This is a genomic window from Acholeplasma hippikon (assembly GCF_900660755.1).
GTDB classification, from domain to species: Bacteria; Bacillota_I; Bacilli_A; order Acholeplasmatales; family Acholeplasmataceae; genus Acholeplasma; species Acholeplasma hippikon.
The window spans coordinates 1,153,429-1,211,099 of record NZ_LR215050.1 but is presented as its reverse complement, the minus strand read 5'-3'; the positions used below and the strand labels follow the sequence as shown (position 1 = coordinate 1,211,099).

At 31.3% G+C, this 57,671-nt stretch carries 58 protein-coding genes and 6 tRNA genes (2 of these 64 only partly in view); 13 read left to right on the top strand and 51 right to left on the bottom strand.

Features of this window, described 5'->3' with window-relative positions; all coding sequences use genetic code 11:
* The 6 genes from EXC59_RS05985 to EXC59_RS05960 form a co-directional block, all read right to left on the bottom strand.
* A protein-coding gene (locus EXC59_RS05985; protein ID WP_162849179.1) for a cohesin domain-containing protein crosses the window boundary here: on the bottom strand, positions 1-1,471 show its start. 3,722 nt of this gene lie to the left of the window's left edge; only the first 1,471 of its 5,193 coding nucleotides appear in the window; it begins with the start codon at positions 1,469-1,471; its stop codon lies beyond the left edge, outside the window.
* Positions 1,472-1,622: 151 nt separating this feature from the next.
* Entirely contained in the window at positions 1,623-2,366 is a 744-nt protein-coding gene (locus EXC59_RS05980; RefSeq protein WP_035370035.1) for a nuclease-related domain-containing protein, read from the bottom strand.
* 397 nt (positions 2,367-2,763) lie between these two features.
* Positions 2,764-3,783: a helix-turn-helix domain-containing protein gene (locus EXC59_RS05975; RefSeq protein WP_035370037.1), complete on the bottom strand. Its 1,020-nt coding sequence runs from the start codon at positions 3,781-3,783 to the stop codon at positions 2,764-2,766.
* Between the two features lie 144 nt (positions 3,784-3,927).
* Positions 3,928-4,012 (bottom strand) — tRNA-Leu (locus EXC59_RS05970).
* 36 nt (positions 4,013-4,048) lie between these two features.
* Positions 4,049-4,123 (bottom strand) — tRNA-Gln (locus EXC59_RS05965).
* Positions 4,124-4,135: 12 nt separating this feature from the next.
* Positions 4,136-4,211 (bottom strand) — tRNA-His (locus EXC59_RS05960).
* Positions 4,212-4,336: 125 nt separating this feature from the next.
* Between EXC59_RS05960 and EXC59_RS05955 the strand changes: the two genes are divergently transcribed.
* Entirely contained in the window at positions 4,337-5,383 is a 1,047-nt protein-coding gene (locus EXC59_RS05955; RefSeq protein ID WP_035370038.1) for a hypothetical protein, read from the top strand.
* A 56-nt stretch (positions 5,384-5,439) separates the two neighbouring features.
* On the opposite strand, the gene EXC59_RS05950 is transcribed toward EXC59_RS05955, so the two are convergent.
* Together EXC59_RS05950 and EXC59_RS05945 are read right to left on the bottom strand one after the other, a co-directional pair.
* Positions 5,440-6,282: an IS3 family transposase gene (locus EXC59_RS05950; RefSeq protein ID WP_232034489.1), complete on the bottom strand. Its 843-nt coding sequence runs from the start codon at positions 6,280-6,282 to the stop codon at positions 5,440-5,442.
* Positions 6,279-6,989 (bottom strand): helix-turn-helix domain-containing protein, encoded by a 711-nt coding sequence (locus EXC59_RS05945; RefSeq protein WP_129614264.1) that lies wholly within the window; start codon positions 6,987-6,989, stop codon positions 6,279-6,281. The genes EXC59_RS05950 and EXC59_RS05945 overlap by 4 nt, the downstream gene beginning before the upstream one ends.
* 159 nt (positions 6,990-7,148) lie before the next feature.
* Between EXC59_RS05945 and EXC59_RS05940 the strand changes: the two genes are divergently transcribed.
* From EXC59_RS05940 to EXC59_RS05930, 3 genes are all read left to right on the top strand, one after another.
* Positions 7,149-7,223, top strand: a tRNA-Trp gene (locus tag EXC59_RS05940).
* A 155-nt stretch (positions 7,224-7,378) separates the two neighbouring features.
* Positions 7,379-7,618 (top strand): helix-turn-helix transcriptional regulator, encoded by a 240-nt coding sequence (locus EXC59_RS05935; protein ID WP_035370113.1) that lies wholly within the window; start codon positions 7,379-7,381, stop codon positions 7,616-7,618.
* Positions 7,605-8,276, top strand: a complete 672-nt coding sequence (locus EXC59_RS05930; protein ID WP_035370112.1) for a DnaD domain protein — start codon at positions 7,605-7,607, stop codon at positions 8,274-8,276. Before EXC59_RS05935 ends, EXC59_RS05930 begins: the two co-directional genes overlap by 14 nt.
* Before the next feature lie 2 nt (positions 8,277-8,278).
* Here the strand turns inward: EXC59_RS05930 and EXC59_RS05925 are convergent, their stop codons facing one another.
* The 8 genes from EXC59_RS05925 to EXC59_RS05890 form a co-directional block, all read right to left on the bottom strand.
* Positions 8,279-9,136 carry a tyrosine-type recombinase/integrase gene (locus tag EXC59_RS05925; protein WP_035370111.1) on the bottom strand — a complete coding sequence of 286 codons (858 nt, stop codon included), beginning with the start codon at positions 9,134-9,136 and terminating at the stop codon, positions 8,279-8,281.
* A 174-nt stretch (positions 9,137-9,310) separates the two neighbouring features.
* On the bottom strand, positions 9,311-9,667 hold the full coding sequence (locus EXC59_RS05920) for a hypothetical protein (protein WP_035370110.1): 357 nt from the start codon (positions 9,665-9,667) through the stop codon (positions 9,311-9,313).
* Positions 9,667-10,608 (bottom strand): hypothetical protein, encoded by a 942-nt coding sequence (locus EXC59_RS05915; protein ID WP_035370109.1) that lies wholly within the window; start codon positions 10,606-10,608, stop codon positions 9,667-9,669. The genes EXC59_RS05920 and EXC59_RS05915 overlap by 1 nt, the downstream gene beginning before the upstream one ends.
* Positions 10,609-10,612: 4 nt before the next feature.
* Entirely contained in the window at positions 10,613-10,840 is a 228-nt protein-coding gene (locus EXC59_RS05910; protein ID WP_035370108.1) for a hypothetical protein, read from the bottom strand.
* Positions 10,828-12,519: a hypothetical protein gene (locus EXC59_RS05905; RefSeq protein ID WP_035370107.1), complete on the bottom strand. Its 1,692-nt coding sequence runs from the start codon at positions 12,517-12,519 to the stop codon at positions 10,828-10,830. The genes EXC59_RS05910 and EXC59_RS05905 overlap by 13 nt, the downstream gene beginning before the upstream one ends.
* Positions 12,520-12,572: 53 nt before the next feature.
* Complete coding sequence (locus EXC59_RS05900) at positions 12,573-14,225, bottom strand: DUF5011/hyalin repeat domain-containing protein (RefSeq protein WP_035370106.1); 1,653 nt, start codon at positions 14,223-14,225, stop codon at positions 12,573-12,575.
* Positions 14,226-14,246: 21 nt separating this feature from the next.
* Entirely contained in the window at positions 14,247-14,984 is a 738-nt protein-coding gene (locus EXC59_RS05895) for a S1 family peptidase (RefSeq protein ID WP_035370105.1), read from the bottom strand.
* A 68-nt stretch (positions 14,985-15,052) separates the two neighbouring features.
* Positions 15,053-15,319, bottom strand: a complete 267-nt coding sequence (locus EXC59_RS05890; protein WP_162849178.1) for a hypothetical protein — start codon at positions 15,317-15,319, stop codon at positions 15,053-15,055.
* A 117-nt stretch (positions 15,320-15,436) separates the two neighbouring features.
* On the opposite strand from EXC59_RS05890, the gene EXC59_RS07140 reads away from it, so the two are divergent.
* Positions 15,437-15,574, top strand: coding sequence for a hypothetical protein (locus tag EXC59_RS07140; RefSeq protein ID WP_156952797.1), 138 nt, complete (start codon positions 15,437-15,439; stop codon positions 15,572-15,574).
* Between the two features lie 555 nt (positions 15,575-16,129).
* Here EXC59_RS07140 and EXC59_RS05885 read toward each other — a convergent pair.
* From EXC59_RS05885 to EXC59_RS05875, 3 genes are all read right to left on the bottom strand, one after another.
* A complete protein-coding gene (locus EXC59_RS05885; RefSeq protein WP_035370103.1) occupies positions 16,130-16,921 on the bottom strand; it encodes a hypothetical protein in 792 nt (263 codons plus the stop codon).
* 209 nt (positions 16,922-17,130) lie between these two features.
* Positions 17,131-17,406, bottom strand: coding sequence for a hypothetical protein (locus tag EXC59_RS05880; protein WP_035370102.1), 276 nt, complete (start codon positions 17,404-17,406; stop codon positions 17,131-17,133).
* 228 nt (positions 17,407-17,634) lie between these two features.
* A complete protein-coding gene (locus tag EXC59_RS05875) occupies positions 17,635-17,865 on the bottom strand; it encodes a hypothetical protein (protein ID WP_162164097.1) in 231 nt (76 codons plus the stop codon).
* Positions 17,866-18,065: 200 nt separating this feature from the next.
* Here EXC59_RS05875 and ybaK point away from each other — a divergent pair, with 200 nt between their 5' ends.
* The 6 genes from ybaK (at position 18,066) to EXC59_RS05845 (ending at position 24,154) form a co-directional block, all read left to right on the top strand.
* A complete protein-coding gene (gene ybaK / locus EXC59_RS05870) occupies positions 18,066-18,530 on the top strand; it encodes a Cys-tRNA(Pro) deacylase (RefSeq protein ID WP_035370099.1) in 465 nt (154 codons plus the stop codon).
* Between the two features lie 80 nt (positions 18,531-18,610).
* Positions 18,611-20,620: a M48 family metalloprotease gene (locus EXC59_RS05865; RefSeq protein ID WP_035370098.1), complete on the top strand. Its 2,010-nt coding sequence runs from the start codon at positions 18,611-18,613 to the stop codon at positions 20,618-20,620.
* 53 nt (positions 20,621-20,673) lie between these two features.
* Positions 20,674-20,922, top strand: coding sequence for a hypothetical protein (locus tag EXC59_RS05860; RefSeq protein ID WP_035370097.1), 249 nt, complete (start codon positions 20,674-20,676; stop codon positions 20,920-20,922).
* A gap of 1 nt (position 20,923) precedes the next feature.
* Positions 20,924-21,268 (top strand): DUF952 domain-containing protein, encoded by a 345-nt coding sequence (locus EXC59_RS05855; protein ID WP_035370096.1) that lies wholly within the window; start codon positions 20,924-20,926, stop codon positions 21,266-21,268.
* A 51-nt stretch (positions 21,269-21,319) separates the two neighbouring features.
* Positions 21,320-21,832, top strand: a complete 513-nt coding sequence (locus EXC59_RS05850) for a GNAT family N-acetyltransferase (RefSeq protein WP_162164096.1) — start codon at positions 21,320-21,322, stop codon at positions 21,830-21,832.
* 135 nt (positions 21,833-21,967) lie between these two features.
* Positions 21,968-24,154: a glycoside hydrolase family 18 protein gene (locus tag EXC59_RS05845; RefSeq protein WP_035370095.1), complete on the top strand. Its 2,187-nt coding sequence runs from the start codon at positions 21,968-21,970 to the stop codon at positions 24,152-24,154.
* Between the two features lie 31 nt (positions 24,155-24,185).
* Here EXC59_RS05845 and EXC59_RS05840 read toward each other — a convergent pair whose 3' ends face one another.
* From EXC59_RS05840 to EXC59_RS05815, 6 genes are read right to left on the bottom strand one after another with little or no spacing between them, the layout of a single operon-like run.
* A complete protein-coding gene (locus tag EXC59_RS05840; RefSeq protein WP_035370094.1) occupies positions 24,186-24,446 on the bottom strand; it encodes a glutaredoxin family protein in 261 nt (86 codons plus the stop codon).
* Positions 24,443-25,540, bottom strand: a complete 1,098-nt coding sequence (gene nrdF, locus EXC59_RS05835; protein WP_162164095.1) for a class 1b ribonucleoside-diphosphate reductase subunit beta — start codon at positions 25,538-25,540, stop codon at positions 24,443-24,445. The genes EXC59_RS05840 and nrdF overlap by 4 nt, the downstream gene beginning before the upstream one ends.
* Positions 25,541-25,552: 12 nt before the next feature.
* Positions 25,553-27,655 (bottom strand): class 1b ribonucleoside-diphosphate reductase subunit alpha, encoded by a 2,103-nt coding sequence (nrdE, locus tag EXC59_RS05830; protein ID WP_162849177.1) that lies wholly within the window; start codon positions 27,653-27,655, stop codon positions 25,553-25,555.
* A 2-nt stretch (positions 27,656-27,657) separates the two neighbouring features.
* On the bottom strand, positions 27,658-28,026 hold the full coding sequence (gene nrdI, locus EXC59_RS05825; protein WP_162164094.1) for a class Ib ribonucleoside-diphosphate reductase assembly flavoprotein NrdI: 369 nt from the start codon (positions 28,024-28,026) through the stop codon (positions 27,658-27,660).
* A gap of 12 nt (positions 28,027-28,038) precedes the next feature.
* Positions 28,039-28,515: an anaerobic ribonucleoside-triphosphate reductase activating protein gene (gene nrdG / locus EXC59_RS05820; RefSeq protein ID WP_035370120.1), complete on the bottom strand. Its 477-nt coding sequence runs from the start codon at positions 28,513-28,515 to the stop codon at positions 28,039-28,041.
* A gap of 16 nt (positions 28,516-28,531) precedes the next feature.
* Entirely contained in the window at positions 28,532-30,820 is a 2,289-nt protein-coding gene (locus EXC59_RS05815; protein ID WP_162164093.1) for an anaerobic ribonucleoside triphosphate reductase, read from the bottom strand.
* A 709-nt stretch (positions 30,821-31,529) separates the two neighbouring features.
* On the opposite strand from EXC59_RS05815, the gene EXC59_RS05810 reads away from it, so the two are divergent.
* Positions 31,530-33,191, top strand: coding sequence for a Na/Pi cotransporter family protein (locus tag EXC59_RS05810; RefSeq protein WP_035370089.1), 1,662 nt, complete (start codon positions 31,530-31,532; stop codon positions 33,189-33,191).
* A 39-nt stretch (positions 33,192-33,230) separates the two neighbouring features.
* On the opposite strand, the gene EXC59_RS05805 is transcribed toward EXC59_RS05810, so the two are convergent.
* From EXC59_RS05805 to EXC59_RS05795, 3 genes are read right to left on the bottom strand one after another with little or no spacing between them, the layout of a single operon-like run.
* Complete coding sequence (locus tag EXC59_RS05805) at positions 33,231-34,118, bottom strand: ABC transporter permease (protein WP_035370087.1); 888 nt, start codon at positions 34,116-34,118, stop codon at positions 33,231-33,233.
* Positions 34,111-35,013 carry an ABC transporter ATP-binding protein gene (locus tag EXC59_RS05800; protein ID WP_162164092.1) on the bottom strand — a complete coding sequence of 301 codons (903 nt, stop codon included), beginning with the start codon at positions 35,011-35,013 and terminating at the stop codon, positions 34,111-34,113. The genes EXC59_RS05805 and EXC59_RS05800 overlap by 8 nt, the downstream gene beginning before the upstream one ends.
* Before the next feature lie 52 nt (positions 35,014-35,065).
* Positions 35,066-35,974, bottom strand: a complete 909-nt coding sequence (locus tag EXC59_RS05795; protein WP_035370085.1) for a diacylglycerol/lipid kinase family protein — start codon at positions 35,972-35,974, stop codon at positions 35,066-35,068.
* Between the two features lie 72 nt (positions 35,975-36,046).
* Here EXC59_RS05795 and EXC59_RS05790 point away from each other — a divergent pair, with 72 nt between their 5' ends.
* Positions 36,047-36,964, top strand: coding sequence for a lipoate--protein ligase family protein (locus tag EXC59_RS05790; protein ID WP_035370083.1), 918 nt, complete (start codon positions 36,047-36,049; stop codon positions 36,962-36,964).
* A gap of 11 nt (positions 36,965-36,975) precedes the next feature.
* Here EXC59_RS05790 and EXC59_RS05785 read toward each other — a convergent pair whose 3' ends face one another.
* From EXC59_RS05785 to hprK, 23 genes are all read right to left on the bottom strand, one after another.
* Entirely contained in the window at positions 36,976-37,794 is an 819-nt protein-coding gene (locus EXC59_RS05785) for a DUF4349 domain-containing protein (protein WP_035370082.1), read from the bottom strand.
* Between the two features lie 84 nt (positions 37,795-37,878).
* Entirely contained in the window at positions 37,879-38,508 is a 630-nt protein-coding gene (locus tag EXC59_RS05780) for a hypothetical protein (protein WP_035370081.1), read from the bottom strand.
* Between the two features lie 100 nt (positions 38,509-38,608).
* Positions 38,609-39,985 (bottom strand): dihydrolipoyl dehydrogenase, encoded by a 1,377-nt coding sequence (lpdA, locus tag EXC59_RS05775; protein ID WP_035370080.1) that lies wholly within the window; start codon positions 39,983-39,985, stop codon positions 38,609-38,611.
* Between the two features lie 19 nt (positions 39,986-40,004).
* The gene (locus tag EXC59_RS05770) at positions 40,005-41,609 is read right to left on the bottom strand and encodes a 2-oxo acid dehydrogenase subunit E2 (RefSeq protein ID WP_084145298.1); all 1,605 of its coding nucleotides are present in this window, start codon (positions 41,607-41,609) and stop codon (positions 40,005-40,007) included.
* A gap of 23 nt (positions 41,610-41,632) precedes the next feature.
* The gene (locus EXC59_RS05765; protein WP_035370079.1) at positions 41,633-42,616 is read right to left on the bottom strand and encodes an alpha-ketoacid dehydrogenase subunit beta; all 984 of its coding nucleotides are present in this window, start codon (positions 42,614-42,616) and stop codon (positions 41,633-41,635) included.
* 1 nt (position 42,617) lies between these two features.
* Positions 42,618-43,703: a pyruvate dehydrogenase (acetyl-transferring) E1 component subunit alpha gene (gene pdhA / locus EXC59_RS05760; RefSeq protein ID WP_035370078.1), complete on the bottom strand. Its 1,086-nt coding sequence runs from the start codon at positions 43,701-43,703 to the stop codon at positions 42,618-42,620.
* A gap of 139 nt (positions 43,704-43,842) precedes the next feature.
* Entirely contained in the window at positions 43,843-44,463 is a 621-nt protein-coding gene (locus tag EXC59_RS05755) for a Fic/DOC family protein (protein WP_035370076.1), read from the bottom strand.
* On the bottom strand, positions 44,460-44,780 hold the full coding sequence (locus tag EXC59_RS05750; protein ID WP_162164091.1) for a type II toxin-antitoxin system RelB/DinJ family antitoxin: 321 nt from the start codon (positions 44,778-44,780) through the stop codon (positions 44,460-44,462). The genes EXC59_RS05755 and EXC59_RS05750 overlap by 4 nt, the downstream gene beginning before the upstream one ends.
* Before the next feature lie 68 nt (positions 44,781-44,848).
* Positions 44,849-45,085 (bottom strand): hypothetical protein, encoded by a 237-nt coding sequence (locus tag EXC59_RS05745; RefSeq protein WP_035370075.1) that lies wholly within the window; start codon positions 45,083-45,085, stop codon positions 44,849-44,851.
* A gap of 58 nt (positions 45,086-45,143) precedes the next feature.
* A complete protein-coding gene (speB, locus tag EXC59_RS05740) occupies positions 45,144-46,019 on the bottom strand; it encodes an agmatinase (RefSeq protein ID WP_035370074.1) in 876 nt (291 codons plus the stop codon).
* Positions 46,016-47,491 (bottom strand): aminotransferase class I/II-fold pyridoxal phosphate-dependent enzyme, encoded by a 1,476-nt coding sequence (locus EXC59_RS05735; RefSeq protein WP_162164090.1) that lies wholly within the window; start codon positions 47,489-47,491, stop codon positions 46,016-46,018. Before EXC59_RS05735 ends, speB begins: the two co-directional genes overlap by 4 nt.
* A gap of 125 nt (positions 47,492-47,616) precedes the next feature.
* On the bottom strand, positions 47,617-48,156 hold the full coding sequence (locus EXC59_RS05730; RefSeq protein ID WP_035370072.1) for a zinc ribbon domain-containing protein: 540 nt from the start codon (positions 48,154-48,156) through the stop codon (positions 47,617-47,619).
* A gap of 185 nt (positions 48,157-48,341) precedes the next feature.
* Entirely contained in the window at positions 48,342-48,965 is a 624-nt protein-coding gene (locus EXC59_RS05725) for a YjgN family protein (protein ID WP_035370071.1), read from the bottom strand.
* Between the two features lie 517 nt (positions 48,966-49,482).
* Positions 49,483-49,614, bottom strand: coding sequence for a hypothetical protein (locus EXC59_RS07240; RefSeq protein ID WP_269471624.1), 132 nt, complete (start codon positions 49,612-49,614; stop codon positions 49,483-49,485).
* A 278-nt stretch (positions 49,615-49,892) separates the two neighbouring features.
* Positions 49,893-49,968 (bottom strand) — tRNA-Glu (locus tag EXC59_RS05720).
* A 6-nt stretch (positions 49,969-49,974) separates the two neighbouring features.
* Positions 49,975-50,066, bottom strand: a tRNA-Ser gene (locus EXC59_RS05715).
* A gap of 63 nt (positions 50,067-50,129) precedes the next feature.
* Positions 50,130-52,304, bottom strand: a complete 2,175-nt coding sequence (locus tag EXC59_RS05710) for a Tex family protein (protein WP_035370069.1) — start codon at positions 52,302-52,304, stop codon at positions 50,130-50,132.
* Between the two features lie 57 nt (positions 52,305-52,361).
* Complete coding sequence (locus EXC59_RS05705; RefSeq protein WP_129614262.1) at positions 52,362-53,111, bottom strand: hypothetical protein; 750 nt, start codon at positions 53,109-53,111, stop codon at positions 52,362-52,364.
* A gap of 37 nt (positions 53,112-53,148) precedes the next feature.
* The gene (gene acpS / locus EXC59_RS05700; RefSeq protein WP_084145296.1) at positions 53,149-53,502 is read right to left on the bottom strand and encodes a holo-ACP synthase; all 354 of its coding nucleotides are present in this window, start codon (positions 53,500-53,502) and stop codon (positions 53,149-53,151) included.
* Complete coding sequence (gene whiA / locus EXC59_RS05695; protein ID WP_162164089.1) at positions 53,499-54,425, bottom strand: DNA-binding protein WhiA; 927 nt, start codon at positions 54,423-54,425, stop codon at positions 53,499-53,501. The genes acpS and whiA overlap by 4 nt, the downstream gene beginning before the upstream one ends.
* Positions 54,426-54,442: 17 nt before the next feature.
* Positions 54,443-55,342, bottom strand: coding sequence for an NAD(P)/FAD-dependent oxidoreductase (locus tag EXC59_RS05690; RefSeq protein WP_035370066.1), 900 nt, complete (start codon positions 55,340-55,342; stop codon positions 54,443-54,445).
* A 12-nt stretch (positions 55,343-55,354) separates the two neighbouring features.
* The gene (gene lgt / locus EXC59_RS05685; RefSeq protein ID WP_035370065.1) at positions 55,355-56,989 is read right to left on the bottom strand and encodes a prolipoprotein diacylglyceryl transferase; all 1,635 of its coding nucleotides are present in this window, start codon (positions 56,987-56,989) and stop codon (positions 55,355-55,357) included.
* Positions 56,979-57,671, bottom strand: the 3' portion of a protein-coding gene (gene hprK / locus EXC59_RS05680; protein WP_051659083.1) for an HPr(Ser) kinase/phosphatase. The gene runs 255 nt beyond the window's last position; the window shows 693 of its 948 coding nt (coding positions 256-948); its start codon lies beyond the right edge, outside the window; the stop codon is at positions 56,979-56,981. Before hprK ends, lgt begins: the two co-directional genes overlap by 11 nt.

Genomic DNA, 57,671 nt, shown 5'->3' with positions numbered 1-57,671 from the left:
CTATTGCTTGATAAACTGGATAAATATCCATGTCATTTAAAACATAATAACGTGATTTGGAATAACCAGTGAAATAATAATGTGCTCTTTCAATCGCCTCAGGTTCTATTCCATCATTTCCTCTTCTTATTCTTTGTTCTGAGACAATGTTTCCTAGATAATCAAAATATCGAACAAGATAATATTTATCTAAACTAATTGTAGAATTTTCATAATTAAATGATATATGATTAAATGTTTTATCTACGGTGCCACTAGTGGAAATGGAAATTGTACTGTTGATATCATTATCATTACGAATAATTTCAAATTCTATTTCTAATAGATCAATTGCTTCTATTAGACCTTCCATATTAATAAATGAAAATTTAACAGTTCCCTTATCTATTTCAACGTGTGTTTCTAAAATAGACTTTGTTTTTTCAATATCTTCGGATACTTGAATACCTTTTACTTTAAAAATGTCTTTATCATAACTAATAACAAAGTCACCAGCAGCAAGCATCGTATTTTCCGATATCGATACTTTAACTTTAATTTCATCATCTGTTGTACCTGATACAGAGTTCATCATAATTTTATTCTTTATTTGTTGGGGTTCCCCAGATAAATTAAGATTCCAACTTTGAGAGCTTGCGTTCAATTTTTGCAAGTCTGCATTATATAAATTTTTAGGTTCGATTCTAATTGAATCTGAAACAGGTCTCGTTGATATATTTTTAAATCGAACTATAAGAATTTGCGAGTAGTAATTTATGCCATCTGCATCAACAAAACTAATCGAACTAAATCCTTTATTATGATTGATTGTTTTAATCACATCATTACCGAAGTTCTCTGTTAGTTCTATTTCTAGTAGCTCTAGGTTTTCTTCATTATAGAAAATATTAAAAGTACCTGTTGCTAAATTGTATGCATTAGAGGTATATAGTGTAATGTAAAACTCTTCTTCATAAGGAATTGGATTTCTAGATATTCCACCATAAAAATAAATGCTACCTGGCTGCGAAACATATTCAATAATTGATATTCGTGATGTTTTCCCTTCAACGAACGCCTTACTTAAATCAGAGTGATATGCATCCCCTACATAAACACTAAAAGGGTAACTACCTAGAGCTGCCCCATCTTTAATACGTATATTTATCATTAATAAGTCTTGATACCCGCTAATCCCCTCACTAGCGAGAAATGCAAATTTAATCTGACCCTCAACATTTATGTTAGTGGTATAATTCGAGAGATTCGACCACGTAGACTGAATCTCCATAATTGATGAATCATAATAGATTTCTAATTCCAACGCTGATATATCTTTTAACTCTGATGATATATAAATTGTTGAATAAGTTGACTGATAAAATTGATAATCCGATACATTTATCTTTGAATTATCTTCTAAAGCTGAAATATTGGGAGCCAAAAGGATACAAATAAAAGCGAAAAATAACACTTTTATATATTTATTCATATACTTTACCCCATCTGTTTTTACACGTTTATTATATCAAGCAGTTAATAAAAGAATTTTATTAACAACTTGTATGATGATTCTTTTTGTCAGTATGTCCGTTTTTGTTAGTCTATTTTAAGGAAATATCAAAAAAAGGCCAATTGGCCCTTTATTTTTGAATTTTTAAATCATTTACTTGTTCAATATGTTTTTGTTTTACTTCATCTGGCATACAAGAGCGTTCGATAAGTTTTTTTAAATAACTTTCCTTCTCTTCTAAAGATAAAACATTAGTTTTAACTTTTCTTGTTTTTCTGATAAGTCTATTCAAATTCTTTAATTGAATGACTTGTTCTTTGTCTGTTATATTAATCTTACTTAATTTAGCGTAGTTAGAAAAAACAACAACTGGAATAACTTTAGAATCATCAATTTCTAAATAATTTTGAAGTGCTTTTGTATGCGCATAATTTTGTCTAAGTGGATTATAGAATTTATGTTTAGCATTTTTGTGGAATACTTGCGTCCAATTTTCATCATTTTTAGATCCAAAGATATATCCATTATAATTTTTCATTTCAAATACATAGATACCTTCTTTACTAATAGCAAGTACATCTATTTCAGTTGTATCTGTTGTTGTATGGGATAGATAAATATTTGTTAAAACATTTGGTTTGCCGAATTGTCTAACAGCTTTTTTATATAATTTAAATTCTCCGTAATTACCTTTATCAAAGTATGTTTTGAAGAATCCTTTTTGAGATTTTTGTTTATAACCTGACGTATAAATTGTTATTGCATCGTAAATAATTGAAATAGTTTTTATTGTTAATGTAACTATAAATACAATAATGACACTTATCGTTTCATAAAGCAATTCTCCGTTATTTTTCTTTTTCTTCTTTGCCATGTTAATTTCTTCCGTTCCTATACTAAATTTTTATTATACTTAATCATTATACAAATAATTATCAAGATAATGATACTTACTAATAAAATTGGCCAATAATGAATAAATTGATTAAATACCTTAATTGATATATAAATTAATCCACATCTTAATAGCCAATGTAATAAACTCCCTATGTCATTCCCCCAAACGACCCCGGAATCATACAGCTTACCAACAAACATAAAGACTACTTTATAGAAAATTAATGATAAGAGAATGGGTACTATTGCATCTATCAAAAAATTTCCTGTTTGTGGTTCAACTTGAAATAACAGTTCAAATATCTCTTTGTATGCCAAACAAAAAAACACCTCCTTTTGCCTACATCATACATTGCTTAGGAGGTGTTTAAAAGTTATTTTTTTGATTTGTTTTTAATAGAAACAATTTGTTTTTGCTGGACATCAAACTTAATCACTTGTTTAGTCATGTCATTGTGATCAACTTCTATTGTTTTATACATTTTGCTGAATTTAGCATAACTTAATAAGTCCACATATCGCATAATCATGGTTAAGTATAAGAAAACAACAAACAAGAATAACGAAAAATCGATATTTAATTCACTTACTGTCAAACTAAACATTGTTAAGAAATATAATCCAACTTCAATTAGAATTGATAATAATGATTTTTTGACTGGTGTTTTGAATGCTTTATAGCTTACAGTTACTTCTTTATTAAAGTCTCCTAATGATAGTGTAGTTATAATAATTGAAATTATTGAAGATAAACTAATCACACCAAGCATCACATCACTCATTACATCTGTTAAACCTATAATCCCAATTGAAATAAAATTTAAGAATACTGACATAAATAAGAACATTACTCTTGTTTTTTTAAAGAAATTTATCTGTTTTATATATTCCTTTTCGTTTAACTCATGTTTATATTTAACTTTATTTATAATAGGGATTTGAAGTGTAAGAGAACTTTTCTTCTTTTCTTTATACGCATCAGTAAAAAAGGTGAATAGTCCAATTGGAATAAGGACAATTAATCCAGCTAAATACTTTAGCGTTAACTCCTTATCTATATAATATATAAATAGAGGAATTGTTAATAAAATAATAAATATTAAACTAAAATAACTTATATGTGTTCTTGGATTATAAACAATAACTTCTTTTTTAGATTGTTCTTTTGTTAATGAATTTTGATTATTTGATTGATACATCAAGATTGTATTAGGATCAACCTTATAAATTTCACACAACCCTAAGATGACATCACTACTTATTTCTTTTCCGTTTTCCATATTCACAATAGCAGTTCGTGATTCAAATCCTAAACGAGATGCTAATGCTTCCTGTGTTAAGTTATGTTCATTTCTTAATTTTCTTAAATGATTACCACGTTCGTTGTTATCCATATTTTCATTCCCTTTTATGATACTTCATTTAATGATACCATTAATAATAATTAAATAAATAGCGATTATCTCTACTCTCAAATATATTAAAATTAATCAAGTCAAAAAGCAAAAAAAGAAGTTCTTAAACTTCTACCTAATAAGTGGTGCGGGTGACAGGACTTGAACCTGCATGCCGTAAAGCGCTAGATCCTAAGTCTAGTGCGTCTGCCAATTTCGCCACACCCGCAGAATTGGTGGCATGTGTCGCTCTTTAGTAATAATATGGCAGGCCCAGCAGGATTTGAACCTACGAGTGATGGAGTCAAAGTCCATTGCCTTACCGCTTGGCTATGGGCCTGTATTATTTAGATGGGGCGGCCGAAGGGAATCGAACCCTCGAGTGTCTGCGCCACAAGCAGATGCGTTAACCACTTCGCCACGACCGCCGTGTCGACGCATGTATTATTATACCAATAAAATTTTATTTGTAAAGTCTGTTTTGAAAAAAAATTATTTTTTTTATTTTACACATAAATTTGGTATTATTATATAGAAAGGCGGTATTATTTACATGGCAAAATGGTTTGGTAGAATCCTATATATATTCTTTGCATTACTAATCGTTGTTTTAATTGAGTTCTTCTTTGGAGGAATTGTTGAAATCCAAAAAAGTTTATATGCTTCTGATTATTTAATGGGAGCAGTCAATGAAGACGACTCATATAATATTTTTGATGGTATGGCTTATTATAATGCTCCATACAATTATTATTACTCAACAGATAAGATTAAAACGCTTGATGGAGCGGAATCTTACGATACTACTGGTGAAGATATCGATCCGAAGTATCAAATTAAATTAGGTGTTTATCCATTCGTTTCAGCTGAAAAAGCTCCAGGATATGATATCTATAGAGATGGTTTCTATATCGTATTAGAACACAGTCATGAAGATGTAATGTACTATAGTTTTGAAATTACTGCTCATCACACAGGTGATCCAGAGAAAGAAAATGTTACATTAAATGATGTTACAAAACACACAATTTGGAAGAATGTGAATGGCTTCTTAGCTAACAATCAAGTTCCTTATACACTACGTATTACTAACTATAATTTATATAGAGAAAACCAAGATGGTTTTGGTGGAATCTATGAATATGATATTGAATATATTAATGTTTATGCTCACATAACTGGTGAGGAAGAAAAAGTATTTATCTATCGTATTACAAGTGGTGAAGATGTTTATGGTGGTGAACCATTAGTGTCACACGAAACATTAAACTTAACTGCTGAAACTTACAACTTATCTAAGACTTTTGCAAATCCAGAAGTTCCTACTGCTGAAGAAAAACAAGCTTTAAACTTAGTTGATAAATTCCAACCAGTTGATTTAAAAGAATATCGTTCAGTTTACTTTGTTGTATATGGTATTTACTTCGTTATTCTTCTATTAATTCCTTACTTCATGTTCTTCCATAGAACTGTTAAGAAGTTAATTAGAAATGGACGTCCAGAAAAAGCTACAAATGGTCTTCCAGAAAACTACACTCCACGTGAACAAATATTCTCTGATATCGATGAAGAAGAATTAAAGAAAAAAGATAAGAAATAAGTTGAAAGCCAAGTTGAACAGCCTCTTGTCAAGTAGACACGGTAAATAATATAAAATTAAATGGCCATATACCTATATTCTAAAGGTGTATGGCTTTTTAATTTACGTTGTATTCTTTCTTGATTATAGAACTTAATGTAATCTTTAATTGCTTTTGTGAGTTTTTCTGATGAATCAAACGTTTCTAAATAATACATTTCAGATTTGATGATGCCCCATAAGTTCTCGATTGGTCCATTATCAATACACTTACCTACTCTAGACATACTTTGCACCATATTGTGTTTATCTAATAGATTCTTAAATGATCTGCTCGTGTATTGAAATCCCCTGTCACTATGAAACATTGGTTGAGCACCAGGATTCTTTTTCACTGCCTTATTAAAGGTTGTAAAAACGAGATGATTATCATTTCTATGATGTATATGATAAGAAACTACACTCTTATCATATACGTCTAATATCGCACATAAGTAAAGCTTTTGACCACTGTATCCATATTTAAATTCTGTAACATCACTTAACCATTTCTCATTTGGATTGGATGCACTAAATTCTCTATTTAATATGTTTTGTCCAACTTGTTCAGGTTTAGTCTTCAAGAAACCTGGACGTTTACGACGGATAATAGATTTTAAATTGTAGGCTCGCATTAAACGATAAATGTAGTTTTCTGAATGATTTTTTCCAGTATATTTATTGATGTTATCTCTAATACGTCTATAACCGTATTTTTTATTGAAATGTTTATAGTAGGTTTGTATAACTTCTAGCATTTCTTCATTCTTTGTTTCATAGGATGGTTTAATTCTGTTTGACCATTTATAATATGCAGATCGCGGTATACCTAACAGTTCACAGAGCCATTTAATATCGTAAACATCTTTAAAATAAGCTATTGTTTCATATGTTTCTTGGTTTCTAATCTTGTTAAGTGGGATTTGGCCTCCAACTCTTGTTTTTTTTTGAAGACTTTCTTGGCTGCCTCACTTAAATATAATTCTTTTTTTAGGCGTTCATTCTCACGTCTTAATTTTTCAAGTTCTGATAATTCATCAGGTTGTTTTTTTCGACCACGCTTGTCACTAAGTCCATCAACACCAAAAACTTGGTACTTTTTGTACCAAGTGTATACTTGTTGGTAGCTTACTTCAAACTTCAAGGAGGTACCTTGATAATCAAACTCATTTTGAATTAAGTATTCTACAATTTTAACTCTTTCATCTAATGTTGTTTTACGTCCCATAATATCGATACCACCTGATTCACTATGTGTAGTTTTGATATTATTATACCCTAATACCCATCTTGCTATTAATGACGGATTACGAATTCCATATTTTAGGGCTAAATCATAATAACTTCCAGCACCATTCCTATATGATTCAACAACTTCATTTTTTAATGTTTCAGTATAACTTTGATTCATACCTTGCATACGTAATGCTTCAGCACCAAACTTACTATATTTGAAAATCAGTACCTCTATTGCGCTTTTGCTTACGCCAAACTGACTTGCTAACTGTCTAAGTGACCCTTCGCCTTTCTCATATATCGTGCAAATAAGTAATTTTTCTTCATAACTTAATCGTTTGTTTTTTCTCAAAATAAAATACCTCCAAGTATTAACAGTAATAATATATATTTCTTTATATTATTTCCTGTGTCTACTTTAGAGGTATCATATCAAGTATTTACTTGGCTTTTTTTATTTTTTTTTGATATTGAAATCATTTTTTTATTATGCTATACTATTAAAGCGCGAGGGGGCATGGTGTCAACGGTAGCACACCGGTCTCCAAAACCGTTTGTATGGGTTCGAATCCTGTTGCCCCCGCCATTATATTATTAACGAGAGCTGCAATATAATGCAGCTATATTTTGAGACTTAATGACCGTTTTAAATTGTCATTTCATCTTTATGATAAATCAAAACTGTCGTGATGTCAATGTATTTGATAAATTAAATTTGTCAAAAGAAAACGGAGGTTATCTATGGAATTACCTAAACTGAAGGAATTTAGAGAGGCCGCTAAGTTAAGTCAACGAGATATTGCTAAATTACTAGATATGACACAAGCAAACTATTGGGCTTTGGAGAAAGGCAAATCAATAGCTAATGCAAAGCAAATCCTACAATTATGTGATTTGTTCAAATGCACTCCAAATGATTTATTTGGAATTCGCGGAATATATGAAGTCGCAACTAAAGGATGGGATGATGATGAAGCGTAATCTTTCCTTAAGAATCCGCCAAACTCAACTACTTAAATTTAAACCCAAACCAACTAATGTTTTTCCTATTCAAAGTTATGATGATTATGTATATCATCAATTTTTGAATACTAAAGATATAGAATACTTTTCTAACGAAAAAAACTTCATTCACATATTAGAAAACTTTTCACTAAATTTAACTATCTATAATAAAAAAAATGCAATAGATTTTTTCATGGAATATTATTATGGATCAATATTGCCTATTGAACCAGGAATTATGAACTGTGTCCTTTTCTATACTCTTATGAGTAAAAATGGTCATTTCACAAATAAAACTTATTTAAGTAAAGTAATAGAAAATTGGTATAGTATTGGAATTGATACAACAGTCAAAGCCTATTTCCACATGATGTATGAAATCAGTTATAAAAAGAATAAATCATTACACCTTAACTCACTTAGATATTTTAGATCTAAATATAATTATTCATCTATGGATGTTGCAAATTTTTTAAATGTTCCTGAGTCAGTTTATCTTCAAATGGAAAGGAATACGCTTCCGTTGAACTCCACACAAATAATCAACCTATGTAACTTGTTTAAATGCTCAGCCGATGATTTGCTTTTCTATTCAAAGATATTTGAAAAAATTACAGTTAATTGGGATGTTTAATTTTAATCAATTAAAAACTTATCTTTGTAATCTGACATAATTTTACTTTGTCTGATATGTATATACCTGTCTAACGACTTCCCATCACTATGTCCAGTCATTCTTTGCAAGGTCTTTCTATCAACACCAGAGTCAATCATTATTGTTGCAAAACTGTGCCTAAACATATGTGCATGAAATTTTTCAAAATTAAATTTTCTTTTGTATTTCCTCATCAAATTTTCTAAATCTGATTTAGTCATTTGTTTATTTGTATTTGGATTTACAAATAAATATTTATCAGTATTCATTTTACACAGCTCTTGAATAATTGGAGCTGTTTTTTCTTTAAACGGAACAATTCTATCTTCAAATGTTTTTGTTTTTGTAAATTTAATTAAATTATATTCGAAATCAATATTCTTCTTTTCAATATTAATAAGCTCTGTTCTTCTACAGCCCGTTTCCATTAAAATTAAAAACACTGCAGCTTCATATATATTTCTCTCGGTCATAGGTAAAGAATAGAAATATTTTCTCATTCTCCTTATATCAGCAAGCTCAATATAATCATATGTAACTAATCTCTGTTTTAGTTTAGGTATTCTTTGCAAATATTCAAATTCTATTCCAAACGCCCTATAACATCTCTGAAGATTTCCTATTCTCATGTTTATAGTTCTATTGCTACAAACTTCTTTCATTTCAAAAATATATTTTGTAAGTTTTGATTCTGTTAGATCTTCAACATTAATAACTTCATTTTTTTCGCACCAAGATACTAGATGTTGATAGTGTGACTTATAGTGTTCATATGTTCCTTTAGATAGTTCTAAAGCAATTTTATTCAAATGTTTTTCAGTTAATTCTTTGATTGTCATTCTTCTTTTCCTTTCATATTAGAAAGGTTGCGCAACCAGTTATAATTGATATATCAGCCATATTAAACAGCATTTTATGTCACTTTTCAAGTGAAGTTATAAAATATCAATTACACAGAAAAAAACAACAATAAAGATAACGGCATATATATAAGAATATATATATGCCATTTTTTATTTTGTCTTATCCTTTTCTTTCTTCAATGCTGCTAGAGTATCTTTAAGCTTAATTTTATCTGCTTCAAGTTTTGCATTTTCTTCCTTGATTTCTTCAAGTTTGTTTTTATTCGCAAAATACTCTTTTCTCATGGCTTCAAACTGGTTTTGCAAATCCTTATAACTTTCCCATTCAACCCCTTTTTGAATTTGGATTTGTTCAAGTTCTTTTCGTTTATCATCAAGTTCTCGATCTAAAGCTTGTTTCTTTCTGATAGGAATAAATAACCCCCACCAAAATAATGCATAACATGAAACGAGAATTACAACAATTATTAAGATTTGAATAAATGAATATATTAAGTCAGTGTTCATTATGGTTTTGCCTCCAGTTTTAGAATAGGTTTATTTTCAAAGTCTTTTTTCATGTTAAGTGGGTTGAAGTATCTCATTTCTTCCTGGAGTGTATTCTCATAGAACCAAACACGTTTATTGGTAAGTTCATATTCGCCACTGCCTTTAGGTGTAACTTTAAATGATTTAATTCGCCAACCCTTAATAACAAATCTATATTTACCAGTTTCTAACCAATACTTATAATCAAATCCCTTTTTAACTTTTGGTTCATGATACCAATTTAATAATTGCATCAATTGAATATCTCCTTTTGGAAGTTGTGAAATGAAGTAGAACAAGTCAATTCCTTGATGGCGCTGTGTTCCTAATGCACCAATTAATGGTAAAAATTCATTGTTATATTTTGATTCTTTGTTATTTCTTTGGTTATATTGTGTAAGCATTTCTTCATAAACAATGAAGTTAAATTTCTTGGTATCAATTGCATATTTTTGTTCGCCATCAATGAATAGATCAGAAGGCTTAAATCTTTGATGTAAATAGTAACTTGCTCCAGATAAGTTAATTCTAGGCAACTCCATTTGTGCAGTCGTTAAGCTTACCTTACCAGTTAAATAGGCATAGTCCATCATCGCATGATAAGTCATCGTAGATTTACCACTTCCAGGCTTACCATAAATATAGTGCGCACCAACTTCGAAGATTGGTAGTTTTTCTTTATCTGGTTTCATTCGCCATAAATCATAGAGAATTAAAGCCCAGTGAATTGGATATGTTGTATAACGTGCAAACTTTGAAAAATCACTAAATACTTGAATGTAAAACTGAATTAAACTATTATGAAAACTCATTAGCTTAACAGTTATATTTGATAAAAATTCAACAAGACTTTTAATTTTCTTTTGATATGTATCTATGAAGTTAAATAACCAATCTATATATTTGTCCACTTTATCCATATGATTACTCCAATAATGGCGCAGCAAATTTGAAGTAAAAGTAGAATAAAACAGCTGCAACAATTAATACTAAAATCACATAAGCAGGGTGCTTCATAATTGTTCTAAATGAATCAGCTAATCGTGCGCTCCATTTAATAAATCCAGCAGTTGCTAGAATAGAAAATAATAGAATAATTGCAGGACTTAACGAACCTAAATACTTTTTAGCAATTTCAACTACTTCAACCATGGATAGATCACCAACGATTTTATAATGCTAGTCCAATTAACTACGACAAAATAAACCAAAATTGATAGAATCAATGAACCAACCACGTATTTAAAGTTGAATCCATTTCTAGTGATTAACTGCCCCTTAGTAAAGCCAATTGCTAGTGATAAAACAAAGATGATTAACGGAATTAATAAAGGTGAAAATTCTTTATTATCTTCGTTTGCGATGCCATCAACTTTAGGTTCAACAGTGATTAAAAGATTCATATCTTTTCCAACTGTAGTGTAAAGCTTGTCATCTGTTTTATAAACAATCTCAATAATCTTTAAATTCTTTGGATCATCTGGATTATCTGGATTGTTATAAAATTCGGTTTGAATCTTACCAAACCAACCTAGTTCGAACTCTTTACCTTCTTGCAGCGCAAATGCCCAGACTTTATATCTTGGGTTGTCTTTTAACTGTGTAAATGAAGCATTTACTTTTTGATATTCGGCTTCAATTTCTTGTTTAGATACGTTGTAATAACTTGGTAAATTAGTAAAATCTAATGCTTGAATTCTAGGCATCTCATAATAAGTCGTAGCTCTTAATCCTAAGAAAATTAAATTGTATCCAGGAATCATCCATTCCCATGTGCTTGTTAAGTTTCTATAGTGTAAAGTATCTTCACTTGTGTGGCTCCAGATAAATGTCTTCCAATCTGTATATCTTGTAACCAGTCCAAACCATTCATCTGATCGTTGTCTAGAAGTGTAGCTTAAGGTTGTTGAAATAATATTATCCATGATGAATTCATCAACATAATAATAAGCTATTAAAGCACCTTGATTGTTTTGTTTAACATAAGCATAAGCGTTATACTTTTCCATTTTAGTTATGGTATTTGTATTTAAGTCCCAAATAACATGTGGAACGAATGCTGGCTTTTTATCACTTCCTGCAGATAACATATCTCTTAGATATAATCTGTCTTTAGTTAGATTAATAAAGATTTGTGGTTTATTGCTGCGTTTCATGAAGTAAATTTCTTCAGCATCAAAAATAGTCATATCAGTTTGTGAACTAAAATTATATTTTAAAGTGTAAGGCGTGCCATCATACCAGATAGTAACAATGACTTCATTTCCATTAACAGTGAAATATACATTACCCAGCACATTTTCTGCAGTCATTGGTAAATCTTGGACTGAATCAAATTCAGTTGGATTATCTACAATTGCAAGGTAGTAACGAATTTCAAAACTAAAATTCTCACCCACAATGTAAGTTCCTAAAAATTTGCCGTCATTGTTAATGCTATCAACAGTGGTTTGGTTTACTTCATAATATCCACCCCATGCAGCAAAATACATCACACGCATTCTAAATCTAGAATAACCATTTTGTTGTGGATCATACTTATCTACTCTAACCCATTCATTATTAGTTCCATGATTTTGGAGTGTATTAGAGTTTCTATATTCAATCACTGCATTTGTTGGTAGATTAAAATCAACGATATAATAATCATCTGAACTACCATTTGAATGGAAAATACTACCAGTAAAATAGTAGTAATTTCCTTGTTCACTCCATTCTTCACTAAACTCGTTATAAGCATAAGTTGTTGTTCCAGGAACGACTGGAACGGTATTAGCTAGTAAGATTGGAATACATAACAGAAGTGATAGAAATGAGAATATTTTTTTCATAGTTGAACCTCGCAAAATTGCAAGGGGGTAAAAATTAATTTACCCCTGTTGCATTATTTTTTTCTTCTATAAGTTTTTTTGTTGTTTGTAGCAATTAAAATGAATCCTAAACCAGCAACTGCAACAATTGTTACAATACCAGTCGGACTTGAAATGAACTCAACAATGTTATCAAGAATTGTCTTATCTGGATTCACTACAATTGGATTAGAATCTTCTTGATCTAATACTGTAATAGCAATTGTATGAACGCCTTCATTTCCAGCAGTATTTGAATATCCAATACTTACTGTATAAACACCTGGAGTTGTTTCGTTTCCTGAATACTCATCAACTAAGAAATTAATTTGAGTTGTAGCTGAAACATTTAATTGTCCAGTTGCTACTAATAAGTTAATGATTTGTTGTCTTGTTAATGTTGCTGGTTGGACAAGCTTAAATGACACGCCATCTTGGATATACCAAACTGGTGGAATGTTATCTTGCACAGAAACAGTTACTACGTGAGTTGCTCTATTACCTTTAGAGTCTGATACCTGGAATGTAATTGTGTAGTTACCTACTCGGTTACCATTTCCAGTGTAGTTATCTTCAAATACTGTGATTTGTGATGTCTTGTTACCTTCTTTAGCATCTGTAGCTGTTAATTGTGCTTTGATTTCATTTACAGATAAAATTGATGTGCTTGGTTTTGTAAGTACTGTTGGACCACTAAATACAGGCGCAATATCATCAATAACTTCAACCTGTTTTGTGAATGTTGTTTCATTACCAGAAGGGTCAGTAGCTGAGAACACAACGTTATATGTTCCTAAATTAGTTTTATTTGATGTGTATCCATCAGTTTTAACAACAATATGACTATTGTTCATTGTTGCATAGTTATCTGATACAGTTAATGTTGATCTAAAATTTTCTACATTCCATGTTTGAGTATAAGAAATTTGAACTTTTGATGAGTTACCTGTAATCACTGGTTTTGTGACATCGACAACTGAAATTTTAACTTCAAGTGTTGATTCATTGTTTGCGCTGTCCTTAACCCCAAACACAACTGTATAAGTTCCTAAAATTGACTTATTTGTTGTGTAATTGTCTGATACAACATAAATATTGTTAGTGATGTTACCATCTGTTTCATCAATAGCTGTTAAGTAACCTTGGAAGAAGGATAACGGTTTAGGATCATCAACTGAAGTAACAAATGTTTCTTGCCCACTAATAACTGGGCGTAAGTTTGATGAAATCATAATTGCATATACAGCGTATGGATTTGAAATTTCTGTTGCAAAATCATCAATATATGTTGAAAGTCCACCCGAATATTTAACGCCATCTAAGTAAATATCAATTTTAGTTCCGTCATAATTGATGTGAACTCTATTTACTGAACCAGTTCCGGTGATTGTAATTGGTTGATTTGCTGCGCCTTTAATCTCGAGACCATAGTCAATATTTGGATTAGTAAAAGAATCAGCATAATCATCAATTAGACCTATTAATCCACCAGGATATGCTACACCATCTAAATAAACAGTGTAGCCATAATTTCCGTTACCATCATAATCAATAATAAAGTTAGTATATGATTCCCCATTTATTGTTATTTCTGAAGCACTATTAGCAGCAAATGTTTTTTGCGTGGTTAATGCCACCCCAATTAGTGAACAAAATACCATTAATAAACTTAGTAATTTTTTATTCATATAAATCCCTACTTTCTAATTTTATAAATTAAATAAACTTAAATACTCTAAAACTTTGCTTGTTGGAATTGCATAACTTTGAACTAAATCCCCATTTAGATCTAGCGCAGCTGCAACATTAATCCCAACAAGTTTCCCAGAAGCATCAAACAAGCCACCACCACTATTTCCATGTGTGATTGATACGTTATGACTAATCACCTGGAACGGAAAATTCTCGATATTTACCATGTTTTGATAGTAACCATTAGTTATTGACCTAGTGCCGTTTGGATAGCCCACAGCAGTCAATAAAACAGTTGAATTTAATGGATTTGTTCTTACATCTGGAATCACAAATTCACTAGCTAGTTTTTCAAACTTTATTAAACCTAAATCATAAATTTCTGAAATTAATTGTTGTGCCTGGTTTAATGAAATCTTTGATGCTTGGTATTGATTGCCCAGATAATCATATAGATCTAGTGCAACAGTTTCATAATTATCTTTATCTAAAACGTGATAGTTGGTTATTGCATAATAGTAAGTTTCATCTTCATGAATAACAACAGCGCTTGCTGTCTTATTTAACATTTGATTGTTTCCTTGTAATGTATGCACAAGCTTTAGAACTGACCTTGAACTGTCGGCACTATTTTCAATTGGACTATGATTTATTGGTTCATCTGGTATCACAGCTTGTGTAGGCGTGAAGTCATATAAACATACAAAGAGTAATAAACCAAATGCACCTAAGAGAAGTATTAATTTCTTTAACATAAGATGAACTCCTTTCTTAGATAACACTTAAAGGCCATTGATTAAAACCAACGGCCTACAGTATTAAATTATTTAGACTTAACTACGAAATAACCACCCACACCAAGAACAGCGATAATTAATGCGTATAATCCAACATACTGTTCAAAGTGACTGCGTAGATCAACAAACCATTCGATGAATTTCATCAATGACTCAGGAGTCTCTGCAGAAGTTGGAATCTGTGGCACAAGCATCATCATGAATAGGAAAATCCCTACAATGATTAAAACAGCTAATAAAATTTTATTAGTTGCTAAACTCTTACGTTTTGCCATGATTAAAGTTCCTTTCATAAGTATTTGATACTAGGTATCATGCTTTAAAGGTAACTTTAAAAAAACTAACTTTCAAATTAGCTGACCAACTTTTATTTAAAAAATAGTACAACATTACATGAAAGGGGGAAAAATATGGAAAAAGATATAAAAGATTTAATTAAATTTGGCATTAATTATAACTACAAAGATTGTTACTTGAAAATAACTTACTCTGATCAGGTTCATAAACATAATGAAATAACAATTCCTTACAATGAATTAAAACTATAGAAAGAGATGATGGATCTCTTTTTTGCACTAAAATTGCAATTAAACCAAGTCCAAGCATAATTTTAAGAATACATGGGGTGACACCTAGGGTGTGGGAACGGTAGAGGGGTAAAACCCCTAAGTGTCCCACGCTTTTTCTTTTCGGCCAGTAAGTGCGTGAACGAAGTGAACATAAGGCGGCCAAAAGTCATTCAGTGGTTAGTTGTAAGTTATGATGTATATTTAAAGAATGACTTTTTCACTGAGCGCACTTCCTTTCTTGTTTTAAAACGAATTCAAGGGCTTGCCCTTAGAATTCATTTAATTATTAAACTATTTTATTTAACTCATATATATATATGTCCCATTTTTAGAAATATATGACATATAAATCTCTTTTTTATACTGATTGTTCCATTTTTGGACTAATATTGATGAAAAATAAAACACCCAGATTTTCGAGTGTTAATCAATCGCTATTTTTCTCTTATTTGTAGTTGAATTTGCTATTTTTAAAGACTTTTTTAGTCGTTTGAAGTCTTATATATAACGCTAAACAACCCTTAAAATAAGGGTTTATTTTATGCTATTAAAGATTCTATCAATGGCATCACTTTCTGCTCTAGTTGGTTCTTTATATAAGAATTTAATGAAGTTAGCACGTTTATCAATAACTTCTTGATTGTGCTGTCTTTGTTTAGAAACATAGTGATCTAAAAGCACTAATGTATAGATACAAGCTTCAACTTTATTAGCTTCAATTAATCCAGTTTCTGTGAATTGTTTTAATAAGTAATACATAGTTGATTTTGATAAGCCAAAAGAACTGCTTAAATCTTTAGCAGTTGTTTCAACAGTTCTATTAGCTCTTTGCTGAGATAAACGAGTTAATTTACCTAATACGATACGTGCATTAGCCGAAAATGTCTTTTGTTTATTTTGTTTAGTTGTTACATATTTATTTTGAAGCATATCTGTTGTAATAAATGCTTCAGATGAACTTTCAGTTGTTGCATCTAGGTTATAGTTAAGGTTGTAATATGAAACGCCATACTTAGTTGCCACAGTAGTAACTAGACCTAATTTCTCTAGCTCATTAATTGATCTATAAAATTGAGTTCTTGAGATACCTAAAGTCTTATAAACTTCTTCCTTAGATTTCTTCATTTTAACTGGATGATTGTGTTTGTGGAATGATTTTCTAATTGGTCTAGGAACTAAAAAGAATAAGCCTGAATAGAGTAAAATACTAGATTCTGATGCATCTAGTGATAATAAGTATTTATCGAACTTTAAAGCTACGCCTTTACGTGCGCTCATCACTTTATTAAGTTCTAATTTAGTTAACTTATCCAGTGTATGACTCATTCTTATTCCCTTTCATTATTCTTTAGATTTTTAAAATAAATCCCTTTTAAAATTTACTTTAAGAATCTACCTGGTAGAGAGAGTTACCAGGTAAACTCATTTTTCTCTTTCTATGTAGCGTTTTTTTATTTTAATGCACCCATAATGTGGTTTGCGTAACTTATTATCATTAACAATTTCACCTATTGTTTTTTATATATTTCAACATTTTATCCATCATATCTGGTAACTTTCATTTTTTTATTAGTAATCTTATTAATGACTGTTTGACCAATATAAATTGGATCTTTATTATCTAGCCATTTAATGGCTTCTTCCCTACTGTCGAAAAATTCAGTCCATGCATCGCCAGTTGTATTATCGCAAGCTACGTAGCCTTTTCCATCACGTGCATAAAACTTTCCAATAGGCTCATACTTTCCAGTATCATCATTGAGTGAGATTATATCACTGATAAAAGTTGCAGTGACAAATTGCTTTTTCATTTCCCTTATTCCTCCATGTGAATCTATTTTAAATTCTGGATATGGTTGACTAAGACTCACATGGAGGCGAATCGATTATTCAACCACATCCAGAATCCACTTAGCGATAGGAGTTACTAAGTAGATCCATAAGGGGAAAGAAGAATAACAAGAATGCATAACACAAAGAGTCTATTAACTTCTTGGTATGCTACCACACATACTTTTAAATTTAATAGACTCTTTCTATCATTGTGGTAGATATGAATTTTTTTTGATTTGATAAAGTCTTTTTTCGTATTCTATGCGATACACGATTTTATTAACTTTCCATTTTTTATAATTAAGAATTTCAATAAAGAATTTAATAGCATTTTCTTTAGAGTTAAGTTGTTTTTGAACAAACTTAAATTTTCTATAATCACCAAGTTTATTAACTTCAAGTTCTGCATTTAACTTTTCAATAATACATTCAAACATTAATAACACTCCTTGAAATAAATAAAAATACACATCAGATGATGTGCATTATATTCATTGGACTCCAAAACCGTTTGTATGGGTTCGAATCCTGTTGCCCCCGCCATTTAGATAATTATTAACTGATACATGATGTGTCAGTTTTTTTTATTTTTTACATAAATCTTTTAAATTCTTATATTCGGGTCTATAATATTGTCATGGAAAAAACTAATGTTATGCGTCTATTAGATGCGGCTAAAATTGAATATATCCCACATGAATATAGTAAAGATGTCACTGATGGAGAAAAGATTGCTAAGATGCTAGGTGAAGACTTAGATAGCGTCTTTAAAACTCTTGTAACACGAGGACACGATAAAAACTATTATGTTTTTTGTGTGCCGGTATCTGAACAATTAGATTTAAAAAAAGCTGCTAAAGCGGTTGGTGTTAAATCAATTGAAATGATTCCACAGAAAGAGCTACTTCCATTAACTGGTTACATTCATGGTGGCTGTTCACCAATTGGCATGAAAAAGAAATTTAAAACAATTATCAATGATACGGCTATCCTATTTGATCATATTTATGTATCAGCTGGTAAAGTTGGTTATCAAATTGAGTTGAACTCCTATCACTTAAAGGATTATATAGAAGCCCAATTCATCGATATTATTGAGTAAAAAGGTATCTTCGGATATCTTTTTTATTATTTATACATCTACTGTTATAATAATATTAACGATACACATTGGTGGAACATATGCAAAATAACATGAAAACGACACTTTTGAAAGTACTAAGTTTTTATCTTCTAGTCTTTTTTTACATTGCTTTAGTCTTAACTGGAAACTATGTTGGTAAATTTAATTCTGATTTAAGTTTTAGACTTTCTTTAGAAATTAATTTTGTTTTATATGTTTTACTCATTCTTAATTATTTTATATCACGCAAAATTACAAAAAAGTACGATATTAAAAAATCAGAAGAATATTTAGATTTCATGTTAAAAAAGAAATCGGAAGTAACCGATCTTAAAGAAGTTAGAAGAAAAACATTAAAACTTTATCGCGTGACATATTTTTATACAATATGTATGCTTGTTTTATTCATTTTAGCTGCCTTTGTATCGGGAATGTCTTTAGCAAATTTCCCCGATTCTAGTCTTCAATCTAAAATTTCAATTATCTTATTGATACTTACTTTATTGATTACATTGATTTTATCAATTAACCTGATTTATTTCTTACAACCTAAAGAAAAACCTCTACCACCTTATGAACGATATTCAGATGTTGAAGCTTTAATTGCTGAGGTTTTAAAAGAAGAAAATATCGATATGAAGTTTCAAGCTGAAATCACATTTAGTGGAAACTGTTCAATTGCTGAACACAATAAAAAATTATATATAGCAACCGGTTTTGTCTTACTTAAAAATTTAACAAGAAGTGAAATTAAATCAATTCTCTATCATGAGATTGCACACTTCAAAAATAAAGACACGAATTATACAACAAAAATCTATAAGTACCAAGCGAAGTTAGATCGTTTACTACCAAAAAATGTATTTAGATTTTTATCGCCTTTATATGGTAAGCTTCAAGCTGAAGCAGTACTTGAAAATGAACTTAGTATGATTTATGCAGAAAACTTGGCTGATGATTTTGTATTATCAAAACATAAACAAAAAGATTACATTCAAGCATCGATAAAAGGATTTGGCTTAGATTTACTCTCTAATTACTTCTTCCCTGATGTTTTCGATGAAGCGATTAAAGAAAATGGCTTCACAAAAGAATTAATGGATCAATTAAATACTTATCTAATAAAACACTATAATGAAAGAATTTCTATATATGATTATATTTCTTTAAATCATTTAGATCCTCGTTTTACAACACATCCAACAATTAAGAATCGACGTGATAAATTTAATGTTTCAAATATTAGTTTAGATTTAACTGATCAACACGATTTTGATCAAGACGTTTTAAAATTCTTAAATATTTTCTTTAATAATGGGTTCTTAAAAACTTCAAATGGGTTCAAAGAATCTTATGAAAAGTATTTAAAGGATAAAGAATCTTATAAGAAAAACGTTGATGTTAGTTCTACTGAAATCATGCGTCATCTTCAAACAGCATATAGTATGTGGGACTTTGAAGAATATTTAAGAGTCGCACATCTTGTATTAGAAAAGTATCCAGAAAAAGAAGCAGAAAACTATTTTGTTGGACTTATCTATTTAACACATTATTTTGACCCTCAAGGTGAAGCATACTTATTAAAAGTTGTTGAAAAAGAAAACTCTGAATACATGTTAAATGCAATTCATGTTTTAGGGGATTACTATATGAAGATGGGCAATGTAGAAGGACGCGATTTTATTCGTAGTATCCAAACCAAAAAACTAGATAATTCAATGGAACTTCAAAAAGTGTTTAGTTTTAAATTAAATGATAAGTTAGAACAATACACCAATCAAGAAATTATCAATCAGGTGATTAATCTTGTTAAAGACTCACCAGAAGTAATTGCACTCGCTGTAGGAACAAAAACTTATAATACTGCACATTCTACACACTTTGTTTTATATTATCCTTTTAATATTAAGGATGTTGAAAAATTGAATTTAGTGGCTGATAAAGTGTTCCATTATTTAGATACTTTAGATGATCAGTTCTCACTCCATACGTTCCCTGATGTTGCCTTAAAAGCTAAGGGTAAAATTAATCAACCCGGTTTCTTAATCTATAAACGAAGCAAGTCATAAATACTTGCTTCTTTTTTTAACTTTGAAGGTATAATATTTTCGTAGGTGAAAACATGGAAAAGAAAGATTTTTTAAATAACGTTAGAAAAAATAAAATTATGACAATCAAATTGGTTGAATCTAATGAAGATATCAAAATGAAAGTTGTAGAATCTGGTTTTGAATTAAAAGCAAAAACAGAAGGGAAAAAAAAAGGAACAAACCGTACTGTCAAAGTTAAATTAGTAACTAAAGGTGAGGATATTCGCGTAAAGTTTGTTAATGAAGACGAAGATATTAAGTTCTATTTATTAGCTGAATAATATGATTATTAAATGTATAGAAAAAACATATTGGGAAAGTGTTAGAAATTTAAAACATTGGGGCGAAGCTGAACTTATAAAAGATGGCTTCATACATAACTCAACCATTGAAACACTTCCTATTATCTTAAATAAATTTAGTATGGATAAATCATTCGTACTACTTTTATTAGATGAAAATAAACTAACTTCGCCATTAATTTATGAAATGAGTAAGAAACTTAATCTAGAGTTTCCTCATATTTATGGGCCAATTAATAATGATGCAATCCTTGAGGTTCTTCCATTATTAAGAGATGCTTCTGGAAACTTTATTGAAAATCCAGAATTTCTAAAATATAAATAATTACTTTATAAAAAATATTTTATGGTGATTTTAATCACTATTGAGGCATATATGGAACTACACACAAATAGACTACTACTTAGACCACTCACATTAAATGATTTAGATACTAAACATGATTACGCGAAAGATGAAGTATCTAATCAATACATGTTATTTCTACCAAAATTAAGAATCGAAGAAACTTTACTTTCTTTACAAAATGCAGTTTATAACTGGGAAAATAATAATCCAGATAACTATGAATTTGCAATTGTTTTTGAGGATAAACATATCGGCGAAATTGGCTTATACAGGCTAAATAGTGATGAGGCTGAACTGGGTTGGGTACTTCATAAAGATTATCAAAATAAAGGTTTTGTGACTGAAGCAGCATTTGAAATCTTAACATTAGCCAAAAGGATTAACTTTAAAAAAGTGGTTGCTCATTGCGATGAGCGTAACCTACCAAGTCGCCGTGTAATGGAAAAACTTGGAATGATTGAAAATGAACATAAAGGGGTAAGAAAAAACCGTATCGCAAGTGAAGAATCTGTTGAATTATTATACGAAATTCGGATTTGAATTGAAGGCTAGATTAGCCTTTTTTTATTACATATTGTTTTTTTAATATGAAAATAATGTTCCAAAGTATACATATTTTACTAAATATGTAATAAACTATGAGTAGACATAACTTATGCTACAAGGGGGTATTGCATGAAAAAGATTCTATCTATACTATTAATGCTTCTTTTAATTCCAACATTAGTTGCTTGTGTAAACTTTAATGATAACTCACCAAAAATTAATGTTACTGTAGATTTAGAAAACTACCAAGTAACTGAAATTTCAGATGGATTAGAAGCAAGAATCGATTTATTATCAAACTTTATTTCATTAACAATCAAATTAGATTCGATATTTTCTAGCTATGGTTTAAAAGTTAATGGTAAGACAATCAATAAAAATAAATATACAATTTCAAATAACGAATTAATTTATAACTTTAAAGCTAAAGACTTTATGAAGAAAAGCGAAAAAATCACAACTTTACTTAAGTTAAATTCAGATGGTGGTTTATGGCATAAAGAGGATTTAGTTCATATTACACCTTCATTTACATTTGATAATATATCTCATAATGATGAAGAATCAAGAGATATAACTATCTTTACAAATGTTTCTACAGGTTTAAGATGGTACTACAAATTATTCTTAAAATATGAAACATCCTTAGATATCTACAAAGTTGTCTTTGTTGATCCACGTGATAAGGCAATTGAAGCCTTAGATCTTCCAGATTATGATTTTATCTTAGCTTTACATTATCAAAACGCTGATATTGAGACAAACAGTGAATTAAAATCATTATTTACTACTTCTTCATTAAATTCGATTGTAAGTTTAGATAACGATTTAGAAACTGCAACAACAGCTTATGTTTATACGAATTCAAATAACGAAGCTAATTATCAAATTTACTTAAATGAAGAATTTATCTTACCAACACCTCAAAAGGCACAATTTGACTTTGTTGGTTGGTTTGATGGAGTGAATGTGATTGAAACATTTACACCTTATACTGCTAAAACAGATAATTATGTAAAAGAATTAACTGCTCAGTATGGTGGCATGTCAATTGAAAGTTTAAACAACTATTTAAATTCAATTATTCCTCAGTTCACTGACAAAGATTTAAAACTACCTCTAGCATATAGTGACTACACAATTAACTGGGAATCAAGTAACGAATCTGTCATCTCTAAGACCGGTAAGTTTAATAACTCATTTAATGATGATGAAGTAACATTAACTGCCAAGATCACAAAAAGTGATGGTTCTACCTATCAATATACTTATAAAACCGAAGTGAGAATGATGAAATCATTTAGTAATGGTATCGCAAGTGGTTATATTTATAGAAGTTATAGTAGCTTACCAGATTTATTATTCGAAACATTAGACATTATTAATGCAGCATTTATTGATTTAGACACAAATGGAAATCTAAAAGGTACTGCTTACTTAAATAATGTAGCAACAGAAATCATGCCACGAGCGAAAGCTTATGGTAACTATGTTGTCTTAGTTGTTGGTCCTGCTTCTGAACCAAGTGTTTGGTCTGAGGTTGCAAGAAGCCAAGAAAAAATCAATCGTATGGCTGATCAACTTGTTGAAATCATTAATGAATATGGATTCCACGGCGTTGATTTAGACTGGGAAACACCAACTTCAAGTGAAAAGACTAACTTCACTAAACTCGCAAAAACAGTTTATGAAAAAGTTAAGGCCAATAACCCTAATCACTTAGTTACTGCTGCTATTGCTGGTGGTCAATGGCAAATGCCTCGTTACGATTTAGAAAACTCTAATCAATATTTAGATTATGTCAACATGATGATGTATGGATTAGTTAATAACGGTGGACGTTACCAAAACCCATTAAAAGCTGCAACATCTTGGCATAATTCAACACTACAATTAGGTGCAACAACTTCATCAACTTCAATTGCCGAATCTGTTCAATTATTTAATAACTTAGGTGTTCCAGATAGTAAGTTAATTGTTGGTTTAGCATTCTACGGTATTCGTCAAGTGCGAACAAAAACTGGAAACACTTATGGTTCGTTCACCAATGCTGGTTCAGTTTTCTATAATGAAATTGTTCAAATCATGAACAATCCAGATTATATTACTGCTTATGACGAACGTGCCAGTGTTCCTTATATATATAAAACAGATGGTACAGAATTCATTAGTTTTGATAACCCTCGTTCAATTGCTGAAAAAGCACAGTGGATTAAACGTGAAGGGCTAGCTGGCTTAATGTTCTGGGAGTATGGTACAGATACGACAAACATTCTTCTTGAAGCTTTAAAAGAATCAATGTATAAAGAAAAATAAGGCAATCCACAAGGATTGCCTTATTTTTCTTTTATTTTTTACCAATATGTTTTTCTAAGAACGCAACCACTGGTGTTGGTTGAGTTTTAGATAATACATCATCACCTGCAATAAATGTAGGTAATGTTAAGACGCCATATTGACTTGTTAATTTCTCAAATTCTTCAGTATTGGCTTCTTTGTTAACAATTTGGATATCACTATCATATTTACCATTTAGTCCAAACTTTAAAAACATTTTTAGTTGGTTACATTGTGGACAATCGTTTTTAGTTAATAAAATTACACTCATTTTTCTTCTCCGAATTTAATAATTTTCTCATTTGTAAAATAGAAATCAGAGTCTTTTAACATTTCACTCTTCATCTTTTGGTAACCATTACCCTTCATTGAGAAGTTATCCATTGTCTTTGTTTCAGTATTTAAACCGTTTAAGACAACTGGGTTAACATCTTCATGTTCAAAGTATGGTTCAAACCCTAAGTTCATTAAGGCTTTGTTGGCATTATATCTAACAAAGATTTTAACATCATGTGTTAATTCTACTGCATCATAAATACTTTCAATTAATTCACCAACTTCATGATATAAATCAAGTAAGAATTTATTCATCCATCCTTGAAGTTCATCTTGTAAGTCAACTGGGAATGTTTCATAAATTTCTTGAGCTAGACGACCAACATATAATCCATGGATTGATTCATCACGTAAGATAAGGTTAATAATTTCCCCCGCTTGCATGAGTTTACCTTGACCATAGAAAAATAGTGGGTAATAGAAACCTGAGTAGAATAACCAAGTTTCTAAGAAGACTGAGGCAACCATTGCCTTCCATTGTTGAACTTCAAATTCACGTTCATTAAATGATGGATCATCTTCCATGAATTGTTTTTTATAATTCATTTTATCAAGTGCTTTATATTCACCAACAATCAGCTTCATAATGTTTTGTAAGTTAGCGTGTTTTTCACCCCAACGGAATAAATCATCAATCTCCGGTGTTGTCATATAAGTCATAAAGATATTAGAGTAACTTTTCGCATGAATCGCATTTTCCATCGCTGCCATGTAATTGATCACAGCTTTTCTTTGATGGAATCTTTCATCAATGCTGCGTCCTACAACTGGCATACCAATATCACCTTGATAAGTATCTAAGAACGTTAACACTAATAAGTTTCTTGCGTAAGCTAATTTGATATCATCACTTAATGCACTCCAAACGTTTAAGTCTGGTTGAAGGGAAATGTCTTCAGGACGCCAAAATTGGCTTAAGTTTTGTTCATAAAAAGATTGAGTATACTCATCTTCATTGGTATTCCAGTTAGCACCTTCATAAGGTGTTTCAACTTTTTGTTTAACAAGTCTTTTAATTTTCTCTGCCATGTTTTTATCCCCTTAGACCGCACATGATTCACATTCTTCAATTTTTAACTTTTGAGTTCTTGTGTAGTAAAGTGTTTTAATACCTTGATAATGTGCATATAAATAATATTTTTGAAGTTCTCTTGTTGTAATATCTGATGTAATACATAATTCAAATGAGATACCTTGGTCAACGTGCTTTTGAGCGGTTGCGATGACATCAATCACTTTAAAATTATCCATACGATAAGCTGTTTCATACATAAATGATGCAACATCTAATGCAGGCATTGGATAATAAGTCTTTGAGTTACCATAAGTACGTTCTTCAACTAATTGTTTGATTGGTGTTAATGAAGGTGTAGCAGACATGATATAACCAATTGATCCATTTGGCGCTACTGCTAAACGGTGAGAGTTATATAATCCATAAGTCATGACATCTTCTTTTAATTGTAGCCAATCGTTATCTGTTGGAATGTAAATATCTTTAAAGATTTGTTTCACTTTATCTGTCTTAGGTAGAATTTGTCCTCGTCCGTCAAAGTATGAACCATCTGCATATTTACTTTGTTCAAAGCGATAGAACTTTTCACCAGTTTCTTTAGCTTTATTCATTGAGTGTACTAATGAATAGTAGTTAACCATGTTGAAGAACACATCGATTAAATCTAAGTTTTCTTCACTTCCATATAATATATAGTTTTCAGCAATAAAACCATGGTGACCCATAATACCAAATCCAACTGAACGATTTAATCTATTTGCTTTTGCAACAGCTGGTACATGTTTAATATCTGTATTATTAGAAACAGAGTTCATTACATCCATTGCAGCAAATACAGTTTCTTTAATTGTATTATGTTTAATCATGTTTCCCATATGTCCAGATGCTAAGTTACATGAGATATCCATTCCAATCTCATCATTACCAGCACCATAATCACCATAGTGAGATGTAATGGTTGGTTGTAAGATTTCAGTACATAGATTTGAGAACTTAACTGGTCTATCTAATGGGTTTACTTTATTTACGTTATCACTAAACATGATATAAGGATATCCTGATTCGCCTTGAAGTGATGCTATCATGTCAAGGATTTTTCTTGGATTTACCTTACGTTTTCTGACCTTTGGATTATCCGCTAAGATGTCATACCATTTATTCATATCAATAGAAACATCTGCGAAATCTAATCCATATTCTTGGAATACAGTATGTGGGTAGAACACATACATATCTTTATTTTCTCTAGCAAGTTCAATAAATTTATCAGGGATAACCACACCCATTGATAAAGTTTTTACACGAATATCATCATCCGCATTTAACTTCTTAGTTGATAAGAAGTCTTCAATGTCAGCATGGAATACATTTAGGTAAACCGCTCCAGCACCCGTTCTTTGACCCATTTGGTCAGCATATCTAAAGTTGTTATCTAATAGTTTTGCTACCCCTACAACACCTTTAGAAACGTTAGGAATGCCTTTAATTGCCTCACCTTTAGCACGCAGGTTTGATAGATTGATTGAAACCCCTCCACCAACCTTAGATAGTTGCATTGAGAATTCTGAGATCCTTGAGATATCATTTAATGAATCTCCTGCTTCCAGTAAGAAACATGAAACAAATTCACCACGCATCTTCTTACCTGTGTTTAATAGTGTAGGCGTTGCTGGTGTAAAGTCTTGTTGAATTAATAAACGAATTAATCCACGTGCTTTATCAAAATCTCCGTTTGCATGGTAAAGTGCGTTTATTGCTAAACGATCTTCATAGCGTTCTAAGAAGTTTTTACCATCGCGAGACTTAAGGGCATAATCATTATAGAACTTAAATGCACCCATGTAAGTTGGAAAACGGAATTTTGCAGCGTATGCAATATCAAATACGGTTTGGATTTGTTCCATCGTGTATTTTTCTAAAAATTCCTTCTCATAGTAATTATTTTCAATTAAATATTCTAACTTTTCTTCTAATGAATGGAAGAATTGAGTCTTCTTATTAATTTCATTAAGGAAGTAACTTTTCGCTGCTGCCTTATCTTTATCAATATCTCTTAATTCTCCATTTTCATCAATTACTTGATTGTTTAGAATTATCCACTCAGGAATTATATCTTTTCTTTGATCCATACTCACTTATCCTCTTTCTTCGTTTTCTCTAATATCCAATTTTTAACAAATTCAACATCTGATTTAAAACCAGAACCTTCAAACTTCTTAACCAATGGAATTTTGTATATATTTTCTATTTTTACGCCTGCCATACCGAAGTTTGCCCCCCAGTTCATATTGCCTGAGACTGCACAACCTATAACTTTATGCTTATAGTTTTCTAAGAAGTCTTTTGTTGTTTCTGGAATTTGTCCAAAGTTAATACTTCTTGTAACCAAAAATATATCATCATCAGTTTCCTCATATAATTTGACGTGGACTGTATTAAAACCTAAGTTGTTAGCAAATCTTTTTGTTTGACCAGTCAAACTATCAAATACAACAAGCATAATTCTCTCTCCTTATTCTTGATACAAAACAATTTGACCTAATTCCTTCGTTTTTCTTAAGTCAATTATTCTTTGATTACTGCTTCCTCTAAATAAGAGGTTTAGATTTCTTAATTGATGGATATATGGTCCATCAATTAAATAATCTGCTTTATCTAAAATCTGATTTGTAGACTTACATTCTCGCTTTCTCAAGGCTTCATAAGTATACCCGCTATAACAAATGACATCTAAACCATCAGCTTTTGCTCGTCTAACTAATTCACTTACACTTTCAGGTTGTAAGAATGGTTCACCACCGCTAATTGTGATGCCGTGGATAATTGGATTTTTTCTCCATAGTCTTTGAATTTCATCTAAATTTACCATCTTTCCACCATTTAAATCATGTGTTTTAGGGTTATGACAATTTAGACATCTTAACTTACATCCTTGTGTGAAGATAACGAACCTTAATCCAAATCCATCAACGATGGAATCAGAAATCATATCATTTAATCTAATTTCATGATTTGAAGTGTTTAACACGTTCTTCGACTTCTTTTCGTTTTGCATCATTGAATCGATCCAAGGTACCTACTAAATACCCTGTGATTCTTCTGATTCTATCAAATGGCTGATCTAATGTTTCTTTCCTTCCACACTTTGGACATTCATCATTAATAATACCTACATATTTACATACTGGATCATAGTCAACAGAATGATTAATTGATCCATATCCAATTCCTTTTTCAGCCATATATTTAATAATTGCTTCAAAGGCCTTTAAATTATTTTGTGGATTACCATCTAATTCAATATAAGTAATATGTCCACCGTTTGTTAATTCATGATATGGCGCTTCAACATCAATCTTATGGAAAGCTTCTGTTGGATAGTAGACTGGTACATGGAATGAGTTTGTATAGAAATCATGGTTTGTAACACCTTCAATCACACCAAACTTTTTCTTATCCATATTTACAAATCTTCCTGATAAACCTTCAGCTGGAGTTGCAATCAGTGAGAAGTTTAATTTATATTGTTGAGCTGTTTTATCCATTTTTTCTCTCATGAATGAAACAATCTTTAAACCTAAAGCTTGTGCTTCTTCTGATTCACCATGGTGCTTACCAACTAAGACTTTTAATGTTTCTGCTAGGCCAATAAACCCTATCGCAAGCGTTCCATGTTTAATAACCTCTTCAATCGTATCACCAGGATTTAATTTATCACTACCTAGCCATACACCTTGCCCCATTAAGAATGGGAAGTTATACACATGAAGTGCTTTTTGAATATCAAATCTTTCTAATAATTGTTCAATCACTAAATCCATCGTTTCATCTAATGCTTCGAAGAATGCTTCTTCTTTTTTATTTAAGATTGCAAGACGCGGAAGGTTAATTGAAGTAAAACTTAAGTTACCTCTTCCTGTAACAACTTCACTTTCTGGGTCGAATACATTAGCGATAACTCTTGTACGACATCCCATATATGCAATCTCAGTATCTGGATTACCTGGTTTGTAATACTTCGCATTAAATGGTGCATCTAAGAATGAGAAGTTGGGAAACAATCTTTTAGCAGAAGTTTTCATTGCTAATTGGAATAAATCATAGTTAGGTTCTCCTTCTTTAAAGTTAAGACCTTTCTTAACCTTAAAGATTTGAATAGGGAAGATTGGAGTTTCTCCACTACCTAATCCACGATCAGTTGCCTTTAAGATTGATTCAATAACTAATCTACCTTCATTTGATGTATCTGTACCGTAGTTTATTGAAGAAAATGGTACTTGTGCACCAGCTCTAGAATGCATTGTGTTTAAGTTGTGAACTAAACTTTCCATTGCTTGGTAAGTATCTCTTACAGTTTCTTCATGTGCTTCTTTTGTTGCAAAGTCTAAAATACGGTCTTTTTCGATTTCATCTTCTAAATATGGTTTGATATATGCATCAATCGTTCTATCGCCTAATTTAGGTGAAATTTGATGTACTCCTTCAATTTTAGTTACTAACTCTTTAGCATCTAAATCAATTCCATAGAATTTGAATGCTTTTGCTAAATTGTTTTTGAAGTGTCTAATGTAAGTTTTTCTTACCCCTACTGCCATATCGAAGTCAAACTTAGGTATACTTTGACCACCATGTTGGTCGTTTTGGTTTGATTGAATTGCGATACATGCAAGTGCTGCATAAGTCTTAATATCCTGAGGTTCTCTTAATGATCCATGACCTGTTTGGAATCCACCTGTAAATAACTTAGTTAAATCAATTTGACAACAAGTTAAAGTTAAGGTTAAGAAATCTAAGTCATGAATATGGATTAATCCTTCCTCATGCGCTTTTGCGTGCTTTGGATTTAAAACAAATATCTTGTTAAACTCCTTTGCACCTTCACTACCATATTTAAGCATCGCTCCCATCGGCGTATCACCATTGATGTTTGCATTTTCTCTCTTTAGATCACTCTCTGTAGATTTAGAGAATGCAATGTCATGAAATGTACGCATTAATCTAGTATTTCTATCTCTTACTCTATTGCGTTCCTCACGATATAGAATGTAAGCTTTAGCAACTTCGGTTTGATTAAGTCCAATAAGTGCCCTCTCAACTTCATCCTGAACATTTTCAACTGTCGGAATGACATCGTTATATTTCATATCGATGTTTTTGAGTGCTCTTGTTGTAACATCATCTACCTTCTTAATATCTTTACCAGCAGCTATAAATGCTTTAAGCACTGCATCATGAATCTTTTCTTGGTTGAATCGAACGATTCTTCCATCACGTTTTCTGATTTTTTGTAACATGGCCATACCCCTTTTCACATATTGTTTAGGAATACTAATCGGCGCCAAAGCATAGTGCTACTTAATAAAAAATTATTAAGCATTTGGCTTTTCCTTATTCCCCGTCATGATTGAGTATGATGAATTATAAGGGATAGAAAAGTGATTTGCAACTTATTCAACCATGTAAATGCTTACATAACTTTCAAGCATTTTTATCTTTCATAAGGTTAATGTTTTTGTATAGCCAAATAGTCTTTTTTTATGGAAAATCACTTTCACTTTCTTTCAATTTTCAATTTAATTGTATCTCCTTTTAAAAAGCACTTTTTCATGTTATCGATTTATCACTTTAGCGTATAGTAAATTTATACCTGTATCATACCTTATGACATTATAAAAAATAAATAACCATATATATAAATATATATGGTTAAATATAAACTGATTGAATTTTAACTACTAAACTTATTTTAACTGAATTGTTAAGGCGATAAAACTAATTTCAGAACGAATTTTTACTGTTAATTTCCACTTATATCGTTGGCTTTATTAAGCCATTTTTTTAGATTCACTTAACTAAATGATTAGTCTAGCTATTTGTAGTTTAATTATTCACTTTCAACCTAAATTGATTTTATTTTCATAGTTTTCATTATAAAATTCCTTGCATTTTATTCAGTTGATGTATAATAAGTTTGGTTAACATTTAAATAATAAAGGAGTTTATATGGAAATCATTACTAGTATCGTATCCTTGTTATCTGGACTAGCTATCTTCTTAGTTGGAATTCATCAGATGTCAGCAGGATTAGAAAATATATCATCTCAGCGCATGCAAAAAGGTCTTTCTAAGGTTTCTAATAATAGATTCTTGTCCTTTGGTTTTGGAGCATTTATTACAGCTGTTATGCAGTCAAGTACATTAGTGACAGTCATGACAATCTCATTTTTAAATGCTAATTTACTATCGCTTGCTCAGGGAATCGCAATTGTCCTAGGGGCAAACATAGGTACCACATTAACCGCACTGATTTCAAGTTTTGCAACAGTTGAATATGCAATTTATTTATCATTATTTACACTTGTTGGTGTCTTAATGGAAATGTTTGCTAAAAAAACAAAAACGAAAAAGTTCGCTCAAATTTTTGTTGGGTTTGGATTAATTTTTATTGGTTTGAATTTTGCCTCTAGTTCTTTCCAAACACCAGAGATGAAGGATTTTATCTCTAGTGCGTTCCAAGCCGTTAATTTTCCTGTTTTATTGATTATCATAAGTATTTTATTCACAATACTTGTTAACTCTTCTACTTTAGTGGTTGGATTAGCTATTATTCTTGTTTCTAGTCAAACCATTCCACTTGAATATGCATTGTATATTGTCTTAGGTGCTGAAGTAGGAACAACTTCAACTGGTATTATTGCTTCCTTAAGTGGTAATGCTAATGCTAAACGTTTAGCATTTATTCAATTAATATTTAATTTATTAGGTACAATCGTCTTTACTGCAATCTTATGGATCTTTACAGATGAGATTGTTGGCTTATTAAATAATGTAAATCCAAACTTCCAAGTTGCTTTATTCCAAATCTTCTTCAATGTATCTACAGCATTTATTGCAATTCTATTTGTAAATCAATTAGAAAAATTCTCTAAAAAGATTATTAAAGATGATACAACAAGTCTTGCAAGTATGAATTTACAATTTATTGATGAAAAATTATTAGTCACACCATCGTTTGCTTTAACAGCTCTTCATAAAGAAGTTAAACGCATGTTTGATTTAACAAAAGAAAACTTAATTTTATCTTTCCAATCGATTAAATCTCAAACACCAATTAATCCTGATATTGTGAAAAAGAACGAAGAGACAATTGACTTCTTAAATGGCGCTATCTCGCTATATTTAGTTAAATTATCAGGTGAACATCTAAGTTATAAAGATGAATTAGAAATTGGTAAATTATATCACTTAATTAATGACTTAGAACGTATAGCCGACCACGCACATAACTTCATTTTAATCGTTGAAGAAATGGTTGAGGTTGGTTCTAAGTTCTCTGGTGCAGCAGAATCTGAATTAAATCAAATGACTGACCAAGTTTTATTAATGTATGATTTAGCTGAAGACATTTATCAAAATGATGCCGTTGAAAAGTTAAATGAATTATCTGTATTAGAATATGTTATAGATAAGAGTAAATCAGACTTCGAAAATAATCACGTTATTCGTCTACGTACAGGAGAATGTAGTTTAGAACACTCTAAGTTCTTCTATGATTTCACAAGCCAATTAGAAAGAATTGGCGACCACTTGATTAATATTGGTTACACAACAATTAACGTGGTCGGAGATGAAAAAGAAAACGAAAAGAAATTTGTTTCAAAATAAAACAAAAAACTTCAAACCATAGTGTTTGAAGTTTTATTTTTATCTTTGCATTTTTTTGTTTAATCTTATGGTTGATAATGCGAATAATCCACCAGCTAAGACTAATGAACCTAAGATTAAATAGAATAATGGTACATCCATACCTAAGAAACCAATGACGTTCATACCAAACGAATCTTTGACTTGTGCTAATAAATCTTGGTTATTATTTGTTAAATCCGCAAGTAACTCTAAAGAGCCTTGCATTAATAATTGTTTGAATGCTGTTCCCATATGCGTGAATGGTAATAATGAACTTATATAATTTAATGCTTTTGGAGCACTTGATGTGAGCGGAATATAAATTCCTGAAACAAACCCAATGACGCTACCAAAAATACCTGATACTGCACCAAATGCGTTCACTGATGGAATAAATGTAGTTAATAGAACCATGAATGATGTAGAAATTAAAATGAAGATTGGTAGTAAAAGAATCACTGATAATACTGTTGCTCCATCATAATAAATACCCGTTACAGTTCCCATTAATATAACAGCAAATAACCAAATAACAATCGATAACACTAAAGTAATTAAGTATGAAGCTATATAATAGCCTAGAATTACTTTATATCTTTTAACTGGTGTAACTAAGAATGCATCTAATTGATTATTTTGCATATCCGTTACGACTGTCCCTAATACACCAAGTGGAATCGTTATTGTATTTAATACTAAGATTCCTGCTAACATATTTGAGTAAACCATAAATTTTAACTCACTATTAGTTAAAAGTTCTTTTAGTTCTCCACCAACTGAATTACCTAAAAATAATACATAGATGATTAATAAAATAATTGAAGATAGTAATGAAAAGAAAACTGATAACTTATCTCTTAAATATAACTTTAAATCACGTTTAACTAAATTAATGACTTCATACATTTTGTTCACCTACAATCTTAACAAACACATCATCCAATGTACCATTCACCACTTCAAAGTTTCTAATGTTTTCTTTTAAGTCAACAATTAAACCAATAGCATCTTTTGTATCTTTAATTTCAATATAATAAACATCAGATTTTTTAAAGAAATCACGTTTTTCTTTTTCTAAGTAGCTAACTAATTCAGCTTTTTTATGTGGAACTAATTTAAAGTAATCTTTACTATGTGCATCTTTTAATTCAGAAGGTGATCCTTTGGCAACTATTTTCCCTTTATGAATAATCACTACATAATCAGCATTCGTTGCTTCTTCCATATAATGCGTTGTTAGTAAAACAGTTACCCCTTCTTCAACTCTTAATTTATTAATAACTTCCCAAACCACTAATCTTGTTTCAGGATCTAAACCTGTTGTTGGTTCATCTAAAATTAATAATTCAGGATTTGAGAATAACGCTCTTGCTATTTCAACTCTTCTTTTTTGTCCACCAGATAGTGTTTTAAATCTTTGGTTCTCAATTTCTTTTAAATTAAGTTTAGCCATTAATTCTTCATATCTAGCTTCAACTTTTTCTTTCTCTTTTAAGTAGAAAGCACCTCTTAACATTAAGTTCTCTTTGACTGTTAATAAACCATCTAATACATTATCCTGAAAAACAACACCTATTTTTTCTCTAAAATAGGCTTCATCTTCCTTGCCATTTAATAAAATATTTCCTGTATCTTTTTTAAGCAGTGTCGTAATCATTTTAATTGTTGTTGATTTTCCAGCACCGTTTTGACCTAAAAACGCAAATAAACTTCCACGTCTTACATCAAAACTAATGTGGTTGACAGCTTTAACTTCACCAAATGATTTTGATAAATCTGTTATTTCTAAAATGTTATCCATCCTATATCCTCCTTCTTACCGATACAATATTATCACAACCTATAAGAAAGCACTAAAAATAGATTTGCGTTTTCTCTTTCTTAACTATTATGCAAATTTCTTCCTTAAAGACCTTAACTGTAAGTGAACCTTTTGGTCCTTTTTCCCCATCAATATTCCAAACATACTTATCATCTATTTCAACTTTTACTTCATCAGTATCTAAATGAAGGTCACTTTTGAAGTGTTTCCCTTTAAATAAATAGAACCATCCAATCTTAATCCAACTTAAAAAATGACGTCTATTAAAAACTCTAAACCCTACCAAACCACTATTTAGTTTTGTTGCTTTACCGAATTTTGTTAATCTAAATCCCGCAATTCTATCCCCTGCCCCCATAATCATAAAGAAGGTCTTTTTCTCATAGGTTTCGTCCTTAGTGATAATCTTCGCATCTATTTTAAATGGGACAAAGACATCTTTAAACACGTTTAAGAAATATCCAAAGTGTCCTAAGTATCTTAGTGTTCGTCTATCAATTTCATAACTTACTCTTGAGAATTTTCCAACCGCAGCAGCATAGATAAAATATTCATCGTTTGCTAGATGAACATCCATCATTCTACATACATTTTCTTCATAAGTCTTTAAACTTTTCTTTATATTTTTACTAATACCCAGCATATGCGCCATATCATTTGTTGTGCCATAAGGTAAGAATAATAACTTTGGTCTAAGTTCTTTATTTATTTTCATCACACCATTAACAACACCATGAATTGTCCCATCACCACCAGAAATAATGATGGTTTCATATGAAGCACCAATTATTTCAACTTCTTTAACAATATCAACTTCACTCGTTAATTCTAAAAGGTCTAATACCTTATTTTTTGACGCAAAAAAATCTTTAATGTAATAAAGATCTTTTTTTATTTTTCCTTTACCTGATTTCCTGTTAAAAATTAATAATGTTTTCATAATCCCTCTATATCTAAATCTATTTTATCATTTATCATGTTTTATATGATAAGATAAATACTGGTGATATATATGAAGACAATTCTTTCAATTTCAACTGACCCATACTTTAATCTAGCATGGGAAGAATATATTTTAAAAAACATTTATAAAGATGAAGATATCTTCTTACTTTGGCAAAATGATACCTCAATTATTGTAGGTAGAAACCAAAACGTATTTGAAGAGGTTAATTTAGATTTCGTCGTTAAAAATCATATTCCATTAGTCAGACGTATTTCTGGTGGTGGAACTGTTTTTCATGATCTTGGTAACTTAAATTATTCTTACATCACATCTGCCAAAGGGAAAATTAATAACTATAAATTAATGACTGAAGATTTAATTAAAGCACTGAATGAATTAGGCATTGATGCGCGCTTTGAAGGAAAATCTGACATTAAAATTAATGGTAAAAAAATTAGTGGTAATGCCCAATCTGTGATTGGTGATAGACTGCTTCATCACGGTACTTTATTATTTAATTCGAACCTTGAAAAACTAAATGGTGTTATTAAACAAAAAGATACATCAATTGAAAGTATCAGCGTGAAATCTAACCGTTCAACCGTAACTAATTTATCTGAATATACAAATATGTCCATTGAAGAAATTAAAGATTATATTTTAAAACGTTTAGTCCCTTCTGATCAAGTACATACTTTATCTGATAAAGATATTAAACGAATTGAAGACCTAAAACAAGAACGTTACTTAACATACCAATGGAACTATGGTGAAAGTCCAAAATCAACCATTGATAAAAATTTAGGTGATTATCGAGTAAAAGCTAGTATTGCTTATGGAACAATTGAAGATATTATAGTCATCCATCAAGGTACACTTGCATTAAATATTTCTAGTTCTTTAGTTGGATTAAAATGTTATCCAACAGAATTAAATCAATTACTCAAGAAACATCCAGAAATATATCAAATATTATTCGAATAAAAAAGGGGAAATTATTCCCCTTTTTCTTTATCCTTTTTTTGTTGTTTTAATAATTTTTTCATCTTTTTATTTTTACTGATTCTATATCCAATAAATGTTACACCACTTACAATGACACCTATTGGAAGGAAGAACATCACAAGGTTTGAAATACCTCTGAATGCCGCTACTAAAAGGTCTACACCTTTCATGAACGAATTTCCTAATTGGTTAAAGAAACTAGGTTTTTCTACATCTTTTGGATTTGAGCTTACAGAAAGCGTTACAGTTGAATACTCTACCAAACTATCAAAATTAGATAAATTTCCTTTTAATCTAGCTAGTTCAGATTGAACTTTACTAATTTGTTCATTGATAAAAATCATTTCAGATAGACTTGCATTTTCGTAAAGTTCTTGAAGTCTAGCTAATTGTAATTCATAATTTAAAATTTGAGTTTCAATATCCACATATTGTTTAGATATATCTTGTGCTGTCTTTTCAAATTGCGTCACTTTATTTCCATTACTAATTTCATCTAAGAAATTATCTAAACGTGTTGTCTTCACACGAATAACTAAACGACTCTCATTTAATGAGGTTGATTCACTATCAATCCATTCATCACTATTAAGTGCCTTTTTAATATGAATAACATATGCCTCAACATCATCTACTAAAACCCCCATAGTAACTTTAAAAATCAGTTTTCTATTTGGTTCAGTAACTTCTTGAGCCAACTCTCCTACATTTGCATCATCATCTCTATCTGCTGGTACACCACTTGTACTACATCCTATAAGCATGAATAATGTAAAGATAAAGATAACCCCTAATATAATTTTCTTCAATTGTACTTCCCCCTTAAGTTTATTTTAACAGTTAAGGTTACGCCATTCAAACAAAATAAGAAAACCTGATAGAAATCGGGTTTTTTAGTATTCCGGAATATATTTAATTAATATTTTTCTAAAGAAGTTAATCATCGGTCCACAGCCAAATGCACAAAGTATCGTAAACCATCCAATTTGAAATAAATTACCATATATTAAACCTAAGATGACTGCAATGACTGCTAGGCCACCTTCAATAATAATTTTTGGTACCCAACCTGTTTTAATCTTAGAACTCAAATAAACTAATGCAATTTCACTAGGTGCGGCAGGTAAACTTTTATTTAACACAACAATCCCTACTGCAAAACATACAATGACAAGTCCTACAACACTAATAAGTGCATTCATGAAAAATGTTGTTGGATAAAATCCTTTAAACACAATTAAATCAAAGAAATCAATAAATGATCCTATTGAAAAGACAACAATTAAACTGAAAAATATACGCCAGTTTTTAATTAAAATAAAATTTAAAATAGTCCATGAAATACCAATAATAAATGATGCTCTACCAACAGTTAAAAAATCAACCGGTATCAGTTCGGCTAAATAAAAAGAAATTGCATCATAAGGAAATGCACCTTGTTTACCATGTAAAATCAAGGCAATTCCTGAAGACATAATAAAATATCCTAATACTTGAAGTAATATACGTTTAAATAGTTTCATAATAATCCTCCTCCTTCAATATTCAATTATACCTTATTTATGCAATTTATTATATAAATAATAAAAAACACTTACCCAATCGGGTAAGTGTTCTTATGAATTAGATATGAATTGCTTTATCAATAGCGCCTAATGCAGCTTCTAATGATAATTCAGATAATGTTGGATGTGGATGAATTGCATGAGCAATTTCATAAGCTGTAGCTTCTGATGCCATAGCAACTGAGAATTCAGAAATTAATTCTGTTGCATTGTATGCATAGATGTGAACACCAACAACTTCTAAGTATTTCTTATCAACGATTAACTTGATGAAGCCTTCTTTTTCACCATCAGCTAATGCTTTACCAACAGCTGCTAGTGGAACTTTAGAAACTTTATAGTCAATACCGCGTGCTTTCGCTTCTTTTTCAGTTAATCCGATAGCAGCGATTTCTGGTGAACCGTAGATACATGATGGAATCTTATCGTAATCCATCTTTTGATGACCCTTCTTAAGGATGTGTTCAACAGCAACGATACCTTCATGTTCTGCAACGTGTGCAAGCATGAATTTACCATTAACATCCCCAATTGCATAAATGCCAGGAACGTTAGTTTGTAAGTATTCGTTAGTCTTGATGTTTGCACGATCCATTTCTAATCCTAAGTGTTCAAGACCCTTAGAGTTAGCACGTGTACCAACAGCCATTAAGATTAAATCACCTTCGATAGTTACATCTTGACCAGCTAAGTTATAAGTTAACTTATGATCGCTAACTGATTTAACTTCAGCACCTGTTAAGATTTCGATACCATCTTTCTTTAATGTCTTAGTATATGCTACGCGAACTTCTTCATCCATAGTTGGTAAGATACCATCCATCTTTTCAATGATTGTAACTTTTGAACCAAATGAATTAAATACTGTAGCGAATTCAACACCAATAACACCACCACCAACGATTAAGATTGATTTAGGATAATTCTTAACTGCTAGTAATTCTCTTGATGTTACAACAATACCTTTCTTGTAAGCATCTTCAACTCCTGGAATTGGAGGAACGATTGCTGAAGCACCAGTTGCAATAATTACATTTTTAGTTTGTAATGATTCGCCGTTTACTACAACTTCATTTGCTGATTTAATTTCACCAAATCCGTTATATACGTCAACGCCGTTTTTCTTTAATAAGAATGCCACGCCACCTGTTAATTGCTTAACAACGCCATCTTTACGTGAAACAATTTTTGACCAATCGAATCCGATTTCGCCACTTGCTGTTACACCATAGTCGTTTGCATGTTTCATTGTCTTAAATACTTTAGCAGATTTTAAGAAAGTCTTTGTTGGGATACATCCGTGATTTAAACAGATACCTCCAACATTTTCTTTTTCAACTAAAGCTGTTTTTGCCCCAAGTTGAGCAGCCTTAATAGCAGCTACGTAGCCACCAGGTCCTCCACCTACGACAATAATATCGTATTGTTTAGCCATGATAATCTCCTTAGCTTAATTAGCTTAATAGTAATAATGTAGGGTTAGTTAATAACTCTTTAATTCTGCTTAAGAATCTACCACCATCAGCACCATCGATAATTCTGTGGTCTACTGCTAATGATAATGGTAATACTGAAGCGATTTTGATTTCACCATTTTCAACAACTGGTTTTTGTTCAATCTTACCTACACCTAAAATTGCTAATTCAGGGTAGTTAATTACTGGAGTACCGAATGCGATACCAGCTGAACCGAAGTTAGTGATTGTAAATGTACCATGTTGTTGTTGATCTAATGAGATCTTTCTTGCGATTGTATCATCAGCTAATTTTCTAACTTGGCTAGCTAATTCGAATACTGATAAGTTTTGAGCATTCTTGATATTTGGAACGATTAATCCGTCCGGAGTATCAACTGCCATACCTAAGTTAATATATTTCTTAATGTATAATTCATCTGTTTCATGATTGAATGAAGCATTGAATGTTGGGAATTCTCTTAAGGCAATAACAACCGCTTTAGCGATGAATGCCATGTAAGTTAATTTAATGCCTTTAGCTTCAGCAACACCTTTAGCTTTACTTCTGAATTCAACTAATGCATTAACATTAATTTCATCAATTAAAGTTGTATGAGGAATTGTGTAAACTGATCTAACCATTGCGTTAGAAATAGCTTTACGTACTCTTGAAATCTTAACAACTTCAACATCACCTTGTGGTTTAGCTGGAGCGGCAGCAGCAGCTTTAGGAGCAGCAGCTGGTTGTTGAGCAGCTTGAGCAGGAGCAGCTTGTGCAACTGGAGCTTTAGCAGCTTGAACGTCATCTTTTAATACACGTCCTTGTTCACCTGTTCCCTTAACTGTTGAAATTTCAACACCTAAGTCAGCAGCAAGTTTACGTGCAACTGGTGAAGCTAATACTTTACCTGTTGATGTAGAAACAACTTCTTCATGTGATCCACCGATGATTTCATCAGATACTTCAATTTCACCAACAACACCAGCACCTTTAGAAGCTTTTGGAGCTTCTGCTGGAGCAGCTGGAGCAGCAGCTAATGTAGCACCTTTTTCACCGATTAAGACAACAGTTTCACCAACGTGAATAACTTCGCCTTCATTTTTACCAATCTTTAGAATTGTTCCAGAAACTGGAGCAGGTAATTCAGCGTTAACTTTATCAGTTTCAACAACTACTAAAGTATCGCCTTCTTTTACTGAATCTCCAACTTTGAAGTTCCATTTTAAGATTGTTCCTTCATGGATACCTTCACCGATATCAGCAAATCTGAAATCGTATACGTCAGCTGAAGCAGCTTGAGCTTTTGGAGCTTCTTGAGCAGGTGCAGCAGCTACTGGAGCTGGAGCAGCTGGTGCAGGAGCACCTTTACCATCGTCAATGATAACTACGTTTTCACCAACGTGGATAACTTCTCCTTCTTGTTTTCCTAAAGCAACGATTACTCCATCAACTGGTGATGGTAATTCAGCGTTAACTTTATCTGTTTCAACGATAACTAATGTATCGCCTTCTTTAACTTTATCTCCTACTTTGAAGTTCCATTTAAGGATAGTACCTTCATGGATTCCTTCCCCGATATCAGCAAATTTAAATTCAAACATGTTTTTTATTTCTCCTTATGTCCTTATGGTCTTACTTTAGCTAAGTTTCTTAAGTAAGCAGCGATCTTATCAGGATTTGGGAAGTGATAATGTTCGCCTCTTGCTAAAGGAACAGTAATATCGAATCCTGTTAAACGAACTGGAGCAGCTTCTAAGTTGAAGAATGCTTTTTCGTTTACCATAGCGATTAATTCAGCAGCAGGTCCGTATGTCTTAACAGCTTCTGTTACTACCATGAAACGTCCTGTCTTTTTAACTGAGTTTAAAATTGTTTCTTGATCGTATGGAGCGATTGTTCTTAAGTCGATTAATTCAACTGAAATTCCTTCAGCTTCAACAACTTTAATTGCTTTTTCAACTTCACGAACGATTGCACCCCATGCAACTACAGTGATGTCAGTACCTTGTTTAACAACTTTAGCTTTTCCTAATGGAATTTCGTACATTTCAGCAGGAACTTCTTGCTTACCAGCACGGTAAATTCTCTTTGGTTCTAAGAATACAACTGGGTCTGGATCATTGATAGCAGCTAATAATAAACCTTTAGCATCATATGGAGTAGAAGGTGTAACAACCTTTAATCCTGGAATTGATCCTAATAATGTTTCAATAGCTTCTGAGTGGTGTTCTAAGGCTCTAATACCGCCACCATGTGGTACACGTAATACCATTGGAACTGGGAATTGACCTCTTGAACGGTTTCTGAATCTAGCAGCATGAGTTACTAAATCAGTATAACCTGGGAAGATGAATCCATCAAATTGGATTTCAGCAACTGGTTTTAAGCCATTAACAGCCATACCGATTGCAGAACCAACGATTGCAGATTCAGCGATTGGAGTATCGAATACTCTATCTACTCCATATTTCTTTTGTAAACCAGCAGTAACACGGAAAACTCCGCCTTCGAATCCGGCATCTTCACCGAATAAAACGACGCTTTGGTCTTTTTCCATTGCTTGATCAAGAGCTTGATTGATAGCTTCTAATAATGTAACGATTGGCATATTATTTAGCTCCTTCTAAGAACTTCTTGTGTTCTTCGTATTGTTCTTTTAATTGTGGTGTCATTTCAGCGTAAGTATGTTCGAAGATTTCAATTAATTCAACGTTTGCGCCATAGCTTTCAACTTTCTTGAATGTTTCACCGATTTCAGTGTTAACTTCTTCAATTAGTTTAGCATCTTCGGCTTCTGACCAATAACCTTTATTGATTAAGTAAGTCTTGAAGCGAGTGATTGGGTCTTTTTCTACCCATGAATTTTCTTCTTCTTTAGTTCTGTAGATTGATGGGTCATCAGATGTAGTGTGTGGTCCCATACGATAAGTGAACGCTTCAATTAAAGTTGGGCCTTCACCTTTACGAGCTCTGTCTAAAGCTTCTTTAGTTGCTACGTACATAGCTAACATATCGTTACCATCTACTTGAACGAATGGAATACCAAATGCAGCACCTTTTTGAGCTAATGTTTCTGAGTTAGAAGCTTTAGCAACTGGTGTTGAAATAGCATATTGGTTATTTTGGATAACTGCTACCATTGGAGCTTTGAATGATGCTGCGAAGTTTATACCTTCGTAGAATTCTCCGTGAGCTGTACCACCATCACCGATAGTGAATACTGCTACTTCGTTAGTTTTCTTAATTTTAGCTGCCATAGCTAAACCTGCAGCTAAGTTTGATTGAGAACCAATGATGATGTTTGTAGGTAATACTTTAACACCTTCAGGTCTAATTGATCCTCTTTCATTACCATACCAGTATAAGTAGATTGATTCTAATGTTACACCACGGTATAGTTGAGCGTTTAACTCACGATACATTGGAGAGTTCCAATCTTGTGGTTCCATAGCAGCTGCCATACCGATTTGTGTTGCTTCTTGTCCCATGTTTGGAGCATAAGTTAACATACGGCCTTGTCTTTGGTATTGTAATGCTTTAATATCAGCATTGCGTCCTAAAACAGCTGTCTTATACATTTTTAATAATGTTTCTTTTGGTAAATTCGGTTCGAATTTTTCGTTAACGATTTTACCTGTATGATCTAAAATTTGAAATTGTTTATCTTTAGATGCGTCATACTTCTTAGCAATCATAAATTTCCTCCTATAAAGCTTTTTTATTGCACCTTCATTATATAATAAAAAAAGCCCTATCTTATAGATAAGGCTTCAGTGACGCTCTAGAAATTTGCTTTTCGAAATCAATTTTTCTAAAAATCACACAACTTTTTTATTATTTCTTTTGATTTGTAACACATTTGTTGGAAAGCATTAAATTGAAGATAGAATTGATATGATAAAACTCCCCAATCGTTGCCCAAACAAGTGCATTTCTAATTTCACTTTCTTGGCGCTTAAACTCCTCTAAATCTATACAATACCCATATTTTTTAATAAAAAAGTCCAAAAACACCATGATTGTACGGGTATTTCCCTCTCTGAATGGACGAATCACCCATAATGAGACAATCATATTAGTCAAGTTATCTACAAATTCTTCTTTCGTAAATGATTTCCAAGATAGATTCATGAATTTTTGATCAACCTGGTCTAATTCTTTTAATATTAATGTGTAATCTGCGTATTCAACTGTATTTTCACCTAAGATGAATTCACTTTTTGTCACATTCATGATGCGAATTTTACCAGCCCATTCAAAAACGTGCTTAAACAATATTTTATGTAATGTTAATAAATCTTTTGAACTCTTCACTTCAAAGTCTTCTTTTTGAAGTTTGATTAATGCTAAAGCAAATTGCTTGGCAGTATACTCTTTTAATCTAGCTTTATCTTGAATACCTGCAACATTAATATGGACATTGGTCCCTGGATATAAGTAAGGATCTTTAATCATCTTTCTCTACCTAATGCAAATACTGCAGTTTCAAAATCAATTTCCTCTTTTGCATATAGTAAAAGAATGTTTCTAGCATACGGACTTGGTTTTCCACCACCAAATGCGTTAAAGCCAATCGCCTTTTCAAGTTCTTGATAAGCTTTCTCATATTTAGGTAGTCTTACTTTAAAAGGAATTCCCTCATCTAATACAATTTGATTTAAATATAAATTTATCGCATCGCTCATCTTTAAGTTCAATTCTTTTAAAATGACTTCAACTTTATCCTTAGTTTCTTTATTGACTCTTACATTAATATAATCTGTTTTATTCATATCATCACCAAACTAATTGTAACACATTTGTTGGAAAAATGCGATTTATCAATAAAAAAACGTGCAATTTACACGTTATTTTTATTTTTTAATTTATTCATTTTATATATATACTTAGACTTTCTATACAATTTAGGCATTGATATTAAACTAACTGGTAAAAGAATTCCAACCGTAATGAATAAAGGATTATCAAAGTCAGTGTTATGCTTTACAAACACATAACTATATAGATAAATAGATCCAAAAATAATAATTAATAATGAAATAATAAATAATGTAATATATATAGCTAATTTTTTCACTTAATTACCTCTCTATAATCATTATATATAAAAAGGGTGATGATTTCACCCTTTTATATTATTTACGTTTATTTAATGCGTTATGAAGTAAAAGAACCATTTCACGAGTTGTTTTTGCTGCAACTGCGTTTGTAGCTCCACTTGGATCTAAGTATGGGCTTAATTCTACTAAGTCAGCACCAACAAGATTATTTAACTTTTCAAATTGTTCAAATGCCCAGATTAAATCTTTATATTGCATACCACCTGGTTCAGGTGTTCCAGTTCCTGGGGCAACCGCTGGATCTAAAACGTCAATATCAATTGTAATATATACTGGTTTATCTTTTAAGAATTCAACAGCTTCTGCTAACCCTTCAAAGTCAAACTTTCTTTGATGGATATGTTTCTTAGCCCATTCAAATTCCTCTTTATCACCACTTCTAATACCAAATTGGTAGATATGATGATCACCTAAGAATTTATGTGCTTGTCTCATGAATGTTGCATGACTCATTTCCATGCCAAAGAATTCTTCACGTAAATCCGTATGTGCATCTAAATGAATAACATATAAATCATCATACTTTTCTTTGAATGCTTTTAAAACTGGGTAAGTTACTAAGTGTTCGCCACCAATCATAAATGGAACTTTATTATCATTTAAAATTGTCTTAGTTGCATCATAGATTGTATCTAAACATTCTTTAACTGCACCAATCGGCATATCTAAATCACCAACATCACTAGTCTTATAATCTTTTAAAGACATATCACGATATGGTGAATACCATTCAACACCAATAGAATCTACTCTAACTGCATTTCCTGCAAATCGTGTACCAGGACGGAATGATGTAGTTGCATCCATTGGTACTGAGAAAATCACAACATCAGCATCTTTATATTCTGCTGTGCATGATTGAAATGATAAATCTACTTTTTTTAATTTCATAGGTCTCCCTCATATTTTATCCAGTTATCTTTATCGACAACTTTAATGTATCCATCTTCAGTATCTGAAAGAATGGTTGAACCTTGTGACTTATAAAACGCTAAGTCATCTAAAATATCTTCGTTAATGATTTCTCCTGGAATCACAAGTGGAATTCCTGGAGGATATACCATGATATTTTCTGCAGCAACCTCATTTAAAGCATCTTCTACTCTAACATATTTTTTAGGTGCGTGGTATGCTTCACGTGGACGCTCATAAGTATCAGGGTATGTAAATCTAATTTTATGTCTAATTTGTTTATCAGTTTTATACTTTCGTAATTGTTTTAATCCTTCAACAAATTTATCTAAATCTTCTTGTGTTGTACCAATTGATAATACTGCAAGGATGAGATGGGTCTCAGCAAGTTCCATTTGAATATTACAATCTTGAGAAAGAATATTATACGCATCAAATCCAGTAATACCTAAATCAGAGACTTGAACCATAATCTTTGTTTCATCATAATCATAACCCTTATGATTATAGATATATTCTTTCGTAATCGCTCTTAATCCTTTTAATTTATTAATGCGTTTACGTGTGTCTTCAGCCATCTCAATTAATTTTTCTAACTTTTCTTTACCATACACAGCCATATAACTACGTGCACTGTCTAAAGAAGCCATGAAAATTGATGATGGTGAGGTCGATTGTAAAATATTTAAAGTTGACTGAACACGATTCTGATCAACTAAATTACCTTGTGTTAATAATATAGATGTTTGCGTTAACGATCCAACGGTCTTATGAATTGAACAAGCACTCATATCAGCTCCAGCTTCCATGGCAGATATTGGTAATTTATCTGAGAATCCAAAGTGTGCGCCGTGTGCTTCATCGACTAAGACTAGCATCCCATATTCATGGGCTAACTTCACAATTTCTTTTAAATTGGAAGTCACACCAAAATAGGTTGGGTTAATAACAAAAACAGCCTTGGCATCTGGGTTTTCCATAATAGTTTCTCTTAACTCACTTAAGTTAATACCATTTGCAATACCTAATTCAGAATCCATATGTGGTTTCATAAAAATTGGCATTGCCCCAGACAAGATAAGTCCATTTATTGCTGACTTATGTACGTTACGCGGAATAATAATTTTTTCTTTCGCACGTACAGCCGTCATAATCATTGTAATGATACCTTGTGAAGTACCATTAATTAAAAAATACGCATGCTCAGCACCAAAAGCATCTGCTGCTAATTCCTGAGCCTCTTTAATGACACCCTTTGGTTTAGATAAATTATCTAATCCCTTTGGTGCATTGGCATCTAATAAAAATACATTTTCTCCTAAGAAACTCTTAAACTCAGAATCTAATCTACCCAGTTTATGACCAGGTACATCTAATGCAGTTGTTCCTGAAGTTCCATAGGCTTTTATTTTATCAAAAAAAGGTGTTTTTGTTTGATCTAATCTAGCCATGTTTCACATCCATTCTATATAAAAACATCTTAACGAATATATTATAATATATTAATTTAAATATTTATTATTTTCGTAAAAGAAAAAAACTTGCATTTGACTGCAAGTTTATTTTTAAATACTATTTATCTAACTAAAATTAATACTTCTAATCCGTGAATATCTGAGTTTCTCCAGTAGATTACATATTTATCTGAGAAAATGGTTGTTAACTCATCGCTTGATGAAGTCGTTATTTCTTCATAAGTACTATCTTTAAATCCTAATTCTTTTAAGACTTGTTTTAATACTGCCTTCGTTTCAACATCATAGTTACCATTCATTGATGGATAATCACTATTTGGATCAGATATTAACCTAATTAATGTACCTTCATTATTAATTTCAACGTAAGGAACATTTGCGTATGCTTCACCATATTTATCTTTAAAGTTAACTGGTTTCATTAAACTGTTTGCAATTGATACAGAGCCAATAATTATACCTAATAATAAGACAAATCCTATGACTGTTGAAATTAATTGTTTTCTAGCAAACCTTGGTTTTAATTCATAATTCTCGTTATCATTATCTAACTTTTCACCACATGTTTTGCAGAAGTGTTCATCTTTATGATGAACTGCACCACATTTGGGACAAGCAACTTCATTTTCCTTTAATTCCATGCGAATCTCCTATCTATCCATAAAAATATATTCTTGTATAAAGAATTATTTAACTGGATAATATTTCCCGATATCATTATATCATGACGTTTTTTATATCATACTGAATTGATATAAGGCATGAATAAATCGGATAATTTTGTTAAATTATATAAATATTTTCAACTTGAAAATAAAAAAACTCGTTAAATAACGAGTTCTTCTTCACTTACATAATAATCAACACTAAAATGTGTATTTTGATAAATGTATTGATAAATTTTCTTTTGAGCATACCATGAACCAATACCAAGTGTGATTACCCCAAAGAAAATCCAACCAATCACGCCAAACCATGGTGCTTCAGTATCAAAGATTAAACTTCTACCATTAATCACTGTACTAGAGTGCATATACTTATAGAAAATAATAAATGTCCATGCTGCTGGAATAATAAAGAACATCCATCCAAGAGCAAATATTAATGCGTTAGCAAGTAAATCCCATGCAGTTCCTGTAAAATCACATAAGCCGTCATTTTCACCAACAACTCTTACACGATTATAAACCCATTTTAACATCTTCTTATAAGCAAATGGAGCACCAATTCCAAATGTTACTGTTGCAAATAAGATCCAAATTAAGATTTCCCAAGCCGGACCATCTTCAATAAACTCTAATTGTGAATCATCAATCATAATTTGACTAAAGAACCACTTTAAGTATTTTGGTAATACAAACGCTAGTGGAACAAGGAAGAATCCAGAAGCGATACTTAAAATAATGTTCCATACAAATAAATCTAATGCTTTCCCTTTAAACTCCGACATAAACTTACCCCTCTATAAATTTTTTCCTATCCACCATTATTATAAGATATAAACGTTATGATTTCATTATAAATATATCAATATTCTTTTAATATATGTCGTCAGGTAAAAAATTATATTGCCTACAAACTTTTATAAACTTTTTAAATCGATAAGGATATCTATTACTTCCACTAAATATTTTTTCCTCTTGATGATTAGATAATACAATTTCCCACTGTAATCCATCATGGATATTTGGTTATTCATAATAACTTAACCACTTAAACATTTTAATGTCATGATGAATCTTATCTATAAATTCATTAAAATCCTTTACGCTTTTTTCAGTAACTTCCGTTTCTAGATTCATATTTTTTTTATAATCATTGATGAATCATCATGAAGTTTCCAAACATAATTAAAGAATTGACGATTATATTCTAAGTTAACTTCTACTTTTGTAATATGCATATGTCCCTCTATTAATGTATTATTTTATCAACAACGTATTGAATTTTGTTTGCCGTATCAAGCATCATACTTCAGGTATAAACTTAACACTAGCTGCTTTTTGATTTGTGAGTGTTACGTAATGAACGAGTGCAGATAAATATGCATCATTCATATTTAGGTGATTTAAATCTAACTTTTTTATCAACGGCTTCATTTTCCGATTTGAAGGTACTCTCTTTATGACCAAGATAGGTGTAATTAATTGCATAGGTATTTCCCTGATAAATTTTATTTTCCATGTTAAAAGAGAATTCATCATTGAATCCACAACTTCCTAATATAACTGTACTGATTAATACAATAATTATATATATTTTCTTCATCTGATCCCATCATCTGTAAGTCATACATCTAAATTATAACATGGCTAAACTATATAAAAAAAGAAAAAAAGACTTAAGATTTCTCTTAAGTCTTGGTTTATCACTCAAATGGTGACCCGTACGGGATTTGAACCCGTGAATGCATGCGTGAAAGGCATGTGAGTTAACCGTTTCTCCAACGGGCCATTTGATGGCGGAGTGAGCGGGATTTGAACCCGCGCACGGGTATTATCCGTCTAACGCGTTAGCAGTGCGTCCTCTTCGGCCTCTTGAGTATCACTCCACTTTTAAGACACGATTTACTCGTGCCTTTATATGATAACTTATTTAGATTTTAATGTCAATGCTAATTTAAATTATTTACCATTGTTAGACCAACTTTTTGTTTTTGGAGGTCAATATTTAGTACCCAAACCTTAACAATTTGTCCAACTGAAACAACTTCTTTTGGATGTTTAATAAACTTGTTAGACATCTTAGAAATATGTACTAAACCATCATTCTTTAAACCAATGTCAACAAACGCACCAAAGTCAGTAACGTTGCGTACAACACCTTCTAATTCCATACCTACTTTTAAGTCATCAATTGTAAGGATATCTGACTTTAAGATTGGTTGATCATAATCATCACGAACATCTCTTAATGGCGCCTCAAACGCTTCTAAAATAATTGCCAATGTATATTTATCAGTATTTAATTCTTTAGCTAATTTTTCTTTATCAATTGATTCTGTTAACAGTTTAATCGTTGGTTTTCCTAAATCCTCTTTAGTGATGTTTAATCGCTTCATGACCTCACGTGCAAGTTCATAACTTTCTGGGTGAATAGAAGTCATATCAAGTATTTCCTCACCTTCAGGAATACGCAAGAATCCAATTGATTGTTCATATGCTTTAGGTCCTAATTTTGGAACATTTAAAATATCGCGACGATTTTTAAATCCACCAATTTTATTACGATAACTTACAAAGTTTTCTGCCATTGATTTTGTTAAACCTGATACATAAGTTAATAATGATTTTGATGCAGTATTTGCGTTTACACCAACTTGGTTAACTACTTGTGTAACAACGAAATTTAATGTTTCATCTAACTTTTTAGGTGTCACATCATGTTGATATTGACCAACCCCAATTGACTTTGGATCAATCTTTACAAGTTCTGCTAATGGGTCTTGTAAACGACGCGCAATTGATGCTGCAGAACGTTCCTCAACTGAGTAGTCTGGGAACTCTTCACGCGCAATATCACTGGCTGAATATACTGATGCCCCAGCTTCTGAAACGATCACATATTTAGCATCCATATTTTCACCTTTTAACACTTCAGCAATAAACTTTTCAGTTTCTCTTGATGCTGTACCATTACCAATTGCAACAATTTCAAATTTATATTTTTTATATAAAACTTTTAATTGTAAACGCGCCTTAAATAGTAAGTCTTCATCTACTTTCGCACCAACTGATTTTTCGTGTGGATAGATAACACCTTTTTCTAATACCATACCGTTTTTATCAACAATACATAACTTACAACCTGTTCTAAAGGCAGGGTCAACACCAAGGATAACTTTACCTTTTAAAGGTGGTTGAAGTAAGAGTTTAGATAAATTATCAGCAAATACTTCAATTGCTTGATTTTCAGCAATATCACTTAATTCTGATCGGATTTCTCTTTCAATAGATGGGAAGATTAAACGTTTTAATGAATCTAGAATTGCTTCTTCTAAATAGGTTTGAGCAGTTGAAGGTTTTTTAATTACTTGTTTGATTAAATAACTTTCCATTGCTTCTTTTGTACCATCTAATTTAACTGAAATGACTTTTTCATCTTCAGCACGATTAATCGCTAGTACTTGGTGAGGTTTAATACGTTTAATTGGCATAGAAAAATCATAGTACATATCATATACTTGTTTTTCATCAATCGTCTTACCATCTTTTTTAACAGTTGTTACCACTAAACCATTATTAAATAGATAATCTCTTAAATACTTTCTATAATTTGCATCATCGCTTACCTTCTCAGCAATAATGTACTTAGCCCCTTCAATTGCATCTGAAACGGACTTCACTTCTTCAGTTAAGTATTTTTTCGCTTCTTCTCTAACTTCAGTTTTAGGGAATTCAAGCATAAAGTTTGCCAGTGGTTCTAAACCTTTGGCAATAGCTTCTGTTGCTTTTGTCTTTTTCTTTTCCTTAAATGGACGATATAAATCTTCAACTTCAACTAACTTTGTTGCATTAAGAATTTCATTTTTTAATGCTTCTGTTAACATGCCTTTTTCTTCAATTAAGCGAATAACATCTTCTTTACGTTTTAAAAGGTTAGTTGCATATTCATACGCTTGATTAATCGCAAATATTTGTTCTTCATCCATGCCGCCTGTTACTTCTTTACGATAACGAGCGATAAAGGGAATCGTTGCACCCTCCGCTAAAAGATCTAAAACTGCTTTAACTTTTGATATTGGAAGCTTTAAATCTTCTGATACACTATTAACTAACAATTCATTCATAATTATCTCCTAATAAAATTAGGGGAAAACAGTTTCCCCCTAATTAATGCATTTCTATTATTTTAAACTTTCTAATACGCTGTTTAATTTAGTTACTGATGAAGGGTTTTTATCAATTGCAGTCCAAGGACCAAACCAATTTAAATCGATTCCATCTGTAACTTCTAACATAACAGGTAAGCTTGCAGAAGCAGCTTGACCTTCGCCAGTATCAACTACTGAACGGTATGCAGCATTATCTGATAAAGTAACATCAACAAAGAAAATCGCAACTTCATCACCTAATGTAACGATTGTATAATCTTCAACATCTGGGTTTGTAACAGCTAATTCTTTTTTAACACTTAATCCAAATAATTCATTAACAACATTTAACGCTTCAGTTTGACGATCTAAAGCTTTTTCATCAATGCTTGATTGATCATAATCAGCAATAAATAAAACATAAACATATTTATAGTGATCTAATGCATATCTAATTCCAACATGCTCAATGTTTTCAAAGTTTTCACCATCAACAATTTGTCTTACATGAGAAACATTTACATAGTTGTTTGCATGATATGTAGGTTCGAATCCTTTATCTGACTTATTAAAGATTGTGTCAATTACAAAGTATAGTGTAATTGCTAATAATCCAGCAGCCATGATGTATAAAACGATTTTAAAGAATAATTCACCTTTTGGAGATTCTTCCTTAACCCCTGTTAAAACTCCTGATACTTTCTTTTCTTTTACTTCTTTTTTTGATACTTCATTTTTATTCGCACGAGCCATTTTTCCACATCCTTCTTTAAAAATACGCATATCTATTATAGCGAAATATCATTTGATTTACAACTTTTTACAGATTTTCTAACACAACAAACGCAATTGCATGCTCATTTGTGTGTGTAATTGTAATATGACAGGTTAAACCCTCAATAAATCTCGATGAAACATAGGGTGCACCATGACTATCATTCAAGATGATAAAGTCTTTATAGTTTGCAGTTTTATCCCCTTGTTTGAAACATTTGAATAATGCTTCCTTTGCAGCAAAGCGTCCGGCAATAAATGTATGACGTCTATTATCATCTGTTATATCATTAAAAATTTCTAATTCTTCGCTTGATAAGATGCGTTCAGCAAAACGTTTGATATCAAGTTCCTTGATACGACTAATCTCAACTAAATCTGTTCCAATCGATTTAATCATACATTATTACTCCTTACTTCATCAGCTAGTTCTTTTATTTTTTTATAGCGATGATTTAATCCAGACTTGGTAATTTTTTCTTTATACATCTTTTCAAATACATCAACTAATTCATTTAAACTTACATCTGGGTTTTCTTTTCTAATATAGATAGCTTGTTTTAATTTAACATTTAGATTAGAAAAGTTCTTTTCCACAATCATAATATCATCTAACTGAGCATTTGCTGCCATAAGTGTTTTCTTTTCATTGGCAATCTCACAGTTTAAAACACGATTAATTGAGTTATTAAAATCTCTTTTAATTCTTATATCTTCAAATTCAAAAACTGTTTCTGATGCACCAATATATCTTAAGAAATCTTCAATACTAGAAGCATCTTTTAAGTAACAAATTAATCCCTTACGACGGGTAGTTATTTTCGCATTCAAATCCAAGTCATTCATTAAACGTTGAATGCGTAAGATAACATTTTTATTTTCTGCATAAATTTCTAAATGATATTCTGCAGTTTTAGGATCATTCACAGAACCACTCGTTAAGAATGCACCTCTTAAATAGGCACATTTTGCTTCACTCGTTTGTAGAATTAAATCCTTATCATCTGAATCCGAAAATATACCGTGTTCAGAAATAATTTCTTCTAAACTCTCTGTAATTCCTAGTTGAATTTGCATACCTTTTCTAAAATTACTTTGTTGTTTCGTTAAAAGTGTATTTTCAACTTTATAGAGTTGCTTTAACAAACTTAAAAATCGTCTTGCGACATTTGTGTTGTTTGATTTAAACCAAAGTGCTTTTTGACCATTTGAGATTGAAAACTCAGTTCCAAGTTCAATCATTGCCGCTAATTCAGCTAATGACACATCTTTTGGTTCTTGAATTTTAGTAAGTTCTTCTTTTACTAATTTGGCAAAGCTCAAGACGATTCACATCCTTTTTATTGTTCTAAATATTTTAAGATATTTTGAACGGCAATTGCGCCATCATTCACTGCAGTAACGATTTGTCTGATTTGTTTTTCGCACACATCACCTGCAGCATAAATACCTTTAACACTTGTTTCCATTTTTGAATTTACTTTAACATATCCATAATCATTTAAGATACCCAAGTTTTTAAACATGTCAGTGACTGGTCTTAATCCAATATATTCGAATACCCCATCACAAGGAATTAAGATTTCCTTATCTTGTTTTAAAACTTTAACACCTTCTAGATTAAAGTCCCCTAAGAATTCAATTACTTTTGCATCATAAATGATTTCAACATTTTCTTTATTTCTTAAGATTTCTTGGGACTTTAAATCCGCTGTTAAGTGAGGTAAGTTTTGAACGACTGTTACATGACTTGCAAGTGATGATAAGTAAATTGATTCTTCAACCGCAGAATTACCCCCACCAACAACAACTATTTTTTTATCTTTATATAATGGGCCATCACAAATCGCACACCATGAGATACCATTATATGTAAAGTTTTCTTCATTTTTCACACCTAATGTTCTTGGGACTGCACCGGTTGTGATTAAAACCGTTTTTGTTTCATAAACACTATCAGTTGTTTTAACAACTTTATGTGTGACTAAATCCAATACTTCTATAACTTCTTCAAACTTAACTTGAATGCCAAGTGATAGAACATGCTCGAACATATTCGTTGCTACTTCATAACCGCTTGTCTTTTTAAACCCAGGATAGTTTTCTACTTCTGCAGTACTTACAACTTGTCCTCCTGGTGCACCTTTTTCAAATAATACTACGTTTAAGTTTGCTCTTTTTGCATAAATTGCTGCAGTCATCCCAGCGGGGCCACTACCTATAATTAAAATGTCGTACACATCAATACCCCCTTAAAATATTTTAAGTAATTTTTCTAAATCATCAATCACAATATCTGGTTTTGCAGCTAATAATTCGCGGTAATGAATTGAATAGCTTACACCAATTGCACGCATACCACACGCTTTAGCTGCTAAGACGTCATTGGCATGATCTCCTACATATGTGGCGTTTTCTTTGGTAACATTTAAAATTTCTAATGCTTTTAAAATTGGTTCAGGATGCGGTTTATGTTTATTCACATCATCACTACCAACAACAACATCAACAAACTTTAATAAATCATTTTGTTCTAATCCTAATTCAACAAATTCTTTTTTCTTACTTGATACAACACCAATTAAATAACCATTATTTTTAAGTGCTTCTAATGCCTCATATGCATGTGGGAAACCTTTCACACCTAATTCGTGATGATTAATTCGGTTTCGTTCACGATAAAATGTCACCATTTGTTCAATTTTCTTTGGATCTTTTTCATACCAACTAAAACTTTCATGTAAAGTTGGTCCGAAGAATGCTTTTAATTCATCATCGCTTAAATTAATATTTGGTAAGAATTTTTTAAATGTTTCTCTTGTATTAACTTTAATTAATGCTAATGTATCAAGCAGTGTTCCATCTAAATCAAATAAAACTGCCTTTTTACCGTATTCATCATAGTAAGGTAAGTTCTTTTGATACTTACGTTTTAAGAAGAATACTAATAAACCTGCAATGATTAATCCAATTGATGTAAGAATAGAAATTGACACACCACCAGCAGATAAAGGTTCACCAGATAATGATGATTCTAAAATACGAAGTGTTTCTGTTGGGATTCTACCTACACCATACCAAACTAAATAGAATGCTAGCATATCACCTAATCTAAATTTCTTCTTATGTCTAAATGCAAGTATAATAATTAAACCAACTAAGTTCCATAAACTTTCATATAAGAATGTTGGATGATGATACTCAGGTGTTCCAGTATTTACGTTATAAACCCCAGCACCAAAATCCATTCTTTCTCTAATAAATGCAGGTAACCAATTTGCATTATTCATTACTGGCCCATATAACTCACGGTTCATGAAGTTACCCCAACGTCCCATTGCTTGACCAATTAAGAATCCTGGTGCAACAATGTCTAACATAAACCAGTAACTGATTTTTCTACGTCTTGTAAAGAATATTAATCCTATAAAGACAAAGATAATACCACCATGAATTGCTAAACCAGCTAACTCAAATGAACTACCATTATATCCAATAATTAAAAGTGGATTTTTAATGAAATCATTATTTGCTAATGTACCTTCAGTTATACTTCTTAAAATGTCAGAAAATACATACCACAGTCTAGCCCCTAAAATACCTACAAAAACGAAAATCAATAATCCGTCCCAAAGAATTTCCGGGTCTTGCTCAGCACGTTTAAATTCTAAATATCCTAAAATAGTTGCGAAAATAATACCAACCATAATAAAGACTGCATACCATGCAACAGGTAACCCTGGCACATTAAAGGTTGAATCCCAACCACCACCTGCTTTTGCACGTTCTACTTGATTAAATGTTGCAATAAAAACCAAGAACATGAAAACTAACGCAAAACCACCAAACACGATATAATTTTGATACTTTTTAAAACTACTCTTCATCGTCTTCTCCTTTTCCTGCTGCCTTGATTGCGACATTCTTTACAAGTTGTTCAGCTGCGTTATATCCTAAGTATTTTAACTTTTGATTCATTGCTGCTGATTCAACTAATGTCGCGTTATTTCTACCTGGTAAGACTGGAATTGTTACTTTAGGAATCTTTGTATCAAAGACTTCATAAACTTCAGTTTCTAAACCTAGTCGATCATAAACTTTCTTATCATCCCAAGGTTCAAGTTCAACAACTAATCTAATTTTTTTATTTTCTCTAAAAGCACCAGCACCTAACATTTGAACGACATCAACAATACCTATTCCGCGAATTTCAATGTAACGTTCTAGAATCTTTGGTGCTTGTCCAATGATAATACCTGGTGCTGTTTCATAAACATCTACACGATCATCAGCAATTAAAATATGGTTTCTTTTAATTAATTCAAGTGCTGTTTCAGATTTACCAATACCGCTCTTACCAATGATTAAAGTCCCCATGCCATAAATATCAAGTAATGTACCGTGAATTGATTGTCTAGGTGCTAATTCACTACGTAAGTATGAGTATAACTTAGAGTTAACAGGCGTTGTTCTTTCTTTACTCTTTAAAATAGGCACATTATACTTGTTACCTAATTCTAAGAAATATTCAGGAATATCCACATTCACACTAAATATTACTGCTGGTGG

What these genes read in the sequence shown, in the direction of transcription:
- EXC59_RS05730 (WP_035370072.1), bottom strand. Translation starts at nt 48,156, where the DNA reads ATGGAATTAAAGGAAAATGAAGTTGCTTGTCCCAAATGTGGTGCAGTT.
- EXC59_RS05850 (WP_162164096.1), top strand. Translation starts at nt 21,320, where the DNA reads ATGGAACTACACACAAATAGACTACTACTTAGACCACTCACATTAAAT.
- EXC59_RS05930 (WP_035370112.1), top strand. Translation starts at nt 7,605, where the DNA reads ATGATGAAGCGTAATCTTTCCTTAAGAATCCGCCAAACTCAACTACTT.
- EXC59_RS05905 (WP_035370107.1), bottom strand. Translation starts at nt 12,519, where the DNA reads ATGAAAAAAATATTCTCATTTCTATCACTTCTGTTATGTATTCCAATC.
- EXC59_RS05750 (WP_162164091.1), bottom strand. Translation starts at nt 44,780, where the DNA reads ATGAATAAAACAGATTATATTAATGTAAGAGTCAATAAAGAAACTAAG.
- EXC59_RS05955 (WP_035370038.1), top strand. Translation starts at nt 4,337, where the DNA reads ATGGCAAAATGGTTTGGTAGAATCCTATATATATTCTTTGCATTACTA.
- EXC59_RS05705 (WP_129614262.1), bottom strand. Translation starts at nt 53,111, where the DNA reads ATGCGTATTTTTAAAGAAGGATGTGGAAAAATGGCTCGTGCGAATAAA.
- EXC59_RS05845 (WP_035370095.1), top strand. Translation starts at nt 21,968, where the DNA reads ATGAAAAAGATTCTATCTATACTATTAATGCTTCTTTTAATTCCAACA.
- EXC59_RS05780 (WP_035370081.1), bottom strand. Translation starts at nt 38,508, where the DNA reads ATGAAACTATTTAAACGTATATTACTTCAAGTATTAGGATATTTTATT.
- EXC59_RS05875 (WP_162164097.1), bottom strand. Translation starts at nt 17,865, where the DNA reads ATGTTTGAATGTATTATTGAAAAGTTAAATGCAGAACTTGAAGTTAAT.
- pdhA (WP_035370078.1), bottom strand. Translation starts at nt 43,703, where the DNA reads ATGATTGCTAAGAAGTATGACGCATCTAAAGATAAACAATTTCAAATT.
- lpdA (WP_035370080.1), bottom strand. Translation starts at nt 39,985, where the DNA reads ATGGCTAAACAATACGATATTATTGTCGTAGGTGGAGGACCTGGTGGC.
- EXC59_RS05975 (WP_035370037.1), bottom strand. Translation starts at nt 3,783, where the DNA reads ATGGATAACAACGAACGTGGTAATCATTTAAGAAAATTAAGAAATGAA.
- EXC59_RS05920 (WP_035370110.1), bottom strand. Translation starts at nt 9,667, where the DNA reads ATGAACACTGACTTAATATATTCATTTATTCAAATCTTAATAATTGTT.
- EXC59_RS05725 (WP_035370071.1), bottom strand. Translation starts at nt 48,965, where the DNA reads ATGTCGGAGTTTAAAGGGAAAGCATTAGATTTATTTGTATGGAACATT.
- nrdE (WP_162849177.1), bottom strand. Translation starts at nt 27,655, where the DNA reads ATGGATCAAAGAAAAGATATAATTCCTGAGTGGATAATTCTAAACAAT.
- lgt (WP_035370065.1), bottom strand. Translation starts at nt 56,989, where the DNA reads ATGAAGAGTAGTTTTAAAAAGTATCAAAATTATATCGTGTTTGGTGGT.
- EXC59_RS05810 (WP_035370089.1), top strand. Translation starts at nt 31,530, where the DNA reads ATGGAAATCATTACTAGTATCGTATCCTTGTTATCTGGACTAGCTATC.
- EXC59_RS05885 (WP_035370103.1), bottom strand. Translation starts at nt 16,921, where the DNA reads ATGAGTCATACACTGGATAAGTTAACTAAATTAGAACTTAATAAAGTG.
- nrdG (WP_035370120.1), bottom strand. Translation starts at nt 28,515, where the DNA reads ATGATTTCTGATTCCATCGTTGATGGATTTGGATTAAGGTTCGTTATC.
- EXC59_RS05915 (WP_035370109.1), bottom strand. Translation starts at nt 10,608, where the DNA reads ATGGATAAAGTGGACAAATATATAGATTGGTTATTTAACTTCATAGAT.
- EXC59_RS05800 (WP_162164092.1), bottom strand. Translation starts at nt 35,013, where the DNA reads ATGGATAACATTTTAGAAATAACAGATTTATCAAAATCATTTGGTGAA.
- EXC59_RS05855 (WP_035370096.1), top strand. Translation starts at nt 20,924, where the DNA reads ATGATTATTAAATGTATAGAAAAAACATATTGGGAAAGTGTTAGAAAT.
- EXC59_RS05900 (WP_035370106.1), bottom strand. Translation starts at nt 14,225, where the DNA reads ATGAATAAAAAATTACTAAGTTTATTAATGGTATTTTGTTCACTAATT.
- acpS (WP_084145296.1), bottom strand. Translation starts at nt 53,502, where the DNA reads ATGATTAAATCGATTGGAACAGATTTAGTTGAGATTAGTCGTATCAAG.
- EXC59_RS05735 (WP_162164090.1), bottom strand. Translation starts at nt 47,491, where the DNA reads ATGGCTAGATTAGATCAAACAAAAACACCTTTTTTTGATAAAATAAAA.
- EXC59_RS05980 (WP_035370035.1), bottom strand. Translation starts at nt 2,366, where the DNA reads ATGGCAAAGAAGAAAAAGAAAAATAACGGAGAATTGCTTTATGAAACG.
- speB (WP_035370074.1), bottom strand. Translation starts at nt 46,019, where the DNA reads ATGAAATTAAAAAAAGTAGATTTATCATTTCAATCATGCACAGCAGAA.
- EXC59_RS05770 (WP_084145298.1), bottom strand. Translation starts at nt 41,609, where the DNA reads ATGTTTGAATTTAAATTTGCTGATATCGGGGAAGGAATCCATGAAGGT.
- EXC59_RS05910 (WP_035370108.1), bottom strand. Translation starts at nt 10,840, where the DNA reads ATGGTTGAAGTAGTTGAAATTGCTAAAAAGTATTTAGGTTCGTTAAGT.
- EXC59_RS05815 (WP_162164093.1), bottom strand. Translation starts at nt 30,820, where the DNA reads ATGTTACAAAAAATCAGAAAACGTGATGGAAGAATCGTTCGATTCAAC.
- EXC59_RS05865 (WP_035370098.1), top strand. Translation starts at nt 18,611, where the DNA reads ATGCAAAATAACATGAAAACGACACTTTTGAAAGTACTAAGTTTTTAT.
- EXC59_RS05710 (WP_035370069.1), bottom strand. Translation starts at nt 52,304, where the DNA reads ATGAATGAATTGTTAGTTAATAGTGTATCAGAAGATTTAAAGCTTCCA.
- EXC59_RS05890 (WP_162849178.1), bottom strand. Translation starts at nt 15,319, where the DNA reads ATGAAAGGAACTTTAATCATGGCAAAACGTAAGAGTTTAGCAACTAAT.
- EXC59_RS07140 (WP_156952797.1), top strand. Translation starts at nt 15,437, where the DNA reads ATGGAAAAAGATATAAAAGATTTAATTAAATTTGGCATTAATTATAAC.
- EXC59_RS05790 (WP_035370083.1), top strand. Translation starts at nt 36,047, where the DNA reads ATGAAGACAATTCTTTCAATTTCAACTGACCCATACTTTAATCTAGCA.
- EXC59_RS05765 (WP_035370079.1), bottom strand. Translation starts at nt 42,616, where the DNA reads ATGCCAATCGTTACATTATTAGAAGCTATCAATCAAGCTCTTGATCAA.
- EXC59_RS07240 (WP_269471624.1), bottom strand. Translation starts at nt 49,614, where the DNA reads ATGAAGCCGTTGATAAAAAAGTTAGATTTAAATCACCTAAATATGAAT.
- EXC59_RS05895 (WP_035370105.1), bottom strand. Translation starts at nt 14,984, where the DNA reads ATGTTAAAGAAATTAATACTTCTCTTAGGTGCATTTGGTTTATTACTC.
- EXC59_RS05860 (WP_035370097.1), top strand. Translation starts at nt 20,674, where the DNA reads ATGGAAAAGAAAGATTTTTTAAATAACGTTAGAAAAAATAAAATTATG.
- nrdF (WP_162164095.1), bottom strand. Translation starts at nt 25,540, where the DNA reads ATGGCAGAGAAAATTAAAAGACTTGTTAAACAAAAAGTTGAAACACCT.
- EXC59_RS05795 (WP_035370085.1), bottom strand. Translation starts at nt 35,974, where the DNA reads ATGAAAACATTATTAATTTTTAACAGGAAATCAGGTAAAGGAAAAATA.
- ybaK (WP_035370099.1), top strand. Translation starts at nt 18,066, where the DNA reads ATGGAAAAAACTAATGTTATGCGTCTATTAGATGCGGCTAAAATTGAA.
- nrdI (WP_162164094.1), bottom strand. Translation starts at nt 28,026, where the DNA reads ATGCTTGTTGTATTTGATAGTTTGACTGGTCAAACAAAAAGATTTGCT.
- EXC59_RS05880 (WP_035370102.1), bottom strand. Translation starts at nt 17,406, where the DNA reads ATGAAAAAGCAATTTGTCACTGCAACTTTTATCAGTGATATAATCTCA.
- EXC59_RS05805 (WP_035370087.1), bottom strand. Translation starts at nt 34,118, where the DNA reads ATGTATGAAGTCATTAATTTAGTTAAACGTGATTTAAAGTTATATTTA.
- EXC59_RS05755 (WP_035370076.1), bottom strand. Translation starts at nt 44,463, where the DNA reads ATGATTAAAGATCCTTACTTATATCCAGGGACCAATGTCCATATTAAT.
- EXC59_RS05840 (WP_035370094.1), bottom strand. Translation starts at nt 24,446, where the DNA reads ATGAGTGTAATTTTATTAACTAAAAACGATTGTCCACAATGTAACCAA.
- EXC59_RS05925 (WP_035370111.1), bottom strand. Translation starts at nt 9,136, where the DNA reads ATGACAATCAAAGAATTAACTGAAAAACATTTGAATAAAATTGCTTTA.
- EXC59_RS05935 (WP_035370113.1), top strand. Translation starts at nt 7,379, where the DNA reads ATGGAATTACCTAAACTGAAGGAATTTAGAGAGGCCGCTAAGTTAAGT.